The 55,641-nt window shown below is 60.3% G+C and carries 53 protein-coding genes and 6 pseudogenes (1 of these 59 only partly in view); 37 read left to right on the top strand and 22 right to left on the bottom strand.

Going from position 1 to position 55,641, the window contains the following annotated elements; all coding sequences use genetic code 11:
- The 4 genes in view from AC1DJO_RS27480 to AC1DJO_RS27465 are tightly spaced (at most 14 nt apart) and all read right to left on the bottom strand, a layout consistent with a single transcriptional unit that may run on beyond the window.
- On the bottom strand, positions 1-522 hold the 5' portion of the coding sequence (locus AC1DJO_RS27480; RefSeq protein ID WP_112444624.1) for an SDR family oxidoreductase. It extends 225 nt beyond the left edge of the window; 522 of the gene's 747 nt are visible here — the first part of the coding sequence; it begins with the start codon at positions 520-522; its stop codon lies off the left edge, out of view.
- The gene (locus AC1DJO_RS27475) at positions 519-1,535 is read right to left on the bottom strand and encodes a 2-dehydropantoate 2-reductase (RefSeq protein ID WP_112444626.1); all 1,017 of its coding nucleotides are present in this window, start codon (positions 1,533-1,535) and stop codon (positions 519-521) included. The genes AC1DJO_RS27480 and AC1DJO_RS27475 overlap by 4 nt, the downstream gene beginning before the upstream one ends.
- Positions 1,532-2,233, bottom strand: coding sequence for a creatininase family protein (locus tag AC1DJO_RS27470; RefSeq protein WP_112444628.1), 702 nt, complete (start codon positions 2,231-2,233; stop codon positions 1,532-1,534). Before AC1DJO_RS27470 ends, AC1DJO_RS27475 begins: the two co-directional genes overlap by 4 nt.
- Positions 2,234-2,247: 14 nt before the next feature.
- On the bottom strand, positions 2,248-3,228 hold the full coding sequence (locus tag AC1DJO_RS27465; protein ID WP_162706055.1) for a GntR family transcriptional regulator: 981 nt from the start codon (positions 3,226-3,228) through the stop codon (positions 2,248-2,250).
- A gap of 203 nt (positions 3,229-3,431) precedes the next feature.
- On the opposite strand from AC1DJO_RS27465, the gene AC1DJO_RS27460 reads away from it, so the two are divergent.
- The 6 genes from AC1DJO_RS27460 to AC1DJO_RS27435 all read left to right on the top strand — a co-directional run bounded on the left by AC1DJO_RS27460 (position 3,432) and on the right by AC1DJO_RS27435 (position 10,407).
- The gene (locus tag AC1DJO_RS27460; protein ID WP_477973920.1) at positions 3,432-5,009 is read left to right on the top strand and encodes an ABC transporter substrate-binding protein; all 1,578 of its coding nucleotides are present in this window, start codon (positions 3,432-3,434) and stop codon (positions 5,007-5,009) included.
- Positions 5,010-5,088: 79 nt separating this feature from the next.
- Positions 5,089-6,027, top strand: coding sequence for an ABC transporter permease (locus AC1DJO_RS27455; protein WP_112444631.1), 939 nt, complete (start codon positions 5,089-5,091; stop codon positions 6,025-6,027).
- Entirely contained in the window at positions 6,024-6,872 is an 849-nt protein-coding gene (locus AC1DJO_RS27450) for an ABC transporter permease (RefSeq protein ID WP_112444633.1), read from the top strand. The genes AC1DJO_RS27455 and AC1DJO_RS27450 overlap by 4 nt, the downstream gene beginning before the upstream one ends.
- Positions 6,869-7,876: an ABC transporter ATP-binding protein gene (locus tag AC1DJO_RS27445; protein ID WP_477973919.1), complete on the top strand. Its 1,008-nt coding sequence runs from the start codon at positions 6,869-6,871 to the stop codon at positions 7,874-7,876. The genes AC1DJO_RS27450 and AC1DJO_RS27445 overlap by 4 nt, the downstream gene beginning before the upstream one ends.
- Positions 7,873-8,880 carry an oligopeptide/dipeptide ABC transporter ATP-binding protein gene (locus AC1DJO_RS27440; RefSeq protein WP_112444635.1) on the top strand — a complete coding sequence of 336 codons (1,008 nt, stop codon included), beginning with the start codon at positions 7,873-7,875 and terminating at the stop codon, positions 8,878-8,880. The genes AC1DJO_RS27445 and AC1DJO_RS27440 overlap by 4 nt, the downstream gene beginning before the upstream one ends.
- A 12-nt stretch (positions 8,881-8,892) precedes the next feature.
- Positions 8,893-10,407: a carboxypeptidase M32 gene (locus AC1DJO_RS27435; RefSeq protein ID WP_477973918.1), complete on the top strand. Its 1,515-nt coding sequence runs from the start codon at positions 8,893-8,895 to the stop codon at positions 10,405-10,407.
- A 3-nt stretch (positions 10,408-10,410) separates the two neighbouring features.
- On the opposite strand, the gene AC1DJO_RS27430 is transcribed toward AC1DJO_RS27435, so the two are convergent.
- Together AC1DJO_RS27430 and AC1DJO_RS27425 are read right to left on the bottom strand one after the other, a co-directional pair.
- Positions 10,411-11,325, bottom strand: a complete 915-nt coding sequence (locus AC1DJO_RS27430) for a proline iminopeptidase-family hydrolase (RefSeq protein ID WP_162708544.1) — start codon at positions 11,323-11,325, stop codon at positions 10,411-10,413.
- A gap of 53 nt (positions 11,326-11,378) precedes the next feature.
- Positions 11,379-12,161, bottom strand: coding sequence for a LuxR family transcriptional regulator (locus AC1DJO_RS27425; protein WP_112444934.1), 783 nt, complete (start codon positions 12,159-12,161; stop codon positions 11,379-11,381).
- A gap of 121 nt (positions 12,162-12,282) precedes the next feature.
- On the opposite strand from AC1DJO_RS27425, the gene AC1DJO_RS27420 reads away from it, so the two are divergent.
- The 7 genes and pseudogenes from AC1DJO_RS27420 to AC1DJO_RS27390 all read left to right on the top strand — a co-directional run bounded on the left by AC1DJO_RS27420 (position 12,283) and on the right by AC1DJO_RS27390 (position 20,434).
- On the top strand, positions 12,283-13,173 hold the full coding sequence (locus AC1DJO_RS27420) for a proline iminopeptidase-family hydrolase (RefSeq protein ID WP_112444641.1): 891 nt from the start codon (positions 12,283-12,285) through the stop codon (positions 13,171-13,173).
- 51 nt (positions 13,174-13,224) lie between these two features.
- A complete protein-coding gene (locus tag AC1DJO_RS27415) occupies positions 13,225-14,163 on the top strand; it encodes an ABC transporter permease (RefSeq protein WP_112444643.1) in 939 nt (312 codons plus the stop codon).
- The gene (locus AC1DJO_RS27410; RefSeq protein WP_112444645.1) at positions 14,160-15,011 is read left to right on the top strand and encodes an ABC transporter permease; all 852 of its coding nucleotides are present in this window, start codon (positions 14,160-14,162) and stop codon (positions 15,009-15,011) included. The genes AC1DJO_RS27415 and AC1DJO_RS27410 overlap by 4 nt, the downstream gene beginning before the upstream one ends.
- Positions 15,008-16,717 (top strand): dipeptide ABC transporter ATP-binding protein, encoded by a 1,710-nt coding sequence (locus AC1DJO_RS27405; RefSeq protein ID WP_477973917.1) that lies wholly within the window; start codon positions 15,008-15,010, stop codon positions 16,715-16,717. The genes AC1DJO_RS27410 and AC1DJO_RS27405 overlap by 4 nt, the downstream gene beginning before the upstream one ends.
- A gap of 19 nt (positions 16,718-16,736) precedes the next feature.
- Positions 16,737-18,251, top strand: a complete 1,515-nt coding sequence (locus AC1DJO_RS27400; RefSeq protein ID WP_112444648.1) for an ABC transporter substrate-binding protein — start codon at positions 16,737-16,739, stop codon at positions 18,249-18,251.
- Positions 18,252-18,316: 65 nt separating this feature from the next.
- Positions 18,317-19,663 carry an amidase gene (locus AC1DJO_RS27395; protein WP_112444650.1) on the top strand — a complete coding sequence of 449 codons (1,347 nt, stop codon included), beginning with the start codon at positions 18,317-18,319 and terminating at the stop codon, positions 19,661-19,663.
- Positions 19,664-19,757: 94 nt separating this feature from the next.
- A pseudogene (locus AC1DJO_RS27390) lies at positions 19,758-20,434 on the top strand (IS6 family transposase).
- Here the strand turns inward: AC1DJO_RS27390 and AC1DJO_RS27385 are convergent.
- A pseudogene (locus AC1DJO_RS27385) lies at positions 20,415-20,644 on the bottom strand (non-homologous end-joining DNA ligase); the annotation flags it as partial. The pseudogenes AC1DJO_RS27390 and AC1DJO_RS27385 sit on opposite strands and share 20 nt — an antisense overlap.
- Positions 20,645-20,878: 234 nt before the next feature.
- On the opposite strand from AC1DJO_RS27385, the gene AC1DJO_RS27380 reads away from it, so the two are divergent.
- Positions 20,879-21,190 (top strand): metalloregulator ArsR/SmtB family transcription factor, encoded by a 312-nt coding sequence (locus AC1DJO_RS27380; RefSeq protein WP_112444652.1) that lies wholly within the window; start codon positions 20,879-20,881, stop codon positions 21,188-21,190.
- A 616-nt stretch (positions 21,191-21,806) separates the two neighbouring features.
- Here the strand turns inward: AC1DJO_RS27380 and AC1DJO_RS27375 are convergent.
- Positions 21,807-22,082 (bottom strand): hypothetical protein, encoded by a 276-nt coding sequence (locus tag AC1DJO_RS27375; RefSeq protein ID WP_477973916.1) that lies wholly within the window; start codon positions 22,080-22,082, stop codon positions 21,807-21,809.
- A gap of 188 nt (positions 22,083-22,270) precedes the next feature.
- On the opposite strand from AC1DJO_RS27375, the gene AC1DJO_RS27370 reads away from it, so the two are divergent.
- Entirely contained in the window at positions 22,271-23,308 is a 1,038-nt protein-coding gene (locus tag AC1DJO_RS27370) for an IS110 family RNA-guided transposase (protein WP_477973915.1), read from the top strand.
- 263 nt (positions 23,309-23,571) lie between these two features.
- Here AC1DJO_RS27370 and AC1DJO_RS27365 read toward each other — a convergent pair whose 3' ends face one another.
- A complete protein-coding gene (locus AC1DJO_RS27365) occupies positions 23,572-23,802 on the bottom strand; it encodes a hypothetical protein (protein ID WP_162702701.1) in 231 nt (76 codons plus the stop codon).
- 197 nt (positions 23,803-23,999) lie between these two features.
- Between AC1DJO_RS27365 and AC1DJO_RS27360 the strand changes: the two genes are divergently transcribed.
- Positions 24,000-24,125 (top strand): hypothetical protein, encoded by a 126-nt coding sequence (locus AC1DJO_RS27360; protein ID WP_310300788.1) that lies wholly within the window; start codon positions 24,000-24,002, stop codon positions 24,123-24,125.
- A gap of 832 nt (positions 24,126-24,957) precedes the next feature.
- Here the strand turns inward: AC1DJO_RS27360 and AC1DJO_RS27355 are convergent.
- The 5 genes and pseudogenes from AC1DJO_RS27355 to AC1DJO_RS27335 all read right to left on the bottom strand — a co-directional run.
- Positions 24,958-25,311, bottom strand: a pseudogene (locus AC1DJO_RS27355) (DUF993 family protein); the annotation flags it as partial.
- A 99-nt stretch (positions 25,312-25,410) separates the two neighbouring features.
- Positions 25,411-26,643: an ABC transporter substrate-binding protein gene (locus AC1DJO_RS27350; protein WP_477831701.1), complete on the bottom strand. Its 1,233-nt coding sequence runs from the start codon at positions 26,641-26,643 to the stop codon at positions 25,411-25,413.
- A 23-nt stretch (positions 26,644-26,666) separates the two neighbouring features.
- Positions 26,667-27,719, bottom strand: a complete 1,053-nt coding sequence (locus AC1DJO_RS27345; RefSeq protein ID WP_112516779.1) for an aldo/keto reductase — start codon at positions 27,717-27,719, stop codon at positions 26,667-26,669.
- A gap of 10 nt (positions 27,720-27,729) precedes the next feature.
- Positions 27,730-28,080 carry a TIGR04076 family protein gene (locus AC1DJO_RS27340; protein WP_477973914.1) on the bottom strand — a complete coding sequence of 117 codons (351 nt, stop codon included), beginning with the start codon at positions 28,078-28,080 and terminating at the stop codon, positions 27,730-27,732.
- Positions 28,073-28,843 (bottom strand): GntR family transcriptional regulator, encoded by a 771-nt coding sequence (locus AC1DJO_RS27335; RefSeq protein ID WP_112389143.1) that lies wholly within the window; start codon positions 28,841-28,843, stop codon positions 28,073-28,075. Before AC1DJO_RS27335 ends, AC1DJO_RS27340 begins: the two co-directional genes overlap by 8 nt.
- Before the next feature lie 100 nt (positions 28,844-28,943).
- Between AC1DJO_RS27335 and AC1DJO_RS27330 the strand changes: the two genes are divergently transcribed.
- Genes AC1DJO_RS27330 through AC1DJO_RS27310 form a run of 5 tightly spaced genes read left to right on the top strand, consistent with a single transcriptional unit; the run spans position 28,944 to position 33,831 of the window.
- Positions 28,944-29,753, top strand: coding sequence for an ABC transporter ATP-binding protein (locus tag AC1DJO_RS27330; RefSeq protein ID WP_112389142.1), 810 nt, complete (start codon positions 28,944-28,946; stop codon positions 29,751-29,753).
- Positions 29,750-30,490, top strand: a complete 741-nt coding sequence (locus AC1DJO_RS27325; protein ID WP_477973913.1) for an ABC transporter ATP-binding protein — start codon at positions 29,750-29,752, stop codon at positions 30,488-30,490. The genes AC1DJO_RS27330 and AC1DJO_RS27325 overlap by 4 nt, the downstream gene beginning before the upstream one ends.
- Positions 30,487-31,398 carry a branched-chain amino acid ABC transporter permease gene (locus AC1DJO_RS27320; RefSeq protein WP_477973912.1) on the top strand — a complete coding sequence of 304 codons (912 nt, stop codon included), beginning with the start codon at positions 30,487-30,489 and terminating at the stop codon, positions 31,396-31,398. The genes AC1DJO_RS27325 and AC1DJO_RS27320 overlap by 4 nt, the downstream gene beginning before the upstream one ends.
- Positions 31,395-32,366 carry a branched-chain amino acid ABC transporter permease gene (locus AC1DJO_RS27315; protein ID WP_112444669.1) on the top strand — a complete coding sequence of 324 codons (972 nt, stop codon included), beginning with the start codon at positions 31,395-31,397 and terminating at the stop codon, positions 32,364-32,366. The genes AC1DJO_RS27320 and AC1DJO_RS27315 overlap by 4 nt, the downstream gene beginning before the upstream one ends.
- A 4-nt stretch (positions 32,367-32,370) precedes the next feature.
- Positions 32,371-33,831: an aldo/keto reductase gene (locus AC1DJO_RS27310; protein WP_112444671.1), complete on the top strand. Its 1,461-nt coding sequence runs from the start codon at positions 32,371-32,373 to the stop codon at positions 33,829-33,831.
- 178 nt (positions 33,832-34,009) lie between these two features.
- On the opposite strand, the pseudogene AC1DJO_RS27305 reads toward AC1DJO_RS27310, so the two are convergent.
- Positions 34,010-34,342, bottom strand: a pseudogene (locus AC1DJO_RS27305) (SDR family NAD(P)-dependent oxidoreductase); the annotation flags it as partial.
- Between the two features lie 76 nt (positions 34,343-34,418).
- On the opposite strand from AC1DJO_RS27305, the gene AC1DJO_RS27300 reads away from it, so the two are divergent.
- The 5 genes from AC1DJO_RS27300 (at position 34,419) to AC1DJO_RS27280 (ending at position 36,903) form a co-directional block, all read left to right on the top strand.
- The gene (locus tag AC1DJO_RS27300; RefSeq protein ID WP_442208333.1) at positions 34,419-34,676 is read left to right on the top strand and encodes a plasmid stabilization protein; all 258 of its coding nucleotides are present in this window, start codon (positions 34,419-34,421) and stop codon (positions 34,674-34,676) included.
- Between the two features lie 48 nt (positions 34,677-34,724).
- Complete coding sequence (locus AC1DJO_RS27295) at positions 34,725-35,021, top strand: DUF3175 domain-containing protein (RefSeq protein WP_442208077.1); 297 nt, start codon at positions 34,725-34,727, stop codon at positions 35,019-35,021.
- A gap of 115 nt (positions 35,022-35,136) precedes the next feature.
- Positions 35,137-36,465, top strand: coding sequence for a zinc-binding dehydrogenase (locus AC1DJO_RS27290; RefSeq protein ID WP_442208076.1), 1,329 nt, complete (start codon positions 35,137-35,139; stop codon positions 36,463-36,465).
- A gap of 14 nt (positions 36,466-36,479) precedes the next feature.
- Entirely contained in the window at positions 36,480-36,680 is a 201-nt protein-coding gene (locus AC1DJO_RS27285; RefSeq protein WP_477973911.1) for a hypothetical protein, read from the top strand.
- Positions 36,667-36,903, top strand: a complete 237-nt coding sequence (locus AC1DJO_RS27280) for a hypothetical protein (RefSeq protein ID WP_112444679.1) — start codon at positions 36,667-36,669, stop codon at positions 36,901-36,903. Before AC1DJO_RS27285 ends, AC1DJO_RS27280 begins: the two co-directional genes overlap by 14 nt.
- Here the strand turns inward: AC1DJO_RS27280 and AC1DJO_RS27275 are convergent.
- Positions 36,861-37,478 (bottom strand): DUF72 domain-containing protein, encoded by a 618-nt coding sequence (locus tag AC1DJO_RS27275; protein WP_477973923.1) that lies wholly within the window; start codon positions 37,476-37,478, stop codon positions 36,861-36,863. The genes AC1DJO_RS27280 and AC1DJO_RS27275 overlap by 43 nt on opposite strands.
- 241 nt (positions 37,479-37,719) lie before the next feature.
- Here AC1DJO_RS27275 and AC1DJO_RS27270 point away from each other — a divergent pair, with 241 nt between their 5' ends.
- Together AC1DJO_RS27270 and AC1DJO_RS27265 are read left to right on the top strand one after the other, a co-directional pair.
- Positions 37,720-37,935 (top strand): DUF3072 domain-containing protein, encoded by a 216-nt coding sequence (locus tag AC1DJO_RS27270; RefSeq protein WP_442208075.1) that lies wholly within the window; start codon positions 37,720-37,722, stop codon positions 37,933-37,935.
- A 102-nt stretch (positions 37,936-38,037) separates the two neighbouring features.
- Positions 38,038-38,313, top strand: a complete 276-nt coding sequence (locus AC1DJO_RS27265) for a hypothetical protein (RefSeq protein ID WP_442208074.1) — start codon at positions 38,038-38,040, stop codon at positions 38,311-38,313.
- Here the strand turns inward: AC1DJO_RS27265 and AC1DJO_RS27260 are convergent.
- Positions 38,303-38,512, bottom strand: a pseudogene (locus tag AC1DJO_RS27260) (SMC-Scp complex subunit ScpB); the annotation flags it as partial. The gene AC1DJO_RS27265 and the pseudogene AC1DJO_RS27260 overlap by 11 nt on opposite strands.
- Between AC1DJO_RS27260 and AC1DJO_RS27255 the strand changes: the two are divergent.
- The 4 genes and pseudogenes from AC1DJO_RS27255 (at position 38,485) to AC1DJO_RS27240 (ending at position 41,873) form a co-directional block, all read left to right on the top strand.
- Positions 38,485-38,619 (top strand): alpha-hydroxy-acid oxidizing protein, encoded by a 135-nt coding sequence (locus AC1DJO_RS27255; RefSeq protein WP_442208073.1) that lies wholly within the window; start codon positions 38,485-38,487, stop codon positions 38,617-38,619. The pseudogene AC1DJO_RS27260 and the gene AC1DJO_RS27255 overlap by 28 nt on opposite strands.
- A 362-nt stretch (positions 38,620-38,981) precedes the next feature.
- Positions 38,982-39,575 carry a DUF6088 family protein gene (locus AC1DJO_RS27250; protein ID WP_442208332.1) on the top strand — a complete coding sequence of 198 codons (594 nt, stop codon included), beginning with the start codon at positions 38,982-38,984 and terminating at the stop codon, positions 39,573-39,575.
- Positions 39,568-40,580: pseudogene (locus tag AC1DJO_RS27245) on the top strand (nucleotidyl transferase AbiEii/AbiGii toxin family protein). Before AC1DJO_RS27250 ends, AC1DJO_RS27245 begins: the two are co-directional and overlap by 8 nt.
- Positions 40,581-40,922: 342 nt before the next feature.
- Complete coding sequence (locus AC1DJO_RS27240; protein ID WP_477973910.1) at positions 40,923-41,873, top strand: HEPN domain-containing protein; 951 nt, start codon at positions 40,923-40,925, stop codon at positions 41,871-41,873.
- Between the two features lie 349 nt (positions 41,874-42,222).
- On the opposite strand, the gene AC1DJO_RS27235 is transcribed toward AC1DJO_RS27240, so the two are convergent.
- From AC1DJO_RS27235 to AC1DJO_RS27225, 3 genes are read right to left on the bottom strand one after another with little or no spacing between them, the layout of a single operon-like run.
- Entirely contained in the window at positions 42,223-43,275 is a 1,053-nt protein-coding gene (locus AC1DJO_RS27235; RefSeq protein ID WP_477973909.1) for an ABC transporter ATP-binding protein, read from the bottom strand.
- Positions 43,276-43,293: 18 nt separating this feature from the next.
- Positions 43,294-45,447 carry an ABC transporter permease gene (locus AC1DJO_RS27230; RefSeq protein WP_477973908.1) on the bottom strand — a complete coding sequence of 718 codons (2,154 nt, stop codon included), beginning with the start codon at positions 45,445-45,447 and terminating at the stop codon, positions 43,294-43,296.
- Between the two features lie 56 nt (positions 45,448-45,503).
- The gene (locus AC1DJO_RS27225) at positions 45,504-46,532 is read right to left on the bottom strand and encodes an ABC transporter substrate-binding protein (RefSeq protein WP_477973907.1); all 1,029 of its coding nucleotides are present in this window, start codon (positions 46,530-46,532) and stop codon (positions 45,504-45,506) included.
- A 240-nt stretch (positions 46,533-46,772) separates the two neighbouring features.
- Between AC1DJO_RS27225 and AC1DJO_RS27220 the strand changes: the two genes are divergently transcribed.
- From AC1DJO_RS27220 to AC1DJO_RS27210, 3 genes are read left to right on the top strand one after another with little or no spacing between them, the layout of a single operon-like run.
- Positions 46,773-47,501, top strand: a complete 729-nt coding sequence (locus AC1DJO_RS27220) for a response regulator (RefSeq protein WP_477973906.1) — start codon at positions 46,773-46,775, stop codon at positions 47,499-47,501.
- On the top strand, positions 47,498-49,963 hold the full coding sequence (locus AC1DJO_RS27215; protein WP_477973905.1) for a sensor histidine kinase: 2,466 nt from the start codon (positions 47,498-47,500) through the stop codon (positions 49,961-49,963). Before AC1DJO_RS27220 ends, AC1DJO_RS27215 begins: the two co-directional genes overlap by 4 nt.
- Positions 49,956-50,588 carry an HAD family hydrolase gene (locus AC1DJO_RS27210; protein ID WP_477973904.1) on the top strand — a complete coding sequence of 211 codons (633 nt, stop codon included), beginning with the start codon at positions 49,956-49,958 and terminating at the stop codon, positions 50,586-50,588. The genes AC1DJO_RS27215 and AC1DJO_RS27210 overlap by 8 nt, the downstream gene beginning before the upstream one ends.
- Positions 50,589-50,978: 390 nt before the next feature.
- On the opposite strand, the gene AC1DJO_RS27205 is transcribed toward AC1DJO_RS27210, so the two are convergent.
- The gene (locus tag AC1DJO_RS27205; protein ID WP_477973903.1) at positions 50,979-51,419 is read right to left on the bottom strand and encodes a winged helix-turn-helix transcriptional regulator; all 441 of its coding nucleotides are present in this window, start codon (positions 51,417-51,419) and stop codon (positions 50,979-50,981) included.
- Positions 51,420-51,564: 145 nt separating this feature from the next.
- Here AC1DJO_RS27205 and AC1DJO_RS27200 point away from each other — a divergent pair, with 145 nt between their 5' ends.
- Both AC1DJO_RS27200 and AC1DJO_RS27195 read left to right on the top strand, forming a co-directional pair.
- A complete protein-coding gene (locus AC1DJO_RS27200) occupies positions 51,565-52,482 on the top strand; it encodes an alpha/beta hydrolase fold domain-containing protein (RefSeq protein ID WP_477973902.1) in 918 nt (305 codons plus the stop codon).
- 59 nt (positions 52,483-52,541) lie between these two features.
- The gene (locus AC1DJO_RS27195) at positions 52,542-53,306 is read left to right on the top strand and encodes an SDR family NAD(P)-dependent oxidoreductase (protein ID WP_477973901.1); all 765 of its coding nucleotides are present in this window, start codon (positions 52,542-52,544) and stop codon (positions 53,304-53,306) included.
- Positions 53,307-53,389: 83 nt separating this feature from the next.
- Here AC1DJO_RS27195 and AC1DJO_RS27190 read toward each other — a convergent pair whose 3' ends face one another.
- Positions 53,390-55,621 carry an NADP-dependent malic enzyme gene (locus AC1DJO_RS27190; RefSeq protein WP_477973922.1) on the bottom strand — a complete coding sequence of 744 codons (2,232 nt, stop codon included), beginning with the start codon at positions 55,619-55,621 and terminating at the stop codon, positions 53,390-53,392.
- Between the last annotated feature and the right edge of the window lie 20 nt (positions 55,622-55,641).

Raw genomic sequence — 55,641 nt, 5'->3', positions numbered from 1 at the left:
CCATGGGCCGAGTTCATGCGCCAGCTGGCGCGTCAGTCCGATCTGCCCCGCCTTGGCGCTGGCATAGGCCTGGATGCCGGTCAGCGAAATGCCGAGGCCGGCGCCGCTGGAGATATTGATGATCCGTCCCGACTTGCGCTTTTTCATGACAGGCGCGACTGCCTGCGACATGAAGAAGGCGCCTGACAGATTGACGTCGAAGATCGTCTGCCAGTCGCTTTCCGAGATTTCCTCGATCGGCCTTCCGACCTGACCGCGCACACCGCCGGCATTGTTGACGAGGATATCGACATCGCCGAACTTCGGCACCAGCGCCTGGACATCGGTGCGATTGCCGACATCGAGCACATGAGCGGTCGTCCTGTCGCCGCAGAGCTTCATCGTTTCGGCAAGGCCCGCCCCGTTGACGTCGCAGACATGGACACGCGCGCCGCGGCTCGCGAACCCTTGCGCGATCGAGCGGCCGAAGCCGTGCGCCGCACCGGTGACGACAACTGTTTTTCCATCGAAGGAGATGTTCATGCCACCCTCGCAAGCTCTTCGATATTGTCCATCGAAAGCGGCCGCTTGCCGTCCTCGATCTCGTGAATCATCTCGATGACGCGGGCCGCAAGCGGTGTCGGAACGCGCGATTCTTCGCCGATCTCGACGACCGGCAGCACCTGCGCATCGACCTCGGTCTTGCGCTTGCGCACCGCCAGATCGCGCCAGATGCCGGAATGGGACTTGGCCGATTTCCGATTATGAACAGACATATCGTCGAAGGATTTGTCCGTCTGCTCGGGCGTTGCCAGTGGCCCGAACGCGGCCGGATCGAAGCCGTCGAAGGCTTCCGGGCGGATATTGTTGATGGCGGCGACCGTTGCCACTTCGAGCGCCAGTTTGCGCAAGACCGGGCGGGCAACCGGATCATCCAGCACGTCGGCGATGCTGTCGTTAGTCAGCGCAGTGCCGAACAGCAGCGCACCGTAGATCAGCTTGCCCCAGAGGAAGCCCCAGATGTTGTTTGTGATCAGCGCCCTTGGCTCGAACTGTTTCATCAGATCGTAGATGTCCTCGGCGCGATCCGTAAACCGCCCGTCGAGTTCGCCGATCACCACGGCGCCGTGGCCGCTATATTGCACGACGCCAGGCTCCAGATAGTCGGCGCCGAAATTGACGAAGCAGCCGATCACCCGGTTTTCGCCGGTGATGCGTGAGATCACCCTTTCGTTGAGGCCGTTCTGCGCCGAGACGACGTAGCCGTCGGGGGCCAGATGCTGGACCAGCATCTTCGCCGCCGCTTCCGTGTGATGCGCCTTCACGCACAGGAATGTCCTGCCGTAGGTGCCGGTGAGTTCGTGGGGAAGATAGGCCTTGGCCTGCACGACATCCTCGAAGATCGGACCGACGATCTTCAGCCCCTTCGTATTAATGGCATCGACATGGTCCTTGACGTTGTCGACGAACATTACCTCGTGGCCGGCCCGGATAAAGGCGGAGCCGAGCGTGCCGCCGATGGCGCCGGCGCCCCAGATCAGGATTGGATCACTCACGCCCAGCCTCCCTCGAGAAGCGCGCGCGTCTCTTCGACCGCCACATTCCATATCACCTGCATTTCCTCATCCGGCCGCTCGTAATAGCCGCCGAAGTTGCCATCGCCGAGATAGGCCTTCACCGCATCCGGCGGCATCACCCGCATGCGGGCCAAATCGATCATCGGCTTCTGCTGCGTCGGTTGCTTGACGCCTTCGAGACGTGTCCAGGGGAAATTCTCCATCCAGGAGGCATGCGAGGCGACGGTATCGATCTCCTGCACCTTGGCGAAGGTCTTCGGCGAGTTCCACCAGTTGTGGAATTTCACCGCAGTATCCGGATTATCGGCCATCCACTCGATCGCCATGCTGCCCGCCGGCTGGTTGCCGCCATGGCCGTTGACGATGAGGATACGGCGAAAACCCTGCAGCCTGAGGCCATCGAGAATGTCGCGCACCAGCCGGATATAGGTTTCCTGGCGGATGCTGATCGTGCCGGGATAGGAGAGAAAGTACGGCGTAATGCCATAGGCAACGACCGGGAAGACGGGAATGCCGAGCGGCGCTGCCGCATCGGCCGCGACTTTCTCGGACAGGATGGAATCGACCGAAAGCGACAGGCCGGCATGCTGCTCGGTGCTGCCGAGCGGCAGGATCGCTCGGTCATCGGTCTTCAGATAGGCTTCGATCTGCTGCCAGTTGGACTCCGATACTCTCATCGCATCTGCCTTTCCTAGACCTTCGCGTCGGCTTCGTTCCGTGTCGGGCTTTCCTCGCCCTGCGCCTGCACGCCGGCCGCGCGGATGACCGGCACGATCACCCGTTCGATATCGGCAGTATCGGGGGCATGGCGGTATTCGATGGCCTGCACGCCCTCGGGCAGCAGGCCGGTGACGCTTTCGGCGCCGGATGCATAGATGACGACGGAGACCTTCGAGAGCAGATCTTCCAGTCCCGCCGCCTCCAGCGTCGTCGCGGTGATTTCGCTGACATGCGGGGCGAAGCGCTGCACGCCAGTCTTCATGATCGGCAGGAAATCCGGGAAGCGCGAAATGACAGCGATCGAGGCCAGTGAATCCAGCGAAGCGAGCGCCCGGCGCGTCTCTTCCGACGGCGTAAAGCTGATCGTCACCACCTTGGTATTGGCGACCAGTGTCGCCACTTCGCGGTGGCGGTTGGCGAAAGTAACCGCAAGATCGGCAGAATTCGCACGTGCCTTGGCCGCCGGGTCGCGCTCGATCGCCGAGACCGTCAGCGGTTCAACCGTCACATCACGGCCGAGGCGCGCGGCGATGAACCGCGCATAGCTTGCCGTCGCGTCCTGAAAAATGCCGATCATGACGATCCGCAGCCGCGGACCGATGCTGTCGCGGTAAAACGCCCTTGCGTTGACGAGTGACACCAGATCAGCGGTGCGGATGCCAAGCCGCTGGCTCTCGTCGATCAGCTGGTCGATATGCAGATGCAAGTCGCTGGTATCGGCGCGGGCTGCCAGCCGTGCCTGGTGACTGTCGCTGACGAAAGTACCGGAACCGGGGCGCGTATCGATCAGGCCCGCAGCCTTGAGATCAGCATAGACCTGGCTGACCGTCATCGGCGCCACACCGACCTTCTCGGCCAGCTCTCTCACCGAAGGCAGGGCCTCGCCGGGCGCCAGTTCGCCGCAGGCGATACCGTATTCGATAAGCCCCTGAAGCTGCGTGCGCAGAGGCACTGGCAAATCCCGGTCGATGAAGAAATCCATGAAACCCGTTCGACTAGCTGTTCTATTTATACATAACGGTTAGCTCGAAATCCGCTTGCAGGCAAGCGAAGCGTCTTAGGGTTGTCGCATAAAAACTGGTTGACAGTCATTTTGCTGCGTGAAATCGTTATAGACAATAATAACAGTCATACCAAATACAAAAGGGGAATGCCATGAGAATGATCGCTCGGGCGGCCATTGCCGCTGCAGTTCTACTGAGCACCRGCGTGTCTGCATTTGCCCTGGAGCGGGGCGGCACGCTGGCCTATGGCCGTTATGCAGACAGCCTGTTTCTCGATCCGGTGCTGAACGACGCCAATGTCGATATCTGGATCCTCTCCAACCTCTACGACACGCTGCTTCTGCCGACGGATGACGGCAAGGGCGTTCAGCCGGGTCTGGCCAGCGCCTATAAGCTTGCTGACGACGGCATGAGCGTGACGCTGACGCTGCGCGACGGCATCAAGTTCTCCGACGGCACGCCGATCACGCCGGAAGACGTGGCTTGGTCGCTGAAGAGAGCCTCTAAGAAGGACAACGGCATCTGGGGCTTCATGATCGAGTCCATCGATGATGTGACGACGGAAGGCGACAAGACCGTCACTGTCAAGCTCAAGCATCCCGATCCCGCCATACTGGCAGCGCTGACCGTGTTCAACACCGGTATCCTGCCGAAGAAGGCCTTCGAGGCCTCGGCCGGCGCGACCGAGGAAGAAAAGGCCAAGGCCTTTGCCGAGCATCCCGTCGGCTCCGGCCCGTTCATGCTGAAATCCTGGGATCGTGGCTCCAGCATGAAGCTGGTGCGCAACGAATACTACTGGGGCAAGGGCGAGGACGGCAAACCGCTACCGTATCTCGACGGTATCGATTTCGAGCTGATCCCCGATGACGCCACCCGCATCCTGAAGCTGACATCGGGCGAGATCGACGGCGCCGAATTCATTCCCTACTCCCGCGTAGAAGAGCTGAAATCGGCTGGCAACCTCGACATGGAGCTCTTCCCCTCGACCCGCGTCGAATACATTACGCTCAACGTGCGCCCGCAACTCGCTGGCAAGGACAACCCGCTGTCCAACGTCAAGGTTCGCCAGGCGATGAATTATGCCGTCAACAAGGATGCGATCATCCAGATCGTCACCCATGGCGTCGGCACGCCTCAGACTTCCTACATGTCGACAGCCACTCCGCTGCATGTCGGCGACAAGCCGCTCTATCCCTATGATCTCGAAAAGGCGAAGAGCCTGATGAAGGAAGCCGGCTTCGAAAACGGTTTCTCGACCAGCATCCTCGTGCTCGCCGGCAACCAGGACGAAGTCGGGATCTCCACGGCGCTGCAGCAGATGTGGGCGCAGATCGGCATCAAGCTCGAGCTGCAGCAGGTCGACAACCCGACCCGCACCCAGCAATATCGCGACGGCACCTTCGTGATGCGCAACGCCGCCTGGACCGACGATATCGCCGATCCGAACGAGATCACCTCCTACTTCGTCTATTCCAAGACGATCGATGCATTGCATACCGGCTGGAAGAACGACGAAGCCGACAAGCTTTTCGAAGCCTCGCAGAAGGAGATGGATCCCAAGAAGCGCGCCGAGCAATATGCGAAGATGCAGGAGATCTACAACGATCAGGGCCCGATCGTTTCGCTCTACGAGACGCCCTATCCGGTCGCTCTGAGCAAGAAGGTTCACGGCTTCCTGCAGATCCCGCTTGGCAACAACATCTTCGCCAAGACCTGGAAGGACAAGTAAAGCCTGACCCAGCCTGCTGCGCGGGCCTCAGTGCGAGGCCCGCGGCCTTTTTCGACTAGAGGAAGACCAGGAGCGGCTATTGCCCCTTTTCAGTTTTATTATCCGCCGCATACTGCAGATGATCCCGACGGTGATCTTCATTCTCATCGTCACTTTTGTTCTTGTGCGCCTGTTGCCCGGCGATCCGGCCAGCGCCATGATCGGCGACCGCGCCCTTGATGCCGATGTCGAGCGCATCAATCGGCAGCTCGGCCTCGATCAGCCGCTGCCGATCCAGTTTCTATATTACGTCGAACGCATTTTCACCGGTGATCTCGGCAACTCGATCGGCCTCAAGGTCTCCGTCATGTCGCTGATCCTGCAGCGCCTGCCCGTCACCCTGATGCTCACCCTGATGTCGGCAGTGATCGCCCTCGTCCTTGCTGTGCCGCTTGCCTTCGTCGCGGCGCTGAAGCGCGAGCAGCTTCCCGACAGCATCATCCGCGGCACTTTCCAGGTCGGCCTATCGATGCCGGTCTTCTATGTCGGCATCATATTGCTGACCGTATTTGCCGCTCAGCTGAAGCTCTTTCCGGTCGGCGGCTATGGCGACACGTTCGGCGACCGCCTCTATCACCTCTTCCTGCCGGCGCTGACGCTGGCACTGAGCTTTGCCGCCGTGCTGATGCGCAATCTGCGCGCCTCGATCATCGGCGTCATGAATGCGGAATATGTCGATTTCGCCATCGCCAAGGGCCTGCGCTCGCGCGTGATCTTGACGCGTCATATCCTGCGCAATGCGCTGATCTCCACGGTGACGCTGTTCGGCCTGCAGATCGGCTCGCTGTTCGGCGGCGCCGTCATAACCGAGACCGTCTTTGCCGTCCCCGGCGCCGGCCGCCTCTTGATCGACAGTATCTACGGCCGCGACTATCCGGTGCTGCAGGGCCTGACGATCTCGCTTGCCATCCTGGTGTCGCTGACCTTCCTGGTCACCGACATCGTCCAGGCCTGGCTCGACCCGAGGATAGCCCGATGAGTGCCGAAGCGGCCAAAGCCGCCCGCCCCACGCTCCGCTGGCGCAAACTCCCCCGCTCGCTAATCTCCGGCGGCATCATTCTCGGTTTCAGCCTGATCGTCGCGATTTGGCCGTCGCTTTTCGCGCCCTCCGATCCCGTCGCCTTCGATTATAACGCGCTGCTGAAGCCGCCAAGCTGGGCGCATCCCTTCGGCACCGACAGCTTCGGCCGGGATGTGCTGTCGCGCGTCATCCATGCCTATACGCTCGATATGCAGATTGCCGTCTTCGCCACCATCGGGCCGTTCATCTTCGGCACCATCATCGGCGCCTTCATCGGCTATGTCGGCGGCATCTGGGAGGCGATCTTCGGCCGGATCGTCGATGCGACGATCACCTTCCCGTTCCTCGTGCTTGTCATCGCCATAGTTTCGGTGCTCGGCCCCGGTCTCGGCAACATGTATGTCGCCGTCGGCGTCGTGGGCTGGGTCTTCTATGCGCGTCTCGTCGCCTCCGAAATCAAGGTGCAGAAGCGGCTCGATTATGCCGACGCCGGCAGGGTTATGGGCTACGCGCCGCTGCGCATCGTCTTCCGTCATCTGCTGCCGAACGCCATCACCCCGGCAATCGTTTACTGGATGACCGACATGGCGCTCGCCATCCTCCTCGGTTCCAGCCTGGGGTACCTCGGCCTCGGCGCCCAGCCGCCGGCGGCCGAATGGGGGGTGCAGATCGCCGACGGCAAGAACTTCATGAACACCGCCTGGTGGATTTCGGTCTTCCCCGGCGTCGCGATCGTGCTCACCGGCCTCGGTTTCAGCCTGGCCGGGGACGGTGTCGCCGAACTGTTGAGGGTCAGACGATGATGGGCGCAGCCGGCGAAAACAGCGGGCTGATCGTCCGCGGCCTGACGACCACTTTCGATACGCCGCGCGGCCAGGCGATTGCTGCCGCCGATGTCGATTTCGACGTGGCGCCCGGCGAAGTCGTCGGCCTTGTCGGCGAATCCGGCTCCGGCAAGAGCGTGACCCTTCGCTCGATCATGCGGCTGATCCGCGAGCCCGGCCATGTCAGCGGCCGTGTCGAGTGGCACGGGCGCGATCTCGTCGCGATGCCGGCCGAGGAGCTGCGCAAGGTGCGTGGCGGCGAGATCGCCATGATCTTTCAGGAGCCGATGACAGCGCTCAACCCCGTATTGCCTGTTGGCGTGCAGATCGAGGAGAACCTTGTCGCCCATACGACGCTGAATGCCCGCGATCGCAAGGCGCGCGCCCTCGAACTGATGAACATTGTCGGCATCCCCGCCGCCGAGCGGCGCCTGCAGGAATATCCGCATCAGTTCTCCGGCGGCATGCGCCAGCGCGCCATGATCGCCATCGCGCTTGCCTGCTCCCCCAAGCTGCTGCTCGCCGACGAGCCAACGACGGCGCTCGACGTCACCATCCAGGACCAGATCCTTAAACTGCTGCTTGATCTGCGCGACCGTCTGTCGATGAGCGTCGTGCTCGTCACCCACGATCTCGGCGTCGTCGCCGCCACCTGCGACCGGATGGCGGTGATGTATGCCGGGCGGATCGTCGAGACCGGTACGGTGACCGATGTCTTCAACACGCCGCACCATCCCTATACGCGCGGACTTCTGGGTTCCGTGCCGCGCTCCGGTGCATCGCGCACCGTGCTGCAATCGATCGAGGGCACGCCGCCGAGCCTCACCAACCTGCCCGAAGGATGCGCCTTCCATCCGCGCTGCACCTTCGCGACCGACCTCTGTCGCAAGGAACGGCCACCGCTGGAAACGGTTGGCGCGCCCGGGCGCGCCGTCGCCTGCTTCCATCACAGCCAGGTGGCGGCAGCGGAGGCCATCCTGTGAACGCGACCCTCCCCATCCTGTCAATCGACGGCATCTCCAAGCGCTTTGCCGGTCCCTACTCGCTAACGCGGCGACTACAGGGCAGGCCGCCGCTTGCTGTCCAGGCACTGCGCGACGTGACGCTCGAAATCCATCGCGGCGAGACGCTCGGCATCGTAGGTGAGTCCGGCTGCGGCAAATCCACCCTCGCCCGCTGCCTCGTGCGGCTGCACGAGCCGGATGGCGGCGCAATCCGCTTCGAGGGGGAGGATATCGCCCGCCTGCGCGGCGGTGACCGGCGCGCCTTCAACCGCCGTGTGCAGATGATCTTTCAGGATCCCTACGGCTCGCTCAACCCGCGCATGACCGTATCGCAGATTTTGGGTGAAGCGCTTTCGGTCCATAAGATGCGCCCGAAGGCGGAAATCCCGCACCGAATCGCCGAACTGCTGGAACTGGTCCGGCTTCCGCAGGATGCGGCCGCCCGCTACCCGCACGAATTCTCCGGTGGCCAGCGCCAACGCATCGGCATCGCCCGGGCTCTTGCTGTCGAGCCTGAGGTGATCGTGGCGGACGAGCTGGTCTCGGCACTCGATGTCTCGGTGCAGGCGCAGGTCGTCAATCTGCTGCTGCAATTGCAGGAACAGCTGCACCTGACCGTCGTCTTCGTCGCCCATGATCTGAGACTGGTGCGCCACATCTCGCATCGTGTCGCGGTGATGTATCTCGGGCAGGTCGTCGAGGTCAGCACTTCGGAAGCGCTCTTCACCGCCCCGCGTCATCCCTATTCCAAGGCGCTTCTCGATGCCGCACCCGAGCTCGATCCATCGCGCCGCAGTCGCACGGTTGCCGCGCGCGGCGAACTGCCGAGCCCGCTCGACGTGCCGCCCGGCTGCGCCTTCGCCAGCCGCTGTCCGCACGCCTTCGACCGCTGCCGGGTCGAGCGCCCGCTTTTGACACCACGCGGGCTTGGCCAGCTGGCCGCCTGCCACCTCGAGGATTTCGGCGCAGCTCCGGCGCAATAAGGATTTGAGACGATGACCTATGCCAGCTTCGAAAGCGAAATCGCCAGGATCAACGACGTGCTCTGCGCCGTGAACCTCTTGACCTGGGATGCCCGCACCATGATGCCGCCGGGCGGCGTCGATGCCCGCGGCAAGCAGATCGCCACGCTGGTCGGGCTTGCCCGCGATCTCGCGACCGGCGGTAGCCTCCAGCGCGCCATCGAGGATGCCCGCTCAGAGCTCAAGGGGGCAGCATACGGCGATCACCGCAAGCTGGCGGTCGAGCAGGCGGCCGAGGCGATCGGCACTCTAGCGCGCATCCCGGCAAAACTGGTCAGCGACGCGGCCGAGCTGAAGACCGTTGCCCAGGCTGCCTGGAGCAGGGCCCGCGCCGCCAATGACTTCGCGGCCTTCGCGCCGATGCTGGAACGGACCATGGAGATGCAGCGCGAGATCGCTGCGTCCATTGGCTATGCCGAGCATCCCTATGATGCGCTTGTCGGCACCTATGAGCCCGGCATGACCTGGTCGCGGCTGCGCACACTCTATGGCGAACTGGGTGATGGCCTGCGGTCGCTGCTCGAACGCGCCAGGGAAGCCAAGGTCCGCTCCGAAATTCTCGAGCGTGCCTACCCGGTGGACAAGCAGCGCGCCTTCTCCAGCCTGATCTCCAGCCGCTTCGGCTATGACTTCAACCGCGGCCGCCTCGACGACACGGTCCACCCCTTCGAGATTTCCTTCACCCGCTCGGACGTGCGCATCACCGGTCGCTTCCGCGAGACCTGGCTGCCCGGCGGCCTCTTCGCCGTCTGGCACGAGGCCGGGCACGGCATCTATGAGCAGGGCATCTCCGAAGAGTTCAGCCGCTCCGTCTTTACGACCGATTTCGTCAATCTTTACGCCGTCGGCGGCACCAGTTTCGGCACGCATGAATCGCAGTCGCGCCTCTGGGAAAACCGCGTCGGCCGCTCGCGCCGCTTCTGGGAACTGAACTTCGCCGATCTGCAGAAAACCTTCCCCGATCAACTCGCCGACGTGACTGCGGAGGACTTCTGGCGGGCCGTCAACGCCGCCCGCCCCGGCTTCATCCGCGTCGAGGCTGATGAGCTGACCTATGACATGCACATCATGCTGCGCTCAGAGATCGAGGCCGGACTGATGGCTGGCGAAATCCGTGTCGGCGATCTTCCCGCGATCTGGCGGGAGAAGATCAAGTCCTATCTCGGCCTTGAGGTGCCCTCCGATACGCTCGGCGTCCTGCAGGACGTCCACTGGTCCTCAGGCATGGTCGGCTCCTTCCCAACCTATACGATCGGCAACATCATGTCGTCGCAGTTCTTCGCCGCCGCGAGCAAGGAGAAAGCGATTGCCGATGGGCTGGAGACTGGCGACTACCTGCCTCTGAAGACCTGGCTGAACGACAATATCCATCAGTTCGGCCGCTCGAAGAGCGCCAGCCAGCTGCTGAGGGATGCCACGGGATCGGACCTCTCTACCAGGGCCTATGTCGCCGACCTCGCCCGCAAGGTCGACGATCTCACAGCCTGACGGTCAGTCGTATTTCGACAGGAAGCCGGAGACGATGGCGAGGCAAAGCTCCTTTTCCTCGACATGCGGCATATGGCTGGAATGCTCGAAGAGCACCCATTCGCACCCCTTGACGCGGTTGACATAGGGCTTGACGACCAGCGGGGTAGCCTCGTCGTATTTGCCTGATATCAACAGTGTCGGCGCCTCGATCAGCGGCAAGCGATCCTCGATCGTCCAGTCCTTCATCGTGCCGATGACGTGGAATTCGGTCGGGCCGTTCATGTTGCGATAAACGGTATTGTCCTCGTCCATGGCCGCGAAGGTGCGGGCCACATCATCTGGCCAGGGCGTGACGCGGCAGACATGCCGGTCGTAGAAGACACGCGAGGCGGCAATATATTCGGGGTCAGTGATCGTTCCTGCTTCTTCGTGCTTCAGCAGCGTATCCTGCACATCCTGCGGCAGCTCTTCGCGCAACCGGTTAGCCTCGGCGACCCAGGTATGCATGTTGGCCGGCGAATTGGCGACGACCAGCGCCTTGAGGCCCTTTGGCTGACGAACCGCATGCTCAGCGCCGAGCATGCCACCCCAGGACTGGCCAAGGAAGGCGTAGCGATCCTGGATGCCAAGATGTTTCAAGAGCGCATCGAGTTCTTCGAGGAAGAGCGCCGGGGTCCAGAAATCCGGCCCCTTGTCCGGCAAGCGCGTCGAATGGCCGTTGCCGAGCTGATCATAATGGATCACCGCGCGGCCATCGAGGGCGGCGATGCCCTTGAAGGAATCGACATAGTCGTGTGTGCAGCCCGGGCCACCGTGGGCAACGACGAGCGGCAGCTTTCCGCTCTCGAGCGAACCGGTGATGCGGTACCAGGTGCGGTATTCGCGGAAGGGCAGATAGGCTTCTGTCGTCTGAACGGCGGCCACTGGCGTCTCCATCTAGGGGCAATGATGGAAAAAGCATAGCGTCGCCGCAAAGCCGAAGGCAGCTATCAGAAGTTATAGGATGGACGCTCGTCGAGAAGCCGGTAATGCGTGGCGCGCACGACCGCCTGTGTACGGTTGCGGGCGCCGAGTTTCTTGGCCGCGGCGTTCAGATGCATGACCACCGTCGGCACAGAGCGGTCGATGATCCGTGAGATCTCCTTGGCCGATAGTCCCTCCGCCGAATAGCGCAAACATTCCCGCTCGCGCTCCGTCAGCCGGACCTTGCCGACGCTGCGCGCCTCGGCATCGAACAGCGAGAAGGCCGCCTCGTGGAAGACATGGGCCAGCAGGTTGAAATCGGCGATATAGCGCAGGGCATGCCGCTCGAAATCGCCGTTGGCGCCGTAGCGGATCCCGGTCACCGTCGCATAATCTCCGCCCGGCATGTGGACGGGTACAGTGACGCCCGTCGACATGTCCCGTTCGCTCAGATAGCGCGTCACAGGCGCTGTGTCGTCGCTCATAAAGCGGCTGATCGGCGTGTCGGCGTCCGCGTTATAGTTCCAATAGAATGGCGCGGAGGTGCGCAACGCCACCTGCTGTACCGGATCGATGCGGAAATAGCCGCGGTCGAACCAGTATTCCCGCATATCCTCGGAAATGTTGCGCAGCTTCAGCAACGAGGGGATCATCACCGCGCCGTCAAGATCATAGGGAACCGGTGTGTAATCGTAGATCAGCGCCTCGAAGCCGAGCTGCTTCATGGCCTCGAAAACCTGGTCGATCCGCCCCTCCAGGGTTTGGTGGGCTGAGAATTGCCGTCTGATCGTGCCGATCTCGTCAAGCATGGCAGGCTCCATCGGTGGCTCGCACCTATCACTTCTTATAGCTGGCAAAGACTGCGGTTTAAGATAAAAATTTAGCCATGCCCAATTATTGAGCAAGCGAAATCGTCTGCCGGAGCGGTCAATGTGGCGTGAAATCGAGCCTGAGGCGCGACATGAAATTGAGGTCGACGGCCATAAGGTCGTCGCCTACAGCTTCGGCAGCGGAAGCGAAACGGTTTTCTGCCTGAATGGCGGCCCCGGCCTGCCCTGCGATTATCTTCGCGAAGCCCATTCCTGCCTCATCGACAAGGGCTATCGCGTCGTCGCCTTCGACCAGCTCGGAACCGGCTCGTCCGATCGCCCGGCAGATCCGTCACTCTGGACGATCGGCCGCTATGTCGAGGAGACCGAAATCGTACGCAAGGCGCTCGGCCTCGGCAAGGTTCACATGCTCGGCCACTCCTGGGGCGGCTGGCTGGCGATCGACTATGCGCTGACTTATCCCGAAAATCTCCAGACGCTGATCCTCGAAGATACTGTCGCCGACATGCCGCATCTGATCCTGGAGCTGGAGCGGCTGCGCGCCGCGCTCGGCCCGGAAACGGTGTCGATGATGCAGAAGCACGAGGCGCAAGGTACCTACAATCACCCCGAATATCTGGCTGCCATCACGATCCTCAACTATCGCCACGTCTGCCGTCTTCCGGAATGGCCCGCGCCGGTCCGCCGCTCGCTCGACGACTGGAACATGGGTCCCTACGAGACGATGCAGGGCCCGAACGAGTTTCTCTATATCGGCAACCTGAAGGACTGGAACCGCATTCCCGATCTGTCGCGCGTGACCGTGCCCGTTCTGATCACCACCGGCGAGCATGACGAACTGACGCCGGCCTGCGCGCTGCGGATGAAGCTCGCGCTGCCGAATGCCGAGCTCAAGGTCTTCGCCAATGCCAGCCACATGCCCTTTTACGAGAACCCGCAGGATTATTATCCAGCGCTCACCGATTTCCTGTCGCGGCATGGGGCAAGCTGATGCAGTGTAGGGAGATCGAAGCCCGGCCAAGACAGGGGGGCCAACGCCGCCATGCATCGTTATAAATTCATATTGACCCGTCCATTTCAGTTTCTGCCTGTTATTTTCGGCATTAGCATTATCACTTTCATTCTCGTGCGCCTGATCCCCGGAGACCCGGCCCGCAATATTCTCGGCACCCGCGCCACACCGACCGCCCTTGCCAATATCCGCGCCCAATACGGCCTCGATCAGCCGATGTGGCTGCAATATTTCTACTTCCTGAAGAACCTCGCCAATGGCGAGATGGGCAGGTCTATCCTCTACAAGATCGACGTCCTGCCGCTGATCGCCACCCGCATCGAGCCGACGATAGCGCTGGTGCTGACCAGCGTCATCTTGTCGATCCTGATCGCTGTGCCGATGTCYGCGATCGCCGCCCGCAATGCCGGCGGTGCGCCCGATCATGCGGTGCGCGTCATCTCCACCTTCGGGATCGGCTTTCCGCCCTTCTGGCTCGGCCTGATGCTGATCATTCTCTTCAGCGTCGAACTCGGCGTACTGCCGGTTTCGGGCTACGGAGCCACGCTCGGCGACAAGCTTTCGCATTTGATTCTACCGGCATTGACTGTGGCCTTGTCGCTGTCGACGGTGCTGACCCGCAGCCTGCGCTCGGCGATGATCGAATCCCTGAAGTCCGACGTCGCGACCGCGGCGCGTGCCCGCGGCATGCCTGAAAGCATCGTCTTCTGGCGCCATGTGCTGCCCAATTCGCTGGTGCCGACCATCAATCTCCTCGCCGTCAATATCGGCTGGCTGATCGGCGGTACCGTAGTGGTGGAAAGCGTCTTTGCGCTGCCCGGCATGGGCCAGCTCCTGGTCCGCGCCATCTTCTCGCGCGACTACATGGTCGTCCAGGGCGTGGCCATGACCTTTGCCTGTGCCACCGTCCTCGTCAATTTCCTGGCCGACATCGTCACCGTCGCCGTTGATCCGCGGGTGAAGCTATGAGCATCGGCACGCTCTCTCCGCAACCGATCGCCTGGCGCCGCTTCTTCGGCCGCCGCCTGACGCTTGTGATCGGCGCCGGCGTTCTGCTGTTCTTTCTGCTGCTGGCAATCGGTGCACCCATCATCGCGCCCTATGACCCGATCCTGCAGAATGCCGATGCGCGGCTGCAGTCGCCGTCACTGGCGCATCTGTTCGGCACGGACAATTTCGGCCGCGACATCCTCTCGCGCGTCATCTGGGGTACCCGCATCGATCTGCAGATCGCCGTCATCGGCGTGCTTTTTCCGTTCCTGATCGGGACGATGGTCGGCACCATCGCCGGCTTCTTCGGTGGTATCGTCGATGCCATCTTCATGCGCATCGTCGATATCATCCTCGCCTTCCCGTTCCTGGTGCTGATGCTGTCGATTATTGCCATCCTCGGGCCGGGGCTCAGCAGCTTCTATATCGCCATGGCGCTGGTGGGCTGGGTTTCCTATGCCCGCCTGATCCGGGCGCAGATGCTGGTACTGAAGAGCTCCGACTATTCGGTTGCCGCCGTCAGCCTCGGCTTCAGCCGTTTCAGGATCATGTTCCGTCACCTGCTGCCGAACGCCATTACGGGTTCGATCGTTTTCTCGATGTCGGATGCCACGCTGGTACTGCTCAGCGGTGCGGCGGTCAGCTATCTCGGCCTCGGCGTACAGCCGCCCCTCGCGGAATGGGGCGTCATGGTCGCCGAGGGACAGAGCTTCATCACCACGGCATGGTGGATCACGCTCTTCCCCGGACTTTCGATCGTCTGCCTCGCCTTTGGTTTCAGCATGCTGGGTGATGCGCTCGGCGAACTTCTTGGAGTTCACGAATGAGCGCCTCGGTCCTTTCCGTCCGCGACCTGACGGTCAAGGTCCATCTCGACGGCGGTACGCGCACTCTGATTGACGGTGTCTCCCTCGACCTTGCCAAGGGTGAAATCCTCGGCCTCGTCGGCGAAAGCGGCTCCGGCAAGAGCCTGCTCTGCCGCTCGCTGGTGCGGCTGATGCCGTCGTCGCTGATCAAGATCGAGCAGGGTACGGTCCTTCTCGAGGGCCGCGATCTGACGGCGGTCAGCGATGCCGAAATGCTTCAGGTGCGCGGCGGCGAGATCGGCATGATCTTCCAGAACCCGACGAGCCACCTGGACCCGGTGATGCGCATCGGCGACCAGATTGCCGAGGGCATCCGCTATCACCAGCGGCTTGGCGCCAGGCAGGCGCGAACCGCTGCCGTCGAGATCCTGACCCAGGTCGGCTTTCCCGATCCGATCAGGCAATATGACAGCTATCCGCACGAATTTTCGGGCGGCATGCGCCAGCGCGCCATGATCGGCGTGGCGCTCTCCTGCAACCCGAAGATCCTGATCGCCGATGAGCCGACGACGGCCCTTGATGTGACGATACAGGCACAAATCCTGAAGCTGCTGCTAGAGATACGCGAAAAGCGCGGCCTGTCGATCATCCTCATCACCCACGACCTCGGCATCGTCGCCCAGACCTGCGACCGCATTGCCGTGATGCGCAACGGCAAGCTTCTGGAACAAGGCCCAAAGCGGACGATCCTGTTGCGGCCGCAAGATCCCTACACGATCAACCTGATCAACAGTCATCCCTCGATGCCCGACGAGGCGGCTTCGCCGGCAACCGCAGCCGCGCCCGCGCAAGCAACCGTCCGGCCGCTGCTCGAAATCGATGATCTGCATGTGCGCTTCAGGATCGGCGGCAGCCTGTTCAAGGCAGGGAACAAAACAGTCAGCGCCGTAGCCGGCGTCTCGCTTCGCGTGATGCCCGGCGAAACAATCGGTATCGTCGGGGAGTCCGGCAGCGGCAAGAGCACGCTGGCCCGCGCGGTCCTTGGTCTCACCCCGATCTCTTCTGGCCATGTTTCCTTCGACGGCATCAACCTGGCGCAGCAGCGCACGGCCGGTCTCGCCAAGCTGCGCCGCGAGGCGGCAATGGTCTTCCAGGACCCCTATAACGCGCTGAACCCGCGTCTCACCGTCGGCCAGATGCTGGGTGAAGTGCTGAAGGTTCAGGGCAAGGTGCCGGCGGCCAACATCCCGGCACGGATCGGCGAGTTGCTCGATCTCGTCGGGCTCGATCGTGAATTTGCAAACCGCAAGCCGCGCAGCATGAGCGGCGGTCAGTGCCAGCGTGCCGGTATCGCCCGGGCGCTGGCGGTCGATCCGAAACTCGTCATCGCCGATGAATGCGTCGCTGCACTCGACGTGACGATCCAGGCGCAGATCATCGCGCTGTTTCGCGAACTGACGGCGAAGATGAACCTGACGCTGATGTTCATTGCCCACGATCTTGCGATCGTCCGCAATCTCTGCGAACGCGTCGTCGTCATGTATCACGGCGAGATCGTCGAGGAGGGCCTCTCTGAAGAGGTCTTCGCCCGGCCGAAACATCCCTATACCGCGGCGCTCATTGGTGCCATTCCCGACATCGATCCCGACAGGCCGCTTCTTGGCGGCTCCAGCGCCGGGGAAGACATGCTATCGATGCCGGTTCAGCCTGCCAAACGCATACCATAACAAAGAAGGGAACAAGCACATGATCAACAGGTGGAAATCAATCGGGCTTGCCGCATTCATCGCCGGCCTGTCGCTGACGGCAAGCTATGCCGAAGCAGCCGGCGTTCTGACCATCGGCCGCCGCGAAGACTCGACGACCTTCGATCCGATCAAAACGGCCCAGAACATTGACAACTGGGTGTTCTCCAACGTCTATGACGTCCTGATCCGCGTCGACAAGACCGGCACCAAGCTGGAGCCCGGCCTTGCAGAAAGCTGGACCGCCTCGGAAGACGGCCTGACCTATGTCTTCAAGATCCGCGACGCCAAGTTCTCCGACGGCTCACCGCTGACGGCCGAGGACGCTGCCTTCAGCCTGCTGCGCATCCGCGACGATCCGGCATCGCTTTGGAGCGACAGCTACAAGGTGATCGATACCGCAGTCGCCACCGATCCGCACACGCTGACGATCAAGCTGAAGAACCCCTCGGCGCCGTTTCTGTCGACGCTGGCACTGCCGAACGCCTCAGTGATCTCCAAGGCAGGCATGGAATCGCTGGGGCCTGACGCCTATGCCGAAAAGCCGATTGGATCCGGTGCCTTCACCGTCGATGAATGGCGCCGCGGCGACCGCATCATCCTGAAGAAGAACCCGAACTTCTGGCAGGCCGACCGCGTCAAGCTCGATGGCGTCGAGTGGATTTCGGTGCCTGACGACAACACCCGCATGCTGAACGTCCAGGCCGGTCAGCTCGATGCGGCGATCTTTGTGCCCTTCTCGCGCGTCGAGGAGATGAAAAAGGATGCCAACCTCAACGTCCTGATCGATCCGTCCACCCGCGAAGATCACTTGCTGATCAACCATGCGCATGGCGATCTCGGCAAGAAGGAAGTGCGCCAGGCGCTCGATCTCGCCATCGACAAGAAGGCGATCGTCGATGCCGTCACCTTCGGCCAGGGCACTGTCGCCAATTCCTACATCCCGAAGGGCGCGCTCTACTACTACGCCGACAACCTGCAGCGCCCGTACGACCCTGAAAAGGCGAAGAAGATGCTGGCCGATGCCGGCGTCTCCAACCTGACGCTGAACTACCTGATCCGCGCCGGCGACGAAGTGGATGAGCAGACGGCGGTTTTGGTGCAGCAGCAGCTCGCCAGGGCCGGTATCACCGCCAATCTGCAAAAGGTCGATCCGAGCCAGGAATGGGATATGACGGTTGCCGGTGACTACGACATTTCGGTCAACTACTGGACCAACGACATTCTTGACCCGGACCAGAAGACCACGTTCGTGCTCGGCCACGACTCCAACAATAACTACTCGACCAACTACAAGAACGAGGCCGTGAAGGAGCTGGTCGCCAAGGCCCGCCTGGAGCTCGATCCGAAGAAGCGCGAGCAGATGTATGTCGACCTGCAGAAGACGGCGAAGAACGACGTCAACTGGATCGACCTCTACTACAGCCCCTACATCAACGTGGCGCGCAAGAATGTCGAGAATTTCTACCAGAACCCGCTCGGCCGCTTCTTCCTGGAAGATACGGTCAAGAACTGAGCCTTTGATCTGACGACTGTTCCGCCGCCTTCGGGCGGCGGAATCTTCCCCGAAGGAGAACGGCAATGGCCCCGGATGAAATCGCCTTCATGAGCGTTACCGAACTTGGGCGTGCGTATCGCGCCGGAGCGCTGTCGCCGGTCGATGTCATCAGCGCCAGTCTTCAGCGGCTCGACGTGCTGGAGCCAAGCCTCAATGCCGTTGCCCAACGGCTGGACGCATCGGCGATCGCCGAGGCCGAAACAGCCGCGACAGAGCTTCGCGCCGGCAAGGATCGCGGGCCGCTGCACGGCATTCCCGTCGCCATCAAGGATCTGATCGAGGTCGATGGGGCGCTGACCGGCTACGGCAGCAAGGTCCGGCTACCGGCCCTGGCAAGCGCCGACGCCCTTCTGATAAAGCGGCTGCGCGAGGCCGGTGCGATCATCTTCTGCAAGGCCAACCTCTTGGAATATGCCTATGGCATCGCCCATCCCGAGATCGGCCAGACCAACAATCCACACGACACCGGACGCACCTCTGGCGGCTCCAGCGGCGGATCGGCGGCGCTGGTTGCAGCCGGCATCGTACCGCTGGCGACCGGCACCGATACCGGCGGGTCGATCCGCATCCCGGCCTCCTACTGCGGCATTTCCGGGCTGAAGCCGAGCTTCGATCTGGTGCCGCTCGACGGCGTCTTCCCGCTGTCCGGGACCCTCGACCATGCCGGACCGCTCGCCCGCGACGTTACCGATACCGCGCTGCTGCTCGAAGCGCTGAGCGGCAGACCCATGCCGCTGACGCCGCCATCACTGTCAGGTGTGAGGATCGGCGCCGTCCGCTTCCACTGCGCAAGCCCGGAGCTGACCCCGGCAGTCGCCGCAAATCTGGTCTGGGCGCTTGAGCGCCTTGCTGCGGCCGGCGCCATCGTCAAGCCGATCGATATTCCTGAACTGTCCCGCGCCAATTCCGAGCTCCGCCGCATCATCCTGCCGGAGGCCTCCGTCATCCACTCGCCGCTCTATTCCGAGAACCCGGCTGGTTACGCACCGCGCACGAAAGCGCAGGTCGAAGCCGGTTTTGAAGCCAAAGCTATCGACTATCTCCGGGCGCAGAACTTTCGCGTCGAGTTGCGCAATGCGGTCGAGGCCGCCTTCGGCGAAGTGGACGTGCTGATCGGACCAAGCGTCCCCTTCCCTTCCCCGGTCAAAGACCCTGAATTCACCGAGGATGGCGAGGAAGGCGAGATGCTCTCAAGCGGCTTCGCCAACATGACCGGCCAACCGTCGCTCAGTGTACCCTCCGGCACGGACGGCCACTTGCCGCTCGGCCTGCAGCTGACCGGGCCGCTCGGTGCGGATCACCGGCTGTTACAGCTCGCGCTCGGCGTCGAGGCGGCGCTCGCAGCGTGGCGGAAGCCGTCTCTCGCCTAAACGTAGAACTGCACCGCCGGCTCCGGCGGGCCAGTACTGTCAATGGTGGCGTCGCCTTAACCGCCTGTTTGCATTGGGTTGATACCTGGCTTGCTTGACTGAAGCCCCGCTCACCCACTTCAAACGCCACCGCTTTCCCGCTGAGATCATCGCCCGTGCGGTATGGCTCTACTAACGATTTCCGCTCAGCTTACGCGACGTCGAAGATCTGTTGGCGGAGAGAGGCATCATCCTCTCGTCCCAGACGGTGTCGGAATGGGCGGCGAAATTCGGCTTGAAATTTGCTAATCAGCTCCGAAGCCGCTCACGAGGCCATTTCTCCGACAAATGGCACCTCAATGAGATGGTGGTGACGATCAAGGGGAAGAAATACTGGCCGTGACGCGCTGTCGATGCCAAGTCCTAGATGCCCTGCTGCAAAGCCGAAGAAGCAAGGCGGCCGCCATGCGTCCCATGCGCAAGCTTCTCAAGTGCCGAGGTATCGCCCCGCGCGTGATGGTGACCGACAAGCTGCGTTCCTATTCGGCTGCAAAGTCGGAGGTGATACCGGTCGTCGAGCACCGCTCGCAGAAGGGATTGAACAATCGAGCCGAGAATTCTCATCTTGCTGTGCGAAGACGCGAACGGCGAATGATGCGCTTCAAGTCGGCGCGACAATGTCAGCGTTTTGTCTCAACTGATGGCCAGATCGCCAATCTTTTCCTTCTCCACCGCAAACATCTCACCGCAACTGACCATCGCCAGCTTCGGAATCTTGCCCTCCACGGGTGAGAGTACGGACCTTGCCATGGTCGAGATGGACTGCGAGACGGTAGCCGTCCCACTTACCTCAAAGGCCCACTGATGGCCTTTGGGCGGCTTGGCCTTAAGAAGCGCCAGGCACGGCTCGATACGTGCCAGCATTGGGTCGCGAGGGAGATTTGGCTGCTGAGGATCGCGCTTGCGCGGCCGGGATCGAACAGGCTTTTCCGTTTGCAGCAGGGGCTTTGATTATGGCGGCGTCGTCATGCCGACAGTCCATCAGCAAATGCTTAAGATGCAGTAGAAGAAAACGGGGCCAAACTTGAAGGGGCGCCCTGGCGGGGCGGATCTCATTTGGGGCCTTCAGCATCTTGGACTGGCTGGGTCTGTTGAGGGAGATGCCGAAGGCCACGCTTGAAACGGACGGCTAGATGTTTAGTTCCAGCGCAGACGCAATGAACTTCGGGGACCGCCATGCTAGAGGAATCATCGCTTGCTGAAAAAGTGACGCTGCTTGAAGCGCTCGCCTCCCGGACTCGTTTCCGAGTCTTGAAGAGCTTGTGTGCCGCCGAGGAGATGAACGTCCGCGAACTGCGTAACGAGCTAGGACTGCCCCAATCGACCACGTCCAAAGAGCTTTCATTCCTCCGGATGGGCGGCTTCATAAATTTCGGGCGAGAAGCGCAGAACCACTATTACTCGTGTCATCACGACGGCGTCAGAAAGCTACTGCAGACTCTCGATAAGGGTGCTCCCGCTACGAACAATCCTGAGATGACGCGATGAGCGATCTTGACCGGCCAATGCAGTCGTCGAGTTAGCAGTTCGAACATCTCTGCACGCATCCGGACTGCAAACAGTGGGGCGGCTTTGGCTTTTCGTCCTCACAATCGATCGAGACGCGATGGTGGTGCTGGGAGCACTAGCCGCACAAGGAACCGATCCGGCACATGCCGCGTTAATGGGAAGCTGGCACGTTCCTCGCTAGCACTCTGACTTCCCCACCTCGCCCCGGCCGCACGCTGGGGCTTTTTCTTTCGTCGTCACGTTCGTGTCACGTGACTCACATCATCAGTTGTGATTAATTCCCGCCCGATGATGCGCCTTGGCGGACCTCTTGGCGCATTGAGGGCTCGCCTGTGTATTGGGTGGCGAGCCCTTTTTTATGACCCGCCTGCCTTGCTCTTCATGTCCGACAGTTCGCGCCCAGAAGCCATCAGATCGAAGCTATTCCCGTTGCTGCTCATTTCCAAGCTCCCTGCCATTCCCCTGCCCTTGCCCTTTCAATGCGATGCCATGCTTATTTGTCATGCCATAAGAAAAGCCGCCCTTTATTAAAGGCTTGAGTGTTCGGTTACCCACATTCGATGGCACGGCGCTTTGCGCAGCTTGTTCCAGACATTCAGTGGATGGTGCGGCTGCCACCGCTACCATGCTCGAACTTGGCTAGGAGATGGATTGCCTCCAGAACTAGATGCTCTGCGTTCTCCGTTTCGTCCCCGGCGATCGTCTCGGCGTTTATTTGAAAGCGATTACCGAGTTCGGACATGTCCTCCCAGATGGGATCGTCTTCATGTTTCGCGATCGATGCCGACATCAAGAGGCTTTCACCTAAGGTCTCAAGAAACTCGATGCGTTCCTCGGTGGTCATCTCGTCGAGTTTTTTAACGTCCGCCACGATAGCTAGCTCTTCGGGATCATTGTGCCGAGGAATTTTGAAAAGACTTCCCGTCTGTAATTAGGCGGTCTAGACCGATATCAAGCCGCGACCTCCGCACGAGCGACGACAGACCTTTCACCGCAATCCTCTCCCGTATCGAGGCCAACGAGCTATAATCCGCCCGCCATCATCCCAAGGAGGAGAAAATGGAACGGGTTAGCACGATTGGTCTGGACCTCGCCAAACAGGTCTTCCAGGTCCACGGAATGAACAAAAACGGCGACAAGGTTTTCAGCCACAAGCTGCCGAGAGCGGAATTGCCAGGTTTCTTCAAGAAGCAGCGTGGATGCGTTGTCGCAATGGAAGCCACCGGCGGCGCTCATTATTGGGCGAGAGAGATTGAAAGGTGGGGGCACACGCCGTTGCTCATACCCGCACAATACGTCAAACCATTCGTCAAACAGGATAAATCCGATGCTCTTGACGCCGAAGCAATTGCCAACGCCGCGACGCAGCCAGGAATGCGCTTCGTGGCCATCAAAAGCTCCGAACAGCAGGCAATCACCACTCTTATGAAAACGCGAACGCTGTTCATTCGCCAGCGAACCTCCGCCATCAATGCGCTGCGCGGCCTTTTGGCTGAATTCGGATTTGTCGTCCCGTCTAGGACCATTGACGTTGTCAAACTCAAGCAGATCTTGAGCTCTGACAAGAGCCACCTACCCGAGCCCGCGCGCACCGTGCTGAGAAGTGTCTACCAGCACATCGACGCTATCAACGAGCACATCAGCGGGATTGAAGAGTCGATCGATGACCAGGTTAAGAAAGATGATGCTACACAGCGCCTGATGACTATTCCAGGTGTGGGAAAAATCACGGCTGCCACTGTCCGAGCAGTCGTCCCTGACGCAACGCTCTTTAAAACGGCACGGCACTTTGCCTCGTGGCTTGGCATTACACCGAGGTCGTTCTCATCCGGTGGCAAGCTGAGTTACGGCCGGATTTCGAAGAGAGGAAATGGGGAACTTCGCAAGCTCCTGGTTATCGGAGCCTTTCCAATAGTCGCCCGCGCAAGGGGGCGCCAGAGTACAAATGAGTGGCTTTATTCCCTCGTAAAACGAAAGCCCTACAAGGTGGCAGCCGTCGCGATTGCCAACAGAACCGCGCGTATCGTATGGGCACTTGTGACCAATGGCGGGGTCTACAGTTCCACCAAGGGCTTTCCGCAACCCGAGCTAGCATGACCCACTCGACTATCAACGGTTGACGATTGATCGAAACGCAGATCCAAACTGTGGAAGAGGTCGCAGATTGAATTGACCCTCAAAATCGCAGATTTTTCTGAACGTCAGGCGATTTGGCACATCAAGTGATGCCGTTATGGGCCCGGTTAGTCCCAGACCGCTGCTCTCAGCCCTTAAGGTGTATTCAGAACCTAAGGCTGAGACAAGATAAGATTATGAATGGGGCATCCGGCCCAAATGATACGCCCTTGCGGTAAGCGCCTTCACTGTGCAATCCAGGCAAAGCGCCATTCGTCGGGTTGTCCTAGCGCGTAATTATATCTGGCGGTACCGGTCGAATCCTGCTTGGCTTTCATCTCGTCAATCAGCCAGGATGCAGTTGGTATTCCCGGCAGATGACAACGATGGATCGCCCCTTCTACTTCATCAAGGGTTCCAAGCCCGACATTGGGAACGGCTCCGGGCCTCATCAGGGTCCAACTGTACTGTCGCATACAATCTCCACCACGTAGGGTCACTGCCACAAACACACGACCGGAGGCAGAAATGTATACAGCCCCTTCTGGTTCCTTCCAGCGCTAGCCGCTGATGATGGGGCGGTGGTGATGTCCGCCGGACTAAGGTCCGATAGCTGGAACCCGATAGAGCTTCGAGAGTTAGTCGCCTCGTAAATCAAATGAGGGGTGAGACTATGCTCTGGTGGCTACTGCTCGGTTATTCTTCGTTCGTCTTCACGGTCACCGCGGTTCTTCTGGCGATCGTGCTTCGGCAATTGCGCGCACTTGCGCGCAACAACACCGTCAGTGCAGCCAGATAGTGGTCCAATCGAGAGTGCTCCACCATTGAGAATCTCAGCTTAGATTACTCCGATCCGAGAGGAAGATCCTCCGCCGAGGCCGTTTGACAACCACCGACTTTAGCCCGTATTGCCGGGGCCGCTCGTAGAGCGTTTAATGCTCTCGATATTGCGAGCTCAGCGCGAGTTAGTCTCGACGAAAGATCTAGGAATGCTCACACTACCCGTCCACACCAAAACGATCGCGACCTTAGAATACGATCCACATAAGCGCTTATTGGTGGCTCGGCTCCGCAGCGGTCAATTGCGGTCGGTAAAGAATTTCCCGGTCTGCGCTGTTCTACGTATGATTAGCGGCTTACCCGCCGAAGCATCCACTTTTTTGCGTCCTATTGGCTGATGGTACGTCCATGAGAGAGGACCAAGAGGCTGCAGCGCAAGATGGAAGAAACAGCGCCCAAAAAGAGCTTCTATCCATCGCAAATCCTATTTTGATGACATGGCGCAAGGGTTACGACGAGGAATGGTCAATAATGATCGGCATCGAAAGGAAGCTACGCGAGGATTAACCCGCGAAGAGGCGCGTTATTGATAGAATTGTCGTCGAGGTGCAGGCAGATGCCGAAACTAAGACGCACGAGAAGGGCTCGCCTGTGTATTGAGTGGCGAGCCCTTTTTTATTGGAACCCTCCCTGGTTCGGCAAGTTTTCCACGTGCCGCAGCGATGCGGCGACACTCCCCCTAGCTTCGCTCGTCATTTGGCGGGGTTTACTTTTGCCGCTACCCCAGCCCTTGTGAGCCTGTAGCGCGGGGTCATTATAGTTGTTGTTCCAGATGATAAGCCGCATTTCTCGGGCGCGACCACATCAAAGATCCCGAGCAGCGCATGGCTGTAATGCTCGCCATCCCCCTCGATCATGTCAGCGTAGTTGAAATCGTCCCCGGTAAAGCACAGGACACCATCCGGAAGGCAGCGCCGGAGGATGACTTCCTTCTCTTTATCGAGAAGCGAGATCTTGATGCCTTCCACCTTGTCTTTGCTGGCTTCGATAATGCGGATGACGATTTCGAGCGCCGAGCCGAAATCCGACGCCCCCCAATACCCTGTGAGGTTCGGATCGAACATATCGCCCAGGCCGTGAAGGACCACCTTGTCTTTGGCCTGCGAAAGTAGGTGCCCATAGACCTCTTCGTAGTCATCCGCAGCGAGAAATGGGTGCCGATGGTGGTACAGCATCGGCACCCGTGCACGATACGTTCACCCTTTGATGTAGTGGCTCGTGGAGTATCCTCGAGCTCACTCAATTCATTTTGCGGTCTTAATCTTGGTGACCTCTTCGGCGCTCAACTCACCGACCGTCGTCACCTCGCCGCTGCTGATCTTCCACAAGCGGAACGGACCTGTGATGTCGCCATACTTGTCGAAGCTGACAGGGCCGATAACACCTTCGTACTTGACCGGCTTGCCATTCTTGATGAGCTGCAGCGCCTTGGCGAACTCTTCCTTGCCAGCATGGATGGGCGTGCCACCCTCGGCGACGACCTCGTGCATGGCTACCTTAATGGCGGCCGCATCTGCCTTGCCGGCCTTGGCGATCGCCAGCGCCACGATTGCACCCGCGTCATAAGAGCGGTCGGCGGCCGGAGCCGAAGGCGAGATGCCGCCGGAGAAGGCTTCGTAGTTGCCATTGAAATATTCGGTCGACGCCGTAGGGCTGGTGCCGGAGGAGGTGCCATAGGCATTCTCGAGATACTGCGCGCCGACGCTCTCGATAAAGTCCTTGGAGTTCATGCCGTCGTTCAACAGGAAGGTCTGCTTGCCACCACCGGAAACCCAAGCGCGAGCAATGGTCGCGCCATCGACAGGCGTGCTGACGAGATAAAGCGCATCGGGGTCACCGGCCATCGCGGCGCTGGCTTCCGAGGCGTAGCTTGATTGCTTCTCGTTATAGGGCGTGGTCGAGGTGATCGTGCCGCCGAGCTTCTGATAGGCGGTCGAAAATTCCTTGACCATGTTCACGCCGAAGTCGTTGTTGACGTTGATGATCGCAATCTTCTTCAGGCCCTGGTCCATCGCGAACTTCGCGGCCGCGGTGCCCTGCAGCGCATCCGAGGTAATGGTGCGGAAGAAGACGCCGTTGGTCTTGCCGCTGCGGCCAAGCTCGGTCAGCGTTGGAGACGAGGATGCTGGCGAGACCTGCACCACGCCGGCCGGTGCCGTTACAGATGTCAGGATCGGGATCGATACCGACGAGATGATGCCACCGATGATGACGGGCACCTTCTTGATGTTGACGAGCTGGGTCGCCTGATCGACGGCGACGTTGCCCTGGCTCTGGCTGTCGCGAGTGTCGGCGACGACCTTGCAGCCATTGACGCCCCCGGCGTCGTTAATGTCCCGGAAGGCCATCTCGACGGACTTAGCGCCGGCCTGGCCATATTCACCGGCCGGACCGGTGAGCTCCATAACGAGGCCCACGGTGATGTCGCAATCGGCGGCCAGCGTCGGTGCCGTGGATGCCGCAAGGGCAGCTACCATGGCAGAAAGCAGGAATGTCGTTCTCATTTTTGTTCCCCTTTGTTGAGATTGTACTTCATGATGCTGCCGTGGCGGCCTTCCCTGTCCCGCTCCAGCGTATAGACGTCGCCGTCGAGCGGCTTTGATTGCGCAAGGATCGCATCGATCTCAACCCTGTCCTTCTCGCTTAGCGCGATATCGGCGATTGCAAGATTGGACTTCAGGTGATCCCGATTGCGGGCGCCGACGATGACGGCGGCGACGCCTGGCTTGGTCAGCATCGCTGCACTTGCGATCGTGGCAATATCGGTATCGTGCCGGTCGGCGATCTCGCGCAGCGTCGACAGCAGCGCCTGGAATAGATCCCAACCGCCAAAATCGTCGATGATCAGCTTGTACTTCGTCAGTGAACGGTTCTCGAGCGGATGTTCCGGTTCCGGCTGGCCGAGCCAGCGATCGCCGAGGAAGCCGCCGGCGACGGTACCGTAGCAGAACAGCGCGAAGTTCTTTTCGCCGGCAAGCGCCGCCATGCGCTTTTCCGGGCGCCGGTCGAGCAGCGAATATTGCAACTGCAGCGAGGTGAAGGGCACGTCGGAACCGATGATCGCTTTGATATGATCCGTGTCGAAATTGGTGCCGCTGATCTTGCCGATCTTGCCGGCCTCATGCAGCTCCTTCAGCCAGCCCGCCGTTTCCAGCCAGCCCTCGATATCATAGGCCCACCAGTGGAATTGCACGAGATCGAGGCAGTCGAGGTTGAGCCGCTTGCGCGAGGTATCGATGACGCCTTCAACATAAGCCTTGCTGATGTTTGGTAGGACGGTCAGATCGGGCACGAATTTGGTGTGGACGCGGATGCGCGACAGCGCCTGAGTGCCACGCAGGTTCTTGTAGGCGACGCGAAAACGGCCGATCAGCTCCTCGACGCCTGTATAGATGTCAGCGCAGTCGAAAGTGGTGATCCCGGCGTCGGCAAAGGCGATCATGTCCTCGACAGCGCTGCCGCCATCGATCGCGCCGTGGCCGCCCGCCAGCTGCCAGCCGCCGCGAATGACGCGGGAGATTTCGTAACCGGGGGCGATGGTGATGCGCTGCATGTCTTTCAGCCTATTGGTCATTCAAGGGAACCGCCGTGGTGGCGGCATGGATGAAACGGCGGATACCCGTGCGGGTGATCCTGAGCCGTGTCGAGCAATTGGGGTCCGGGCAAGCGATGTCGGCGTCCGTCGTCATCCAGTCGTTGCGATCCGTCGGGCGTTGCTTTGCCGCGAGCAGCGGCAGCACGGAGGAGAGCGAGTAGATCGAGATCCCCTGTCCCTCCGGCAGATGCAGCATCTCGCCCTTGAGCTCGAAATGATCGCCAGGCTTGGCGCCGCAGTAAACCGCGCCGCCTTCGGGAATGATCACATCGACCCTCAGATCGAACAGGTCGAAGCCGTCGTCGATGGGTTCAGGCATGGTGACCTCCCGATGCATTGCCGTTGGGTTCGGCATCCAGCCGCCCGCGGATGAGATCGAAGGAGCGGCTGATGTCGTTGGAAAGCGATTGCATCGCGGCCTCGACATCGCGATTTTCCAGCGCACCGATCAGCGCCCAATGATGATTGGTGGCGGCAAGTCCGCCCTCTTCGTCATGAATATGCGCGGCCTTGCGAATGATCGCGCCCGACTGAAGCCACAGGCTCTCGACGATCGGGATGAGCACCTGCGAGCGCGCCGCATGATAGATGTGGAAATGGAACTGCTGGTTCAGCGCCGAGGTGACATGGCCGATATCCTTGCCGTGCTGCTCGAAAGCGAGATCGCAATCGACATTGATCTGCTTCAGCACGGCAAAATCGTCATCCGTCAGATTGGGCAGCGCCAGCGCAACCATCTGGCCTTCGATCAGGATGCGGGCGCGGGCCAAATCGTCCAGCCGCTCGCGGGTGATCAGCGGCACGCGCACCGAGCGATTGGGCAGCGATTCCAGCGCCTGCTCGGACACGAGGCGGCCAAGCGCCTCGCGCACCGGCATGGTGCTCGTCTGCAGCCGCTCGGCGAGATCGACGATGCGCAACACGTCGCCGGCGTCGAACATGCCGTTGATCAGAGAGTTGCGCAGCTGCGCGTAGACGCGGTCTTGCAGCGTTTCGCGCCCGACCGGCGACAGCGCGTCGTCACGGTCGTGACCACCATCGGCCGGTTTCCTCGCATGGGCTCCTCCCGATGGGACTACCATCGAGCCTGCTCCGTGAGACACCGCTTTTTTCGGTTGCTTTTCACCATGGGGTAAAGTTTGATCAAACATCACCAATCAAATCAAGAGACTTCTTTTCTCCATGCCTTTGCCAGTGCCAGACGCCCCACCGAAAGCGGCAGAACCCGCCAGAGCCGTGATCGACGCGCGCGACTTGGTGAAGTCGTTTCAGGGCAACGTGGCCGTCGGCGGCATGTCGCTCAGGCTTGGCGAAGGTGAGATGGTTGGCCTCATCGGCCCGAATGGCGCCGGCAAAACCACGTTGTTCAACCTGATTGCCGGAAGCCTGAAGCCGACATCGGGCGAAATCTGGATCGGCGGCCGCGAAGTGTCGCAGGAGAGCCCAGAGCAGAGAATCGGTCGTGGCGTCGGCCGGACTTTCCAGATTCCGAAGCCCTTTCTCGAAATGACGGTGCTCGAAAATGTACTCGTGGGCGCGCAGGCCCAAGACGGCGAGCGGCTGTTCGCGAACTTCCTGCGCTTTGGTCATGTCAGGCAACAGGAGCGGTTGGCGATCGAAAAGGCGCGTGCGCTGTTGGAGTTCGTCACCTTGTCGGGCCTAGAGGGACAGCCGGCGAAGGTTCTCTCGGGCGGACAGCGCAAGCTGCTGGAACTCGCACGCATCCTGATGGCCGATCCGCAGGCGATTCTGCTCGACGAACCGGCGGCCGGCGTCAACCCCGCGCTCCTGGAGACGATCATGGAACGCGTGCTGGATCTCAACGCGCGGGGCAAGTCCATCCTGCTGATCGAACACAATATGGATATGGTGGCGCGGCTTTGCAGCCGCGTCGTCGCCATGGCACTCGGCAAGCCGCTGGCCGAGGGCACGCCCGCCGACGTCGCCGCCAATCCCGAGGTCATCGAAGCCTATCTCGGAGCGGCGGCATGACCACGCCGGCGCTTCAAACCCGCGCGCTGGTCGCCGGCTACGAACCCGACCTGCCGATCGTGCGCGGCATCGATCTCTCGGTTGCGCAGGGAGAATTGCTGGTGCTGCTCGGACCGAACGGAGCCGGAAAGTCGACATTCGTCAAGGCGATCGCCGGCGTGGTGCCGATCCACTCGGGAAGCGTGATGCTGGGCCAGCGGGAGATCACCCACGTCGCATCCCACCGCAAGATCGGCGAAGGCCTCGCCTTCGTTCCGCAGACGGAAAACATCTTCGCGTCGCTCACCATCCACGAAAACCTGCAGCTTGCCGCCGCCGTCCTGCCGAAGGCTCTGCGAGGCGAACGGATCGCCGCGCTCTATCGTCGCTTCCCCGATCTCGCCAGCAAACCCACACGTTTGGCCGGCGCATTGTCGGGAGGACAGCGGCAGATGCTGGCCGTTGCCCGCGCGCTCATCGTCGATCCCTCCGTGCTCATCCTCGACGAACCCTCGGCCGGCCTGTCGCCCAAAATCGTCGGCGAGGTGTTTTCGATGCTGAAAGAGATCAACGCCGGCGGTGTCACCGTCATTCTGGTCGAGCAGAACGTCAAGGCGGCCGTTGCGATCGCCAACCGCGCCGTCATCCTAGTCGAGGGCAGGATCAGGCATGAGGGCGAGGCGTCCTCGCTGCTCGCCGACCCGTTGATCGCCAAGCTCTATCTCGGCACCACCACGCAGGCGGCGGAGGCACCATGAACCCGCAATTTCTCATGGATGGCCTGATTGCCGGCGCGATGATCGGCCTTGGCGCCATCGGCGTGACGCTTACCTATTCGATCCTGCGCTTTGCCAATTTCGCGCATGGCGAGATGCTCTCCTGGGGCGCCTATCTGGCACTCGCCGTCAGCGGCGGCCTCGGGCTCCTGTCGACCACGTTGACGAAGCCGATCGGCCCCTTCTCCTTCGGCTGGTCGCTACCGCTTGCGGCCGTGATCGCGATCCTGCTCACGGGCTTGCTTGCACTTGCCGTGGATGCGGTGCTGTTCGGGCGTCTGCGGGCGAGCGGCGGCGCGATCATCATTCTCGTCATGGCGAGCTTCGGCGCCTCGCTTGCGCTGCGCAGCCTGCTCGAATTCATCTTCACCTCGAAGCCCGCCTATTACACCAAGGCGCTGCAAATCGCCGTGAAGATCGGTGGCGGCCTGCGAGCCACGCCCGACCAGCTCCTGTCGCTCGGCCTGTCGCTGGTTGCGGTCGTCGCGATCCACCTGCTGATGACCCGCACCGACATCGGCCGCTCCATGCGCGCCGTGAGCGAGAATCCGGCTTTGGCGGGCATTGCCGGCGTCGACGTGCGCCGTGTGATCCGCGTCGTCTGGTTCGTCGGCGCTGCCCTCGCCTGCATCGCCGGCATCATGACCGGGCTGCTCGTACAGATCCGCCCCCATCTTGGCCATGACCTGCTGCTGCCGCTGTTTGCAGCCGCAATCCTCGGCGGGATTGGCAGCGTTCCCGGCGCGATGATCGCTGGATTGATCGTCGGCCTGTCGGAAGCAGCAGCCGTGCAGGTCGTCGGCGCTGAGTGGCGGGCGGCTGTCTCTTTCGTCATCCTGGTGGCGGTGCTGCTTCTTCGCCCGCGCGGCCTGTTCGGGAGGGCGGCATGAGCCTTGATCTGATCGCCTACGCAGCCTTCTTCCTGACGATGGCACTGACCTATGCCATCATGTGCCTCGGCCTCAATGTGCAGTGGGGCCAGACCGGCCTCTTCAACGTCGGCATCGCCGCCTTCGTCGCGATCGGCGCCTATGTGTCGGCGCTTTTGACGACGCCGGATGCGCCCGGCCGCTTTGGCGGTTTCGACCTGCCGATCGCCATTGGTTGGCTCGGCGGCGCGCTGGTCGCCGGGCTTGCCGCCTGGCTGGTCGGTGCGCTCACCATAAGGCTGCGATCCGATTATCTCGCCATCGCCACCTTCGGCGTCGCGGTCACGGTGCAGCTCTGTGTGCTGAACCTGCAACCGCTAACCGGCGGCGCCTTCGGCATCGGCTTCATTCCGCGCCCGTTCGGCAGCCTTGCCGCTGATCCGCTGGCATTTTCCCTTTCCAATCTCGCGCTGATGGCGGGCGTTGTGCTGGCGCTCTATCTGGCGCTCCAGCATCTCGCCAAGAGCCCCTGGGGCCGCGTGCTGCGCGCGATCCGCGAGGATGAAAGCGCTGCAAAGGCGCTCGGCAAGCGGCCTATCCGCTTTCGTCTGCAGGCCTTCACCATCGGCGGCGCCATCATGGGGCTGGCAGGGGCCGCGCAAGGACATTTCATCGGCTTCATCGCTCCCGACAATTATCTGCCGATCCTGACCTTCCAGGTCTGGGCGATGCTGATCGTCGGCGGCTCCGGCAACAATCGCGGCGCCATACTCGGCGCGGTGCTGGTCTGGGGACTGTGGGCGCTGTCGGCGGCCGCCGTCTCCGCGTTCGTGCCGCCCGAGCAGCAGGCCCGCGCGGCGTCGCTGCAGATCGTCATGATCGGCGTCGGGCTCTGCCTCATCTTGCTCCTGCGCCCTCGCGGCATTCTCGGCGCCTCAAATGCGCTGGCATCGCTGACGAGCAAGCGCAAACAGACATCCAGGGAATAACGACATGTCCACCACGCCCCCACGCATAGCCCTCACCAAGGATCTCTCCATCAGCCGCATCGTCTGCGGTCTCTGGCAGGTGGCCGACATCGAGAAGAACGGCACCGTGATCAATCCCGACAAGGGCGCCGATGTGCTGCAGGCCTATGCGCTGGATGGTTTCGATACGTTCGACATGGCCGATCACTATGGTTCGGCGGAGCTGATCACCGGTCGCCTGCTGTCGCGCTATCAGAACGGCCAGCGGCCAGTCGCCTTCACCAAATGGTGCCCGGAGCCGGGACCGATGACGGCTGATGTCGTGCGTCGTGGCGTCGAGGAGCGATTGACGAGACTTGGTGTCGACAAGGTGGATCTACTGCAATTCCACTGGTGGAGCTTCGAGCATCCAGCGTGGCTCGACGCACTGCACGAGATGCAGCGCCTGCGCGGGGAAGGCCTGATCGGCGCGCTCGGCCTCACCAATTTCGATGCTGGACATCTGGCGCTGGCACTCGCCGACGGCATCGAGATCGCCAGCAATCAGGTCTCGTTCTCCCTCGTCGACCGCCGCGCGGCCGGTGCGCTCTCGAAGCTCTGCGCCAATAGCGGCGTCAAGCTTCTCGCCTATGGGACGCTCTGCGGCGGATTTCTGTCCGAGAAGTGGCTGGGCCAACTGGAACCGACTGGTATCGCCGATTGGAGCCGCTCAAAGTACAAGCGCTTCATCGACATCGCCGGCGGCTGGCAGGCCTTCCAGGGCATTCTCAGCGCAGCCCAAACCATCGCGACCAAGCACGGCGTGTCGATCTCCAACGTCGCGAGCCGCTGGGTTCTGGAGCACGACGCGGTGGCCGCCACCATCGTCGGCGCGCGCATCGGCGAAAACGAGCATCGCGGCGACAATCTGAACGTCTTCTCTTTTGCGCTCGACGAAGAGGATCACGCCGCGTTGAACGCTACCTTTGATGAGACGCAGCCCATTCCCGGCGACTGCGGCGACGAATACCGCAAGCCGCCATTCCTCACGGCATCCGGCGACCTCAGCCACCATCTCGATGCCATTCCATCCGTCTACACGGCTGAGCCGGTACCCGGTCGTCCCGGCCGTTCGCGTGTCTCATCCGGCAGCATCTGGGAACCGATCGCGGGCTATAGCCGGGCCGTCAGGGTGGGGGATCGCATTATGGTCTCCGGCACGACCGCGACGCATGGCACCAACCGCTGCGTAGCGCCGGGCGATGCCGGCGCGCAGGCGACCTACATTCTCGACAAGATCGCCGCCTCCATTTCGGCGCTTGGCGGCAAGATGGAAGACGTGGCCAGGACCCGCATCTATCTGCGTGATGCCAATCAGTGGGAGCCGGTCTCGCGCGCGCACGGACGCGCCTTCGCCTCGGTTCTTCCTGCCAACACGCTGATCGAGGCCGGCAATCTGATCGGCGATTACGAGGTCGAGATCGAGGCGGAAGCGATCTGCGACTGAGTACATGCAACATAAAGTAGGGTTAGACGCTTTCCCTATCAACATCATTCGTGCTGACGGAGATGGCTGCACCGGTGCTTGGCTGCACTTCTGCATCTGTCCGCGTAAGAGATCGCCCCCAGCGACACCGATCGAATGTGCGTCACTGTCAATCAAATGCTCGATCAAAATGCTGGTCTGATTGTGCTTCCCGAGTTAGTGTCAGGGCAGATCCTGGCTTCAAGTGCTTCAGAGCTGCTTTCGTCAGCAGGAATGTGGCATGGATGTTTGTCTTCATCGTCGCGTCGAAAGCTTCATAGGTAATGTCGCTAATTGACTGGGCCTGCTGCTGGCGACCGGCATTGTTCACCAGGATGTCGAGACCACCGAGTGCCTTGACTGCATCGTCGACAAGTTTCTCACAGAAGGCGGCATCCCGAAGATCGCCCGGTAGCGCCACACCCTTGCGGCCTTCCGCTTTAATGAGTGCGATGACTTCCTTCGCATCGGGTTCTTCATCACGAAGATAATTCCAGAGAAGGAATTGTCTCATGCCCTAGGGCGACAAATCCGCATACACCGAGAAGCAGAAGCGCAAGGCCGAGCATATCGAGGAAGGCTACGAAGACCGGGGCGTTTTGGAAAAGGAAGCTGAACGCCGCGCTTGGGCAACCGTTAACAAGGAAAGTGGCGGCGGTAACAAATCAGGCTCTGGGCGCGGCCATGCCGAAAGCCACGCCTCCTCCAAGAAAGGAGGGCGAAAGGGTGGCACGGCCGCCGCGTCGCGGACCAAGGAAGAGCGCTCTGCCTCAGCCAAGAAGGCAGCTGCCACCCGCAAGCGCAACGAGCACCACGCTCATCATTGACAGAGGACGACGCCACAACAGCGGCGCCGTTCTTTTTGGAGAACGCTTATGCCGAAAAATAAACCCAAACAGAAATGGTCACAGGATGTGACCAACAACAGCGATGCGATGGATCTGAAGGACGGCGTCTTCAAGCAACGTAGCGCCAAGAAGATCGCGGATTCGCTGAAGGCGTCCGCCGAGCACAGCGACCGCCGCAAAGCCACCCCGTTTCAGTCTGCGATGTCGATGCTGAATTTCTATATCAATAGGGCGGGCAAGCAACTGTCGAAGTCGAGGTTGGCAACGCTCGACAAGGCAAAGGACGAGTTGCGCAAGGATTTTGGCAAGCAACCAAAACATTGATGACCCGCGCCCGTCGCCGCAGTCCGCGGTGCTGCAGCCATCAAAAGGCGCGCAGCGTGAGAAGCAATCGACGTTGCATCTCAGAAATTAATCTTCAGCTCAAAGGAAGACGATCATGCAAGCTGTCCGTATCCACCGCTTCGGCGGTCCGGAGGTTATGGCAATCGATGAAATCGACCAACCGACGCCGGCCGCCAACGAAGTTGTCATCAAGGTCTTCGCCGCGAGCGTCAATCCTGTCGACGCAAAGATGCGCGAGGGTAAATATCCTGTCGTCACCGAAAAGGATCTTCCCTACGTGCTCGGTAGAGACGTCAGCGGCGAGATCGCGGCCGTTGGATCTGGCGTTGCGAGCTTCCTGATCGGCGACAAGGTCTTTGCATTCCTGTCGCCTGAACATGGCGGTTACGAGGAGTTCGTCGTGGCGAGCGCGGAAGAAGTGGCTTTACAGCCCCAGGCACTTGATGCCATTGGCTCGGCGGCCGTACCGCTCGCCGGGATCACAGCATGGCAGGGGCTGTTCGATCACGGTGGCCTTCTGGCGGGCCAGCGTGTCCTTATTCATGGCGGTGCGGGCGGCGTCGGCCATTTCGCCATTCAGTTCGCCAAGGCAAAGGGCGCATGGGTAGCGACAACCGTGTCCTCGTCCGACAAGGATTTCGTAACCGACCTCGGCGCCGACCAGGTGATCGATTACAAGGCGGAGAAGTTCGAAGATGTTGTCGAGCCCGTCGACCTTGTATTCGATCTGATCGGCGGCGAGACCCAGGAAAGAAGCTTCAGCGTCGTCAAACCGAAAGGCGCCCTCATTTCTACACTCCAGGAGCCGGATAAGGCAAAAGCCAAGAAACAGGGTATTCGTGCAGCGCGCTACACCGCTCAGCCGAACGGCGCCCAATTGCAGGAAATCGCGCAGCTGATCTACCAAGGCGAGGTCCAGGTCGTTGTTGCCAGCACCTTTGGGCTAGGCCAGGCAGCCGAAGCCCAGTCCGTCCTCCAAGAAAAACATATCCGCGGCAAGGTCGTCCTTCAAGTCGTCTCGGAACAACCGAAACCTCTGATCGATGAGGAGGCGAGACGGCTGCGCGCATATCTGATCTGGGAAGCAGAAGGTCGTCCTGAAGGCCAGGACCTTACCCACTGGTATCGGGCCGGTGACACCGATGCGGCAGCGGAACGCGGCGACTATCGACAATATTTCCCAGGCATTGCGCCGGCCGGATCATTGGTGATCAAGTTCTATCACTCAGGCGATCAGATCCGTGGTTATGTGCGCAAGATAGCCGACACAGACGCGGACGATACGATTTTTCCCGGCGAGGAGATGGAGCCCGCCGCGGCCTTCAAACTGGCGGCCTCTCATAGAGCCGACAGCAACGAGCCCATATTTGTCGAGCTTGTGGAAGGGGTTGAATGGAATCCCAAATGGGGTCGATTGGCTTAGTGATGGGAGTCGAGATGACAAAACGGGAAAAGCTGCCGGAGACCGCTCCGGCTGAAACAGATGATGCCCGCTCTGTAGAGAGCCCAGAGGCCGATCGAAACCGCCACGCTCTGGCGCAAGGAGCGGCCAAAGGACTGCACCGGGCGATGAAAGAGCAACCCCGCACAGGAGAAACGGCGGAGGCTCAGGAGGAACCTGAACATGGAAAAAAATAAAAAGTCATCAAAGGCAGAGATCGAGCGAGACGCAAGGGGTCAGTCGGAAAGCAACCATGCCGGAGGATCCAACAATGGTGTGAGTAGCGCCAAGCCCCGCGTCATCACGCATTCAGATGACGCGACCGTCAACAAGAAGACGCCGGGCAAGGATGAAGACGCCAAGGACTGGGATATCAACTACGACGAACGTGACATGAACGAGGGCGAGTTTCGGGGGTAATGGCCGAGCATGGTCAGCGCGTTTTCGATGGCGGCCCCTGAGGCCGTATTGTCGAACACGCACCAGCTCTCCGGCGCCAGCAATTTTGAGAAAGACGCGATCTCGTCGTCGGTATAGCTCGAGTAGTAGATTTTTGGCTTGCCGTGCAGACGCACGTACTTCGGCTGTCTTTCAAAGTCTTCCGCTGGCCATACCGGGGCCGGATTGGCAAAAACCCGATCGATCGCGAAGTTCTTCAGCAGGTTCAACGCCTCGGCCGATGCCCAGCTCTTGTGGCGCGCTTCTATGACGATCCGTTCGTCATCGGCATCCCGTAAGGTTTTGAGTGCGGTTTCGAGAACATGTGCATCGAACACCAGCGACGGCGGTACCTGGCAGAGCAGCGGCCCGCGTTTCTCTCCGAGCGGTGCGATATCAGCAAGGAACGTGTCGAACGGCTCGGCAATGTCTTTCATAGCGCGGGTGTGGGAAATCTCCTTGGGGATCTTGACCGCGAACCGAAAGCTGTCCGGGACGGAGTCCGCCCAGCGCGCGAATGTCGATGTCTTGTGCCGCCGGTAGAAGGTCGAATTGATCTCGACGCCGTCGAAGACCGAGGCGTATCTGGTAAGGCCACTTCCCTCCGTTCCAAACCGGTCGCCCGCCTTTTCGGGATGGACCAGGCGGCGGTGGCAACAATCGGCAATCGTCTTCTCCTAGGTGTGCAAATTTACGAGCGAAACGATGGGTAGAATAGGTGGTTTCTTGCGCCGATCCAGCCCACACCGGAACCATCAACAGCCAAGAACGTTTGAAGAACGAATTCAGGAGATTGTGATGAGTGACAACCCGAAAACCGATACCTTTTCCAACACCCAGAAAGATCCGGACGACTGGGTCAGCGGTGATGAGCCGATGACGGGCGCACAGCGCTCCTACTTGAAGACCCTGTCGGAACAGGCGCATCAACCCGATGCGTATGCTGAAGATCTGACGAAGGCAGAAGCCTCGAAGCGCATCGACGAGCTTAAGCAGTCGCTTGACCTGGAATGACGTATCAACCGGTGGCACATCAAACTCCCGGCGATGGAAGCTCATGCGGAACTTTTGTGCACTGCAGCACTTATTAATCGTCAACCGCGAAAGGACGCGACTATGTCAGACCTGAAGCTTGGTGAACCGATCCCGACAGGCATTCCCGGTAGTGAACCGGTCAGCACGGAAGTACAAGATGCCGCCGAGGCGGTCGTCCGGCCGTTCGAGCGGTCAATCGGCGGCATGACGGCTGGCTACTCCGACAGCCCTTTGTTCGATCAATTGCTTCTGTTTCCAATGAAGCTCGGCCTGTCCATGGCACTTGCCTGGACGGCGATGCTCGTTAGCCCGATTGCGATGACAAAACGGCTGCAGACGACCGGGGTCACTCAATAAAGGACGTTTCTTCGTCCGTCTCGCTGTCGCCGCCTTTCGAGGTGGCGATTTCGTTTTGAACCGCATGTCGGCTGAGCAGGCCTGCGTCCTCAAGCGCTTCGATGTTTGGCAGGTCGGGGAGCGTTTCCATGCCGAAGGCGGAAAGGAAATTCGGCGTCGTCACGTAGGTGTATGGCGCACCGGGTGTTGGGCTGCGTGGGCGTTGCGAAGGCGGCTGGGATCTTGAAGACTGAACTTCATCGGAATATGGCGTTGCTTGGCGTCACATCAATCGGTGGGATCGGTGACGAACATATCGTGGCTTAGGGCCGATCGTTTTTATGTCAAAGGCAATGGACCGGTCCTTCGACCTGATCGCCGCGCTCATGAGGCACCGGAAACACGCTGTCCCTTTCACCCGGGCTGGCAAGATCGGCCAAAAAGTCGAACAGTCGCTGGGCCACGAGATGGTACCACCTCCCCTTTGCGCTGGATCGCCGTGGATGCTCATCATCGACGCCGTCATCAACACTCGGCGCTGGCGCTCGAACAGTGACGGCCGGACGACGGCATTGACGATCTCGGTCTCGTCTTCGAGCGTCAGGAACATCAGGCGGCCCTTAGAAGACGGAAGTCACCACATTGCAAAGTGTCAGAAAACTGCATATATTTCTGACAGGAGAGTTGCCGTGCAAAGACTGACAACACAGATCATGGCCTATGCCGAACAGCTACCCGAGGGAACGGCGCTGTCCGCGAAGGCCTTCCTGCATTTGGGAAACCGTGCCGCGGTAGACCAGGCATTGTCGCGGCTGTATGAGCGCGGCGAGCTCGTCCGGGCCGGTCGGGGGGTCTATCTCAAGGCGATCAAGAGTCGCTTCGGAAGCCGGCCACCGACGGTCGAGCAAGCTGTCGATGCAATCGCGAACCAGCGTGGCGAGGTCATCGTCTCGAATGGCGCTGCGGCTGCAAACTCGCTGGGGCTGTCCACTCAGGTACCGATCCGATCCGTCTACTTCACATCCGGCCGCAGCCGAACCATGATTGTCGGTAGCCAGACGGTCGAGTTGAAGCACGTGCCGCGCTGGCAGCTCGCCTTGGCGAACAAACCTGCCGGCTTGGCTGTCCGCGCGCTGGCATGGCTTGGTCCGGAAAAGGCAGAAGAGGCACTTCCGAGTATCAAGCGGAAGCTTTCCGTCGAGGCATTCGGCGAACTCGTTGCCGCCGCCCCCCAGTTTCCCAGCTGGCTTGCCCGCAGTGTAGGAAAAGCCGCCTATGACTGAGCAGTTTTTGAAGCTGTCCCTGGACGATCGAAGAGACGTTCTTGCGATCGCCGCAGAGAAAGCCGGGCGGCCGATCCATCTCCTGGAAAAGGACACGTGGGTCGTCTGGGCTTTGCAGACCCTTTATGGAACGGCGCTCGGTGACCACCTCGTCTTCAAAGGCGGCACGTCACTCTATAAAGCCTACAACGCCATCCGCAGGTTTTCGGAAGATGTCGACCTGACCTACGATATCCGCGAACTCGCCCATGATCTCGTTGGCGAGAACGAGCAGGCATTGCCGGAAACCAGAAGCGAGGAAAAGCGCTGGTCGAGCGAAGTCCGCAAGCGTTTACCGATCTGGGTATCCGAGAACGTCAGCCCGCTCGTTGTCGATGCGATCAGCGGCCAGTCGCTTCCAGCCACCGTCCGTGTCGAAGCCGACAAGCTCTTCATCGACTACGAAGCGGTTGCCGGAGGATCCGGCTATGTCGCTCCAAGCGTCATGCTGGAGTTCGGGGCACGATCGACGGGAGAACCCCAAGCGCTCGCAACATCTCGTGTGACGCTGCAGGCTTTGTGGATGGCATTGAGTTTCCAACCGCCAGTCCGCGGGTCATGCATGCCGAACGCACGTTTTGGGAAAAAGCGACGGCAATCCACGTCTTCTGCCTGAAGGAGCGGCTCCGCGGAGAGCGCTTTTCACGCCACTGGCACGATATCGTTCGTCTTGACGATATCGGCATCGCCGACAGCGCAATCGCGGATCGCGACCTGGCCAAGTCGGTGGCGCAGCACAAATCGATGTTTTTCGCCGAGAAAGCGGCCGACAGAACGTCGATTGACTATGAAGCTGGCGTGGGCGGAGGGCTGCAGTTGACACCCGCCGGCGAAGGGAGGGCGGCTCTCGAACAAGACTATGCCCGGATGCTGGAAGACGGCCTTCTTCTCGATGAGGCTGAGACGTTCGACGAACTGCTCGCGCGATGCGCGAAAATCCAAGACAAGGCCAATGCCAACGGCTGAGAAAAGCGTCCACGATCGCGGGAAGCTAACGGAAATGACCATTCCCGCGATGGCCGGCCCATGATTTTCAACCGCTACGCCACCTATAGGCCCGGTTTCTTCCCGTCTGCTTCCTTTCGGAAGATGGAAGCTCCGGCTAAGCGAAATTCGTCATTCATTTTCACTGCAATCACAGACTTCCCCAAACGCTGAAATTGATGCTTTCCCTGAAAGCCGACCCGTCGCTGGAATGACCCCTCGGACTGCTCATACAAATCAAATGCCCCCGGGATAATCTAGGGTTGTCTTTATGAATCATGTGCGTAAAAGATAATGATGCGAAATGCCAGCGGAGCGCCTACCATGGATGACGCGATTCCCAGTGAAGGCTTCGATGCAGCTTTGACCTTGACCGATCCCCTCGATCATCTGCCGGCGAACAAGCGCCGCGAACTCGCCCGCGTGCTTGAAATCATCTTCTTCGAGGTCGAGCAGTTTCGCGCGACCAAGCTGTCGATGAAGAAGTTGGACGCCAAGATCCTGAAAGTCATCCTTTATGGATCCTATGCCCGCGGCGACTGGATGGAGGACAGGCTAAGCGGATACCGCTCCGATTACGATCTTCTGATTGTCGTCAACAAGCAGAGCTTCGTCGACGAGGAGGAATTGTGGCTTGCTCTCGATGAGCGTCTGATCCAGGAGCAGATCGCCCATAGGATCAAGACGCCCGTTCTGCCCGTTGTTCATTCGCTGCATGACGTCAACGACCAACTTGCTCGCGGACGGCCGTTCTTCGTCGACATCGCTCGCGATGGACGCGTGCTCTATGAGCAGCCCGGCCATCCGCTGGCGCAGACGAGGCCCCTGTCGAAGGAAGAAAAACACGAAGAGGCCCAGCGGCATTTCGATCAATGGTTCAAGCTGTCGAAGGAGGCGCTGCAAGTCGCATCTTACAGCATTGAGAATGGTATCTGGCGTGACGGCGCATTCATGCTGCACCAGGCAACTGAGCGCGCTTATCACTGCCTGCTTCTGACCCTCACGCTCTACAGTCCAAAATCGCATCGGATCAAAAATCTTCGGTCGAAAGCCGAAGATCTCGATAAGCGGCTTGTCGAGGCATGGCCGCGCGACAACCGCTTTGCCCGGCGCCACTTCGAGCTGCTGTCGCGTGCCTATGTCGAAGCCCGGTATTCTGCCAGCTACGAGATCACCGTCGAAGAACTCGAATGGCTCGTGGAGCGAGTGAGGGTTCTGCAGGATCTGGTGGCTATGATCTGCCGGGAGAAATTGGATGCGGTGAAGCATAGCTAAAGTTAGGTGCGCGGCAGGCTATTCGTCCTAGTGGTGTTGATGTTCTAGAGACGGAACGATCGGTCCTCAGCTGGATTTTCCTATTCGCGATTGTTCACGCTGGGTAGCAGGCCTGTAGCCCATTCGGGATCGAAAGCCGCGTCGCATGGTATCAACCACCACGCTATTATGGAACTCATCGATTGTGGCATAACGTTATTTTATGGAACTCTGAAGGCGTCTGCAAATTAGCAAGTCGGGCGTGCCACCGACAAGGCCTAGCCGGACCCGGCGGCCGATGTGATTGAAATTATAGCTTGTGGCATCGATATCCGCCTCAAATTTACTAGTGACAAGCCTGCTTGAGAAGTTAAGCGGATACCAGGCGCAAGTCCTCAGCTTCCCACGCGACATGAACGCGATCCCCCTTTGTGAAAGGCTTTCCAGTTGGCGGCAAGATGGCGAAAATCTCCCCGGCCTCCGTTGCCAGCGTGTATTGAATGCAGTTGCCCAGATAGGCGGCGTAGGAGACTTCGGCTGGTATAGATCCGTCTGAAGCGCTTGCAGAAAGCCGGACCTGGTGCGGTCGCAGCACCAGTTTCGCAGAACCGTTTAGTTCCGTAGCCCTTGGAAGCTTGAAGGTGCGATCCAGCAGACGGATAGATGTTTCCTCACCAGCAGGGGCTATCTCAACATCCAAGAGATTGGCGTCACCAATGAAGTCCGCGATGAATGACGACGCCGGCTGCTCGTAGAGATCGCGCGGGGTGCCTGCCTGGGCAATTTCCGCTTTGTTCATGACGATGATCCGGTCGGAAACGGCCATCGCTTCTTCCTGGTCATGGGTCACATAGACGGCTGTTAACCCCAAGCGCTGCTGGATCTGCCTGATTTCTTCACGCACGTGCCGGCGAAGCTTCGCGTCGAGATTCGAAAGCGGCTCGTCAAGCAAAAGGACTTCGGGCTCGAGCACGATCGCACGAGCCACGGCAACGCGTTGCTGCTGGCCGCCAGAAAGCTCGGACGGCAGTCTGCCTCCAAAGCCCTTGAGGCCAACCATTTCAAGTCCGGCTTCAGCCCGTGCTTTGGCCTCTGCTTTCGGAACGCGTTTAACGGAAAGACCGTAAGCGACATTGTCCAATACAGTCATATGCGGGAACAGCGCATAGGATTGGAAGACCATGGAGACACGCCGGTAGGTGGCGGAAAGTTGGGTCACATCCTCTCCACCGATCAGTATCCGGCCATCGGACGCACTCTCCAGTCCGGCGATCAACCGCAAGGTTGTCGTCTTGCCACAGCCAGATGGACCGAGCAGAGTGCAAAGCGTGCCGGGTTCGATTTCCAAGGAGAGCGGCTTGAGGGCCACGACTTCGCCATAGCGCTTGGTGACGGATTCGAAGCGAACGGAACCTTTGGTCATAATTTTAGCCCTTGTATATCAAGCCGCGACCCGGTTAGTCCGGCGCAGGCGACGTCGACCGATGATTGCCTGAAGCGCCAGAATGGCCGCCAGCATGGTCACGATGAGGATTGTGGAATATGCGATCGCGATCCCGAACTCGTTGTTCTCGACCCGGCCGACGATGAAGCTCGTCGCCATGTTGTAACGAGCCGATACGAGGAAGATGACCGCGGATACGGAGGTGATCGCTCGAACGAAGCTGTAAGTGATCGCCGCCAGGATCGCGGGGCCCATCAGCGGGAGGATGACGCGACGAAGCGTCGTGAAACTATTGGCACCTAGCATGACGGAAGCTTCATCGAGGGACTTGTCGAGCTGGCTCATGGCGGCGATGCCGCCACGCACGCCCACCGGCATGTTTCGGAAGACGAAGACGAGGATAAGAATGATGCCCGTCCCAGTCAGTTCGATTGGCGGGAAATTGAATGCCATCACGTAAGCCACGCCGATCACGGTCCCGGGAATAGCGAAGGACAGCATTGTCGCAAACTCGAATGCATCACGCCCCGCGAACCGCTGACGCACAAGCAGGTAGGCCGTTGCAAGGCCGACTGCTGCGGTCAGCGGCGCCGAGATTGCAGCGATTGTCAGGGTCGTGAAGTAACTGTCCCACGCAGAGCCGACAAAATGAATGCCGTTGCGGACCACCACGCGAAATGCCACCGCATAATGCTCTACGGTGAAGGTGTGGTTGTAGCCCCAGAGCTTCACGAAGCTGCCGAAGACAATCAGGAGGTAAAGCACGACCGTAAATGCTGCCCACGGCAGAGCGGTCAGGTAGCAGGCCCATTTCAGGCCGAGATTGAGGCTCGCGTGCTGGCCGTTGTCGGCTTTTCCGGTGACCGTCGCATAGCTTTTCTTCCCAAGCCATGTGCGTTGGGCGATGAAAGCTCCAAGGGTCATCGCGAGTAGGATCATCGATAGAATGGCCGCCTTGGCGGGATCGGCAACTGTTCCGACGATGGCAAAATAGATCTCGGTGGATAGGACGTTGAAGTTACCCCCGAGCACGAGTGGATTGCCGAAATCAGCGAGGCTTTCGATGAAGCCGAGCAGGAAGGCGTTGGCGAGACCCGGCCGCATGAGCGGGAATGAAACACGACGAAACGTCTGCCAACGATTGGCGTCGAGCGTCTGGCTGGCTTCTTCCATGGACGGACTGATGCCCTCAACGACACCGATTAGGACCAGAAAGGCGATCGGCGTGAATGAGAGCACCTGTGCGAGCCACACGCCCCAAAACCCATAGAGCCAGCGGGTTTTTTCCATGCCAAATGCGTCTGCCAGGAACACCGTGACAGTGCCGGTACGGCCGAAAAGCAGGATGAGTGCGAGACCGATGACGAAAGGAGGCGTGATGATCGGAAGTACGGTCAGGACTCGAAGCAGTTTCTTGGCCGGAAAGGCTGTTCGCGTGAAAATCAGGGCAAAAGCCAGCCCCAGGGTGGTCGTGCAAAGCCCTGTGAGCAGCGCAAGCGCAAGGGAATTGACTGCCGGTCCGCAATAAGAGCGCCCAGTCAGACATTGCAGCGACCAGGTGCCGGAATCGAACAATCTCGGGAAAAATTCCGATACGCCAAATGCAGCGCCACCGCGCAGCTCGAACGCCTGAACGAAAATGAACGCCATCGGGTAGAAGACGAACACACCGACGAGGGCCAGGACGAGGCCGACGACGCCGGTGACAAAAGCATCCCCCCGTCCCTTTCCAAGCGCCGAGATACCCGTTGTCGTCACGAAGAGCAGCGATAGCGCGACAACACATGCACCGGCGCCCATGGCTTGCTGGGACATGTCGCCCAGGATGTCGAACCGAGACCCCTGGCGCAGAATGAGCAGGCCCTGAGCGGCGAGGAGCGACAGGCCGAGTGCGCCGGCGGTGACTGTTCCACGCGCCTGACGAGCCGCGGGCGACTTGAAGAAGGTCATGACGAGCGCGGCAAGCAGCGCCAGTCCGGGGGCCAGAAGCCAGAACCGTCCGGCCAGAATTTGCGTCAGTCCGGAAGCGCCTTGATTGCCGAGATCGCTTATCCAACCCAGGGACCAGAAGCCTCCTGGCACGATATACCAGGGCAGCAGGACGAATCCCGCCAACCCCACGGAGGCCCATAGCCTTGTGGTGCGTGTCATTTTATCGATTCCTGAAAAGGGATGACCCGCGCAAGAAGCGCGGGTCTGGAGGGGGCTTACTTTTCGACGGCGCCGCCAGCGCCCTTCACGTCCTTTTCCCAACGCGCGAGCAGGCGCTCGCGTGTCTCGGACGCTCCGTAAGTCGCGAAGTTGTAGTCGATCAGCTTGACCGAAGCCATGGAAGGCGCATCTGGATCCGTCTTCGAGTCAGGATTGGAAGGAATGTTGTAGACGCCAGCCTCGAGACCAGCCGACTGGCCCTTCGCCGAGATGACGTATTCAACCCACTTCTTTGCCGCGTCGAGGTTAGGAGTGCCTTTTACGACGGAAACTGCGCCGAGTTCATAGCCTGTCCCCTCGCAGGGAGCGACGATCTCGACCGGGAAGCCATCTTTCTTCAGCTTGACCATGTCGTGCATGAAGCCGATCCCGATCGCGGTCTCGCCGCGGGCGGCCGCCTTGGCAGGTGCAGAGCCGGACTTTGTGTATTGGTTGACGTTGGCACCGATCTCGGCGAGCAGCTTATAGGCCTCCTCTTCGCCGAAGAGCTGAACCAGCGTCGCTAGCTCCGTGTAGGCCGTGCCCGAGGAATTCGGGTTTGCGACCTGGATCTCACCCTTGTATTCAGCCTTGGCCAGATCGCGCCAGCAAGCCGGTGCAGGGATCTTCTTTTCCTTGAGGACATCCCGATTGTAGATGAAGCCGAGCAGCCCGACATGCACGCCGATGGCACGGCCGCCGGTCATCTCGGTCATGTTGCGAGCCCAGCCCAACAGGCCTGAGACATCGACGCCCGTCGCTACCGTGAGATCTTCGTTCGCAGCGATAATGTGAGGGTCACCGGTACCGCCCCACCAGACGTCGAATTTCGGATTTCCCTTCTCGGCCCGCAACTGGGCCAGAACTTCGCCCGTCGATTTGCGCACCATGGCAGCGTCGATACCGGTGTCGATCTTGAAGTTCTCCGCCATCAGGTCGCACCAGGCCTGCTCGTTCGAGCAGACGACGTTCAACTGCTCCGCCTTTGCGGAATGTGCGGAAATAAGGGCTACGAGCGCCACTGCGCTCAGCGCGATTGTCTTCATGGTATCCTCCCTAGACATGCCGGATTACTCAAGTCCGACTGTAAAGAACGTGCCACACGACGAACGAGGAATACCATTCCAGCTTGATTAACAGCACTTCATATCCTGCATGACTTGATGAACAATATTACAAACAGCTGTTTTTGCGGTCATAAACGACACGCGATATTTGTGGTCGCTACGCCAGGTATACGGCATGATGAGAATGCGGCAGGGGGAGAGTCTGCCGAGGGAGGTTTGATGTCTTCTGTGGCGCCTGTGGTGGGGCCAGTCGTCGCGATCGTCGATGACGATAGTGAGCTGAGAGAGTCCATTGCCACGCTTTTGCATGAAAACGGCTTCGATCCGGTCCCGGTTGCCGACAGTGCTGGCTTTTTCGCCGCTGCTGCCAGCCGGACGATAGACCTCGCCATGATCGACCTAAGGCTCCAGGGAGAAAGCGGGTTGAGCCTGGCTATTCGCATACGGGAACGGATGGGGCTGCCCATTGTCATGCTCACCGGGCGCGGCGACGAGACAGACAAGATTATCGGGCTGGAGACCGGCGCCGACGATTACATTATGAAGCCATTCAATCCGCGAGAACTCGTTGCGCGCCTTCGCGCCGTCTTGAGAAGAAGCGGACACGCTGGAATTGCTGTTCCCGACCGTAGCCAAAGTCATATCAGGTCTTTCGGTCGTTTCCGGCTTGACCAGAGCCGCAGAGAGCTGGTCGGCCCGGACGGGATTGATATCCCGCTCACCAATGCAGAATATCGAATGCTCGAATACTTCCTTCGCAATCCGGACCAGATAATCCCGCGGACCGATCTCCTCCGCGAACTCGGCAGTGACCTGTCACAATATATGGACCGTACGATCGATGTGCTGATCATGCGCCTTCGTCGGAAAATAGAGCCTGTACCCGCCAAACCGATCCACCTTCAAACTCGCCGCGGCTACGGCTACATTTTCGTTACGAACGCATGATCGCAACCCGCACCTCCGTCCGAGCGCGCCTGCTTGCCTCACTCCTTGCGCTCTCCGTCGCAACACTTGTCGTAGGTGGCACGAGTTGGCTGACGCTGAGCCTGGCGAACTCCAGGCTTGATCATCTGCACGATGTCACCCTCAGGTCTGCCGAACAGGCCCTGGCATTGTCGCGCCGAGCGTCGGACCTCGCGACGAAAGCCCCTTACCTGCTGACCCTTCCAAGTCCATTTCGGATCCGCCAGCAGGCTGACGAGGCCAACCGGACAGTCACCGAGATCCTCGCCAGCGTCCCACCCGATGACAACTACATGGTCGATAGCCTGAAGGATCTGTCGCGGAACATTGACAGATTGGCTGAGGTTGCCGGCGAACGCGCAGCCCTCACTGACAAGATTTTGCGCATTAACGCCGAAGTCGCCACGTTGGAGCGGCGTTATTCGGATAGCGCACGGGAGCTCGGCAAGTCCTTGTCCGAAGCCCATGCATGGCTGGACTTGCAGCGCATGGCAGGCACGCTGATCGGCGCAGGACGCGCCGGCAATCTGGTGGCCGTCGGAGAATTCCAGCGCGAATTCCGGATGTTGAGCACGGGCTCAACTTTCCTCACATTTGCCGAAACCGCCGAACTGCGATCGCGGGCCGATGGCGCAAATGGATTGTTCGAGCTAAGGCGGCAGGAGCTTTCGCGACAGATTGATGGCGAAGCGGCACTTGACCGGATACGCGCTGGCGCCGAGGCGATCAGTTCTTATGCGGCACGGACAAGCGGCGCGGCTCAGGAGGACATTGCCCGTGAAAGGGACCGGACGCGATCATCGATCTGGTTAGCCAAAATCGTGATCTTGTTGGCCGGTCTTCTGAGTGCCGCCGTCGCAATAATGGCCGGGTACTTCGTATCGAACTACGTTACAGCAAACCTGCAGGCGATCTCTCATGCCATGTCTCGACTGGCGGTCGGTGACAGGTCCAGTCGTCTACCGCGCACCACCCATCCCGGCGATGAAATTGGCAAACTGTTCCATTCGTTCCGGGCCTTTCGAGCGAACGCACTTCGATTTGATCGATCAAACAGGCAGCTCGCCCAGCGAAATGCGCTGTTTCAGAACCTTTATGATGGCATGAGCGATGGTCTCGCGATCCTGTCGGAGACAGGTGCGCTTGTCGCTCGCAACACCAAGCTGGCGGCAGTGACTGGCCTAGCGTCGGCAAAGATGGGCGGCAAGCCGTCGATGAACAGTCTGCTCGATGAGGCCGGATGGACCCGTACGGACGGCACGGATGGCTTTTCCGAACTTCATCACCCAAATGGGCGCGTCCTGGAACTCCGTGAAAGCAATCTGGCGACAGGCGGCTCCATCATGCTCTTTTCAGACGCCTCCAAACGACGGGAACTGGAAGATCGGCTGAGGCAGGTACAGCGAACGGAGGTGCTGGGAAAAATCTCAGGCGAAGTCGCGCATGACTTCGGCAATATCCTCTCGACGATATCCACCAGTCTGTACTTGATGGAATCTGCCACGCAGGAGCGCCTGCCGGCATTACGTCATTCCATCGGCTCTGCACTGGAAGTGGGAACTTCCCTGACGCAACGGCTCCTGGCCTTCGCGCGCCGCTTGAACCTTGAGCCTGAGGTAGTGGACCTCAACGGGCTTGTGGCAGGCGTCGAGGATCTCATAGGTTTTGCGCTGTCCGAGGACATTGAGTTCAAAATATCGCTGGTTGACGAGCCACTTCTTGTCAGGGTGGATCCCGGCCAGATGGAGAGCGCTCTCCTGAACTTGTGCCTCAATGCCGGACAAGCGATCAGCGGACCAGGGCGCATCGCGATCCGGCTGTCCCTGACCCGTCCGAATACGGTTCAGATAGAGGTATCGGATACCGGCCGCGGGATGGCCCCGGACGTCCTCGCGCAGGCGACAGAACCGTTCTTTACAACCCGTTCAGACGGTACGGGAACCGGGCTCGGGTTGGCCATGGTGTACGGGTTCATTCGACAGTCGGGCGGCGATCTCGAAATTTCCTCGACTGTTGGTGAAGGCACGAATGTCCGCCTCCTCCTCCCGATTGCCTCGGATGTCGACATTCAGTTGCCGGCGTACGGGCGCGTGCTTCTTGCCGAAGACAATTCCGATGATGCCGCGCACGCGCTGAAGATCTTTTCCAGATCTGCGGTCGTCGAGACAAATTCGGCATCTGGAGCCCTGGATATCATTTCCTCGGTCGAACCATTCGACCTGGTCGTGACCGACTTTAACCTTCGCGGAGATGCAGCCGGGTGGAGGATTGCCGCCGCGGCACTCGAACGATGCGCAAAAACGCGGGTCATTGTCGTGTCGGGAAACCTGCCTTCCGGGGATCCGCTCTCCGGCCAATATTTCGACCGTATGTTCTGCCTCAAAAAGCCGATCTCGCCGTCAGCCATCTTGAACTGCCTTAAGGAAAGCCAAGCCGTTGATTGAACGCCCGAAAGCCCTGATCTTTGACTGTGACGGAACCCTTGCACTGACGGGCGATCTGCATTTCAATGCTTTTGAGAGGGCTTTTGCGCAACAATGTGCAATCATCGAACGCTCATTCTATGACGCAAGGACCGGACTTTCTCGGTACGCGCTCATCGATGATTGGAATCGCAATTCTCCCGTTCAGGTCGACCCTTCAAGGCTCCACGACGACAGTCTTGCAGAGGCGACAATGCTTGCCGCCGGAGGGTACGCGCGCGCAAACACGCCTGTCGCGAAACTCGCTCGCGCTTGGGGGCGAAGACCATCGGCGGTGGCATCCAATGGCGAGCGATCCGTCGTGAAAGCTACCCTGGAAGCCTGCGCGATACTTGAGTTTTTCGACGCGATCGTAACGGTCGAGGACGTCGCCGTGGGAAAACCAGACCCGGGAATGTTTCTGCTCGCAGCAGAACGTCTCCACACCTGGCCAGAAGATTGCCTTGTCCTCGAAGATAGCGAACAGGGTGTCGAAGCAGCGCGTCGTGCTGGTATGGATGTTCTCGATGTCAGGTCGTTTGCCGCACTTGTCGCCGTTCGGCGTCTGACCTCAGATCTTGAAACCACCGAGAGCGCTTCTCCCTAATGCAGTCAGCGCTGGGTGACGCAAGTCACAGGCTAGCAACCTCGGCCAGAAAGCAATGCGGATTGCGGCTGAACATCGAGCGGTGCACCGTCGAAGCTCGCTGCAACTTCAAACAAACCTATCCCTAAAACTGTAATAAGTAACATCAGCGCATATGGCGCATTATTGCCATCGAGGACGTAGAGCGATTTTTCCGAAGTGGCCAATCGGGCTTGGTCAATGTGCGGGGAAACATCGCTTACGATTAAGTATGCTCTTGAGTAGATTCGAACCGTTACCTCCCAAATCGGGGCTGCCCCAGGCGCGGATAAAATTCGACTTTGCGGCCACAACCGATCGCGCCAGCAGCCGGGTGACTTAACTTTTTTCGTCACTCGCATTGAGAGAGGCTCAGCGAACAACCGAGGCAATGTCCTGCGGACCGAGTTGGCGCCCATCGCTGGCTGTGACAGCTATGCGGGTGAGCGGTTCTCCGTCGCGCGCGTCCATGGTCCGCGTCATTGGTTCAGCGGGTGCGAACAGGTGCTCCGTGCCCCACTGTCCAAGGGCGATAATGACGGGAAACAAATTCTCTCCCTTTTCGGTCAACGCATACTCCGAATAGGCGCTGCCGTCAGACGCCGGTACGATTTCGAGGATGTTTTCAGCGACCAAAGTCTTGAGCCGAGTTGACAGGATGTTTTTCGCAAGCCCGAGGCTTCGCTCGAAGTCCTTGAAGCGCCTCATCCCGCCCAGAGCGTCGCGTATGATCAGCAACGACCACCAATCTCCGATTACGTCGAGCGAGCGGGCCACCGGGCAGGCTGCATCCCCGAGACTTTTCCTTTTCATCGTTTCCGTTTCCGTTCGTTTCAGCCCGCGCCACGGCCAAAGCCGGCGAAGCAGGAATTATCGCTGCGGACCATAAACCTACTTGCATCATTAAACCAGCCTTGTTAATTCTGGTTTCATTATTAAACCACGTGAGGATTAACCGATGCCCAGCGCCCAGCTTCTACAGATGGCGGATTTCTACGCGGATCTCGCCAGCCGATGGCCGGCCGATGACATCGCCCTGCAGCGCGACCTCGCCGAACGGCTTCATATGCTGGCGACCGAGCCGGAAGGCGTGACCTATGCCGAAGTGGATGCCGATGGCGTTCCAGCACTTTGGGCGATCCCCGTCGACAGCTCGCCTGACCATGTCCTGCTCCACAGTCATTCGGGCGGATCTGTCGTCAGCTCGATGTATATGGATCGCAAGGCGGTCGCCCATCTGGCAAAGGCGGCCGGCGCACGCGCCCTAATCGTCAACTACCGCCTCGCGCCGGAAAACAAGTTTCCTGCCCAACTCGATGACGTCGAAACTGCGTTCAACTGGCTGCTGAGCCAGGGATATGATGCTGCGAGCATCGCCAGCATCGGACATTCGATCGGCGGCAATTACGCGGTTAATCTGGCGCTGACGCTCGCGCGCAAGAATGCGACGAGGCCAGGCGCAGTGCTTTCCATGTCTCCCTGGTTCGACATGGAGATGAAGGGGGAGACGATCACGAGCCATGCCCATCTCGACAGACAGCTGACCCGCGATCAGCTTGCCGCTTTCAGCAACGAAATGCTTGATGGCACCGGGGTATCCAAGGCCGATCCGCGCATCAACCTGATGAAATCAGACCCCTCGGGACTGCCGCCGACGATGATCTACTACGGCGATCAGGAAATCCTGTCCGGCGAGGCGATCGAATTTGCCGGACGCGCCCGGACGTCTGGCGTGGATATCGAGCTTCGCGGGCTCTCCCATGGCCAGCACAATTTCATCCTCGGCGCCGGGCGGGTGCCGGAAATAGATGCCGCCATCGCCGAGATGGCAGGCTGGCTACGGTCGAAGATCGGCATTCCGCCGCATCGGGTATAGAGCGCCTCCCCGTCTTTCCTTCACGTTCGCAAGCAATTCACAAGCAAAGGGACTCATCCATGAGCAAGACTCTTTCGGGCAAGGTTGCCCTCGTTACCGGCGGTTCGCGCGGTCTTGGCGCCGCGACTGCAGCCGCCCTCGCAGACCGAGGTGCCGATGTCGCAATCACCTATGTCGCGTCCGCCGACAAGGCGGCCGCAGTCGTCGAAGGCCTCAAGGCCAAGGGCGTGCGGGCCATCGCCATCCGTGCAGACCAGGGCGATCCCGCTTCTGCAGAGCCATTGATGGCAGAGGTGATCTCGGCGTTCGGCAGGCTGGACATCCTTGTCAATAACGCGGCGATCGCTCTCCAGGGTAAGACCATCGACGATCCCGAGATCGACAACGACGCGATGGATCGGCAGTGGGCGATCAACACGATGGGGGTGATCGCCGCCATTCGCGCGGCCGTGAAGGTATTGCCCAATGGCGGCCGGATTATTTCGGTCGGCTCGGGCGTCGGCACCCGCATCGCCTTTCCGGGCCTCACGGATTACGCGGCAAGCAAGGCTGCGATTGTTGGTTACAGCAAAGGCGCTGCGCGTGACCTTGGCCCGCGCAACATCACCGTCAACGTCGTCCAGGCCGGCGTCATGGACACGGATATGGCGGCGGGCGTGCTCGGCTCCGTCGAACACCTGCCGCCCGCCTTCGAGCAGGCGCATGCGATCCCACGGGTGGCAGCCCTGAGCGAGGTGGCCGCAGCGATCGTCTTTCTAGCCGGCCCGGACACCGGTTTCGTCACCGGCTCGATCATCGACGTCAACGGCGGATTCACGGCGTGATTCATCTTTACCAAGCGACGGGCCTGCATCAAATAGAACAGGCGCGGCGGGAGGCCGCGCTACGTTCCAGTTCGGCTGCTTCATCATGATACTCGAGCTTGGTCAGCGGCGATTGCTGCCATATTGACGATGTCGCTGTCCTTGGCGCCCATCGAGGTGATCTGGACGGCCTTGTCGAGGCCGACGAGGATCGGGCCGATGACGGTGGAGCCGCCGAGTTCCTGCAGCATCTTGGTGCTGATGGAGGCCGAGTGGAAGGCTGGCATGACGAGGACATTGGCCGGGCCGGAGAGGCGGCAGAACGGATACTGTTCCATCGCCTTGCGGTTCAGCGCCACATCCGCCGACATTTCGCCGTCATACTCGAAATCGACGCGGCGCTTGTCGAGGATCTTCACCGCTTCGCGGACGCGCTCGGAGCGCTCACCCGAGGGGTGGCCGAAGGTGGAGTAGGCGAGCATGGCGACGCGCGGTTGGTAGCCCATGCGGCGGGCGAGACCGGCGGCTTCCTCGGCGATATCGGCCAGCTCTTCCGCTGTCGGCATGTCATGGACGGCGGTATCGGCAACGAAGACAGTGCGGCCACGGGCAAGCACCAGAGATACACCGATAACCCGGTGGCCCGGCTTCTCGTCGATACAGCGGCGGACGTCTTCCAGCGCCGTCGAGTAGTTGCGCGTAATCCCGGTCACCATGCCGTCGGCATCGCCGAGCGCTACCATGGTGGCCGCGAAATGGTTGCGGTCGTTGTGGATCAGGCGCTGGGCATCGCGATGCAGATAGCCCTTCCGCTGCAGGCGGGCATAGAGATAATCGATATAGGCCTCGACGCGGGTGGAGATGCGGGCATTGACGATCTCCAGACCGGGACGGTTGAGATCGATGCCGGCACGCTCGGCCGTCGCCTTGATCAGATCCTCGCGGCCAAGCAGGATTGCCGTGCCGAGCTGCTGGTTGGCGTAGGAGAGTGCGGCGCGCATCACCTGCTCTTCTTCCGCCTCGGCAAAGACGACACGCTTCGGACGTCGGCGGACGCGCTCGTAGAGGCTCGCCAGCGTCGAGGCGATCGGATCGCGGCGGGCGGAGAGCTCGCGGCGATAGCCGTCCATATCGGTGATAACCTTGCGGGCCACGCCGCTCTCAATCGCAGCTTCCGCGACTGCGGCCGGGATCGCCGAGATCAGCCGCGGATCGAAGGGTACCGGGATGATGTACTGCGCGCCGAAGCGCGGGCGATTGCCCTGATAGGCGGCAACGACATCGTCGGGCACATCTTCGCGGGCGAGACTGGCGAGCGCCTTGACGGCGGCAATCTTCATGTCGTCGTTGATCGTCGTGGCGCGAACATCGAGCGCGCCGCGGAAGATGTAGGGGAAGCCGAGGACGTTGTTGACCTGGTTCGGATAGTCCGAGCGGCCGGTCGCCATGATTGCGTCGTCGCGGATGCGGGCGACTTCTTCAGGCGTGATTTCAGGATCCGGGTTCGCCATCGCGAAAATGATCGGCCGGTCTGCCATCGAGCGGATCATGTCTTCCGAGAAGGCGCCCTTCTGCGACAGGCCGAAGACGACGTCGGCACCCTTCATCGCTTCTTTCAGCGTGCGGGCCTTGGTCTTGACGGCGTGGGCTGACTTCCATTGGTTCATGCCCTCGGTGCGGCCCTGGTAGATCACGCCCTTGGTGTCGCAGAGCACGATATTCTCGGGCGCAAAGCCCATCGCCTTGATGAGTTCGACGCAGGCGATCGCGGCCGCACCCGCACCATTGCAGACGAGCTTGGTGGTCTTGAGGTCGCGACCGGTCAGCTCCAGCGCGTTGATCAGGCCGGCGGCGGCGATGATTGCCGTGCCGTGCTGGTCGTCATGAAAGACCGGGATATCCATCAGCTCACGCAGGCGCTGCTCGATGATGAAACAGTCCGGCGCCTTGATATCTTCGAGATTGATGCCGCCGAAGGACGGGCCGAGGAAGCGGACGCAATTGATGAACTCGTCGACATTCTCGGTATCGACTTCAAGGTCGATGGAATCGACATCGGCGAAACGCTTGAAAAGGACCGACTTGCCTTCCATGACCGGCTTGGACGCCAAGGCGCCGAGATTACCGAGACCGAGAATGGCCGTACCGTTGGAAATGACGGCCACCATGTTGCCGCGCGTCGTGTAGTCGTAGGCAGTGGCGGGATCGGCGGCGATCGCCTTGACCGGAACGGCGACACCAGGCGAATAGGCCAATGAGAGATCACGCTGTGTCGCCATCGGCTTGGTTGGATTGACCTCGAGCTTGCCCGGCCGCCCCATAGAGTGGAAGTCCAGTGCTTCCCCTTGTCGGTGAT

This window comes from Rhizobium sp. 05N430 (assembly GCF_056396985.1).
This window is presented reverse-complemented; position numbering and strand designations above follow the sequence as displayed.

What these genes read in the sequence shown, in the direction of transcription:
- AC1DJO_RS27470 (WP_112444628.1), bottom strand. Translation starts at nt 2,233, where the DNA reads ATGAGAGTATCGGAGTCCAACTGGCAGCAGATCGAAGCCTATCTGAAG.
- AC1DJO_RS27450 (WP_112444633.1), top strand. Translation starts at nt 6,024, where the DNA reads ATGAGTGCCGAAGCGGCCAAAGCCGCCCGCCCCACGCTCCGCTGGCGC.
- AC1DJO_RS27445 (WP_477973919.1), top strand. Translation starts at nt 6,869, where the DNA reads ATGATGGGCGCAGCCGGCGAAAACAGCGGGCTGATCGTCCGCGGCCTG.
- AC1DJO_RS27435 (WP_477973918.1), top strand. Translation starts at nt 8,893, where the DNA reads ATGACCTATGCCAGCTTCGAAAGCGAAATCGCCAGGATCAACGACGTG.
- AC1DJO_RS27430 (WP_162708544.1), bottom strand. Translation starts at nt 11,325, where the DNA reads ATGGAGACGCCAGTGGCCGCCGTTCAGACGACAGAAGCCTATCTGCCC.
- AC1DJO_RS27425 (WP_112444934.1), bottom strand. Translation starts at nt 12,161, where the DNA reads ATGCTTGACGAGATCGGCACGATCAGACGGCAATTCTCAGCCCACCAA.
- AC1DJO_RS27420 (WP_112444641.1), top strand. Translation starts at nt 12,283, where the DNA reads ATGTGGCGTGAAATCGAGCCTGAGGCGCGACATGAAATTGAGGTCGAC.
- AC1DJO_RS27410 (WP_112444645.1), top strand. Translation starts at nt 14,160, where the DNA reads ATGAGCATCGGCACGCTCTCTCCGCAACCGATCGCCTGGCGCCGCTTC.
- AC1DJO_RS27405 (WP_477973917.1), top strand. Translation starts at nt 15,008, where the DNA reads ATGAGCGCCTCGGTCCTTTCCGTCCGCGACCTGACGGTCAAGGTCCAT.
- AC1DJO_RS27400 (WP_112444648.1), top strand. Translation starts at nt 16,737, where the DNA reads ATGATCAACAGGTGGAAATCAATCGGGCTTGCCGCATTCATCGCCGGC.
- AC1DJO_RS27395 (WP_112444650.1), top strand. Translation starts at nt 18,317, where the DNA reads ATGGCCCCGGATGAAATCGCCTTCATGAGCGTTACCGAACTTGGGCGT.
- AC1DJO_RS27380 (WP_112444652.1), top strand. Translation starts at nt 20,879, where the DNA reads ATGCTAGAGGAATCATCGCTTGCTGAAAAAGTGACGCTGCTTGAAGCG.
- AC1DJO_RS27370 (WP_477973915.1), top strand. Translation starts at nt 22,271, where the DNA reads ATGGAACGGGTTAGCACGATTGGTCTGGACCTCGCCAAACAGGTCTTC.
- AC1DJO_RS27365 (WP_162702701.1), bottom strand. Translation starts at nt 23,802, where the DNA reads ATGCGACAGTACAGTTGGACCCTGATGAGGCCCGGAGCCGTTCCCAAT.
- AC1DJO_RS27360 (WP_310300788.1), top strand. Translation starts at nt 24,000, where the DNA reads ATGCTCTGGTGGCTACTGCTCGGTTATTCTTCGTTCGTCTTCACGGTC.
- AC1DJO_RS27350 (WP_477831701.1), bottom strand. Translation starts at nt 26,643, where the DNA reads ATGGTAGCTGCCCTTGCGGCATCCACGGCACCGACGCTGGCCGCCGAT.
- AC1DJO_RS27345 (WP_112516779.1), bottom strand. Translation starts at nt 27,719, where the DNA reads ATGCAGCGCATCACCATCGCCCCCGGTTACGAAATCTCCCGCGTCATT.
- AC1DJO_RS27340 (WP_477973914.1), bottom strand. Translation starts at nt 28,080, where the DNA reads ATGCCTGAACCCATCGACGACGGCTTCGACCTGTTCGATCTGAGGGTC.
- AC1DJO_RS27335 (WP_112389143.1), bottom strand. Translation starts at nt 28,843, where the DNA reads ATGGTAGTCCCATCGGGAGGAGCCCATGCGAGGAAACCGGCCGATGGT.
- AC1DJO_RS27330 (WP_112389142.1), top strand. Translation starts at nt 28,944, where the DNA reads ATGCCTTTGCCAGTGCCAGACGCCCCACCGAAAGCGGCAGAACCCGCC.
- AC1DJO_RS27325 (WP_477973913.1), top strand. Translation starts at nt 29,750, where the DNA reads ATGACCACGCCGGCGCTTCAAACCCGCGCGCTGGTCGCCGGCTACGAA.
- AC1DJO_RS27320 (WP_477973912.1), top strand. Translation starts at nt 30,487, where the DNA reads ATGAACCCGCAATTTCTCATGGATGGCCTGATTGCCGGCGCGATGATC.
- AC1DJO_RS27315 (WP_112444669.1), top strand. Translation starts at nt 31,395, where the DNA reads ATGAGCCTTGATCTGATCGCCTACGCAGCCTTCTTCCTGACGATGGCA.
- AC1DJO_RS27310 (WP_112444671.1), top strand. Translation starts at nt 32,371, where the DNA reads ATGTCCACCACGCCCCCACGCATAGCCCTCACCAAGGATCTCTCCATC.
- AC1DJO_RS27295 (WP_442208077.1), top strand. Translation starts at nt 34,725, where the DNA reads ATGCCGAAAAATAAACCCAAACAGAAATGGTCACAGGATGTGACCAAC.
- AC1DJO_RS27290 (WP_442208076.1), top strand. Translation starts at nt 35,137, where the DNA reads ATGCAAGCTGTCCGTATCCACCGCTTCGGCGGTCCGGAGGTTATGGCA.
- AC1DJO_RS27285 (WP_477973911.1), top strand. Translation starts at nt 36,480, where the DNA reads ATGACAAAACGGGAAAAGCTGCCGGAGACCGCTCCGGCTGAAACAGAT.
- AC1DJO_RS27280 (WP_112444679.1), top strand. Translation starts at nt 36,667, where the DNA reads ATGGAAAAAAATAAAAAGTCATCAAAGGCAGAGATCGAGCGAGACGCA.
- AC1DJO_RS27270 (WP_442208075.1), top strand. Translation starts at nt 37,720, where the DNA reads ATGAGTGACAACCCGAAAACCGATACCTTTTCCAACACCCAGAAAGAT.
- AC1DJO_RS27265 (WP_442208074.1), top strand. Translation starts at nt 38,038, where the DNA reads ATGTCAGACCTGAAGCTTGGTGAACCGATCCCGACAGGCATTCCCGGT.
- AC1DJO_RS27255 (WP_442208073.1), top strand. Translation starts at nt 38,485, where the DNA reads ATGGCGCACCGGGTGTTGGGCTGCGTGGGCGTTGCGAAGGCGGCTGGG.
- AC1DJO_RS27240 (WP_477973910.1), top strand. Translation starts at nt 40,923, where the DNA reads ATGGATGACGCGATTCCCAGTGAAGGCTTCGATGCAGCTTTGACCTTG.
- AC1DJO_RS27235 (WP_477973909.1), bottom strand. Translation starts at nt 43,275, where the DNA reads ATGACCAAAGGTTCCGTTCGCTTCGAATCCGTCACCAAGCGCTATGGC.
- AC1DJO_RS27230 (WP_477973908.1), bottom strand. Translation starts at nt 45,447, where the DNA reads ATGACACGCACCACAAGGCTATGGGCCTCCGTGGGGTTGGCGGGATTC.
- AC1DJO_RS27225 (WP_477973907.1), bottom strand. Translation starts at nt 46,532, where the DNA reads ATGAAGACAATCGCGCTGAGCGCAGTGGCGCTCGTAGCCCTTATTTCC.
- AC1DJO_RS27220 (WP_477973906.1), top strand. Translation starts at nt 46,773, where the DNA reads ATGTCTTCTGTGGCGCCTGTGGTGGGGCCAGTCGTCGCGATCGTCGAT.
- AC1DJO_RS27215 (WP_477973905.1), top strand. Translation starts at nt 47,498, where the DNA reads ATGATCGCAACCCGCACCTCCGTCCGAGCGCGCCTGCTTGCCTCACTC.
- AC1DJO_RS27205 (WP_477973903.1), bottom strand. Translation starts at nt 51,419, where the DNA reads ATGAAAAGGAAAAGTCTCGGGGATGCAGCCTGCCCGGTGGCCCGCTCG.
- AC1DJO_RS27200 (WP_477973902.1), top strand. Translation starts at nt 51,565, where the DNA reads ATGCCCAGCGCCCAGCTTCTACAGATGGCGGATTTCTACGCGGATCTC.
- AC1DJO_RS27195 (WP_477973901.1), top strand. Translation starts at nt 52,542, where the DNA reads ATGAGCAAGACTCTTTCGGGCAAGGTTGCCCTCGTTACCGGCGGTTCG.